The following is a 56,661-nucleotide window of genomic DNA, read 5'->3' as shown; positions in this document are numbered from 1 at the left end:
TCGTCAACGACAAGAAGCTTTTCAATGCGATGCGCGTGCAGGAGGCGCTTTGCTTCGTCCTGATTGACATTCTCACGGACCGTAATCAGGTTTTCGCGGGTCATCAGTTCGTGGATTTTCTGCTTCGGATCGGAAGCAAAACGCACGTCGCGATTGGTCAGGATGCCGACAAGACGTCCGGGCCCCTTGGTTGCATTCTCGACAACCGGAATGCCGGAAATTCCGTGCGCCTTCATCAATGCCTGCGCATCGGCCAGAGTAGCATCCGGTCCGATGGTAACCGGGTTCACAACCATGCCGGACTCGAATTTCTTCACCTGGCGGACTTCCTCCGCCTGACGCTCCGGCGTCAGATTGCGGTGGATGACCCCAATGCCCCCGGCCTGTGCCATTGCGATGGCCAGACGGGACTCCGTTACGGTGTCCATGGCCGCCGAAAGAAGAGGAAGATTAAGCTCGATGTCCTTGGCGATGCGCGTGCGCAGATCGACCTGCCCCGGCATTACTTCGGAATGGCCCGGCTGAAGCAGCACATCGTCGAATGTGAGAGCGAGCGCGCCAGTGGGCGATTCCACGATTTTAGCCATTGCCAATTCCTTTGCCGGTTTTATCGAATGAGAAAAGCCGCCTCTCCGGAATAGGTCCGGGAGCAGCGACGAGTCTGATTTGCTAGGTTGAATTGGCACCGGCTGGTAACACGGTTATGACCAAATGGGAAGCCTTTTGCAGACAAGTTTCAGTTACCGATAAGGATTTGGGTGATAAATCTTCGCTCATCGAATCCGGGAGACGCAGATTTGCAGGCAAAATGAAAAATATCCGCCAGCGAATTCGCCTTTATCCGCGGCCCAAAACTATGTGAAACATCGCATAGCAACCATAAGAACGATGTCCGCGACGCTCGGCACACAAAAGAATATGCACTCACAACAGAGTGAAAATGGAGGAGAAAACTGTTCATGGATCGCAGAAGATTTGCCATGTCGCTTGCAGGACTTGGAGCAATGCCCCTTGTCGTCAATGTAGCGTCCGCTGCCAACAAGGGAGGAGAAAGCGTGCTGGAACTCATGGGTGGAAGTATTACGGATGTGCCCGGAATCAAGCTGGGTCATCAGACGCTGACAAAGCGCCCGACCGGCTGCACGGTTCTGCTTTGCGAGGAAGGCGCTTCTGCCGGGGTCGATGTGCGCGGTTCCGCACCCGGTACGCGGGAAACCGATCTGCTCGATCCGATCAATTATGTGCAGCAGGTTCAGGCTATCCTACTATCCGGCGGCAGCGCCTATGGTCTGGCAGCCGCCACCGGGGTGATGCGATATCTCGAAGAGAACAATCTCGGTTTCAAGATCGGCAAGGGCGTTGTTCCGATTGTACCCGCGGCAATCCTGATGGACCTCGGGGTCGGCGATTTTTCTGTCCGCCCCGGAGAGGAAGACGGCTATCTTGCCTGCAAGGCAGCCAAGGCGGAACCATCGGGCGAAGGCAATATCGGCGCGGGTGCGGGAGCAACTGTCGGCAAGATGTTCGGCATGGACTATGCCATGAAGGGCGGGCTCGGCACCGCGAGCTACAAGGTCCCTGGCACCGAAATCGTGGTCGGCGCCATTGTTGCCGTCAATGCTGTCGGTGACGTTTATGCCCCTAACTCACGCCGGATACTGGCCGGCGCGCGTACCGAGGACGGCAAGGGATTCCGTGATACGATGTCAGCCATCATGCAGGGCCACGGCGTGGTCAAATCGGGTGGCGCGAACACAACGATCGGTGCGATAGCAACCAATGTCCCGTTCGATAAAGCGCAGCTTAAAAAAATCGCAGGTATGGCGCATGACGGCTTTGCGCGCACGATCAACCCGATCCACACGATGTGGGACGGTGACACGATCTTCGCTCTTTCCACAGGCAAGGCGAAGGGGGTGGAGGCCGACGTAACAGCAATAGGCGCGATTGCAGCAACCGTGATGGCAGAAGCCGTGGCCCGTGCAGTTATCAATGCGGATAGCCTCAAGGATTTGAACCTGCCCGCCCACAAGGATTACGCTAAGGAATAAGCTGGCTATCGGGATGACGCTGGCAGGCGCATTTTGGAAATTCCTCCCGATGTGCAGAAGCGAGTCCAGGCGGGCGATAGAAGCGTGTTCTTTACGGAAGCGAATCCTTCTATAGTCCGCCCATGCCCATTCGACACTTAAGCGAAACCATCATCAACCAGATCGCGGCGGGTGAAGTCATCGAGCGCCCCGCCAGCGTCATCAAGGAACTTGTCGAAAACGCCATCGACGCCGGCGCGACCCGCATCGAGGTCGTAACGGGGGGCGGCGGCAAGACCTTGTTGCGGGTAACGGACAATGGGTCCGGCATTCCCGTTGACGAACTTCCCTTGGCAGTTTCCCGCCACTGCACCTCCAAGCTTTCCGACGATGTGCATGACATCCGCGCTCTGGGATTTCGTGGCGAGGCTCTTCCATCCATCGGCTCGGTAGCCAAGCTGGTGCTCAAATCCCGTCCGCAAGACGCCGACTCCGGCTTCGAAGTTTCTGTTTCCGGCGGGCATCTGGATGGGCCCCGCCCCTCAGCGCTCAATCGCGGAACGATCGCCGAGGTGCGCGATCTTTTTTATGCGACGCCAGCCCGCCTCAAATTCATGAAGACTGACCGCGCGGAAGCTTCCGCCATAACCGATGTCATCAAACGCACCGCGATTGCCTTTCCGCATATCCGCTTTTCCCTTGCCGGCAGCGACAGGACGCCGCTGGAGCTTGCGGCAACGGGCAGCGGCGCGGAAGCAACGCTTGAGCGGATCAATCAGGTACTGGGAAAAGAGTTCGGCGAAAACGCGCTTGCCATAGATGCCGAGCGCGACGGTGTGCGGCTGGCGGGTTTCGTCGGCATTCCCTCTCACAATCGCGGCAATGCCCTGCATCAATTCGCCTATGTGAACGGTCGCCCGGTGCGTGACAAGCAGCTTTTCGGTGCATTGCGCGGAGCCTATGCAGACGTGATGGCGCGGGATCGCCATCCGGTTGCCGTATTGTTCCTGACGCTGGATCCCGCACTGGTCGACGTCAACGTGCATCCTGCCAAGGCCGACGTGCGTTTCCGTGATCCGGGTCTCGTGCGCGGGCTGATCGTCGGCGCGATCAAGCAGGCACTGGCGCAATCGGGCATAAGGCCCGCGACGAGCGGCGCCGATGCCATGCTGCAAGCCTTCCGCGCCGAAGGGTTGCAGCCCTCACCGTCCTCCTTTGCCCCGCGTTCTTCTTCTACAGGTTACGCCGGCGGCTGGCGTCCTGCACCTCCCGCCCCGCGGACGGAATGGTCTCCGCAGACTGCGCATCCAGCCCATAGGCCACTCGATTTCGCAACCTCACCATCTTTTCAGGAGAGCGAGCAGGCGACGCTTGCAGCCGTCGATGTGCTCGCGGCGGATGCCCGTGCAACAGTTCACGAAGCGCCAGCGGAACTACAGCAGAAACCACTGGGAGCAGCCCGCGCACAAATCCACGCCAACTACATCGTGTCTCAGACGGAAGACAGTCTCGTCATCGTGGACCAGCATGCTGCACACGAACGCCTTGTTTACGAAGCCTTGAAAAACGCATTGCATTCCCGCCCGATACCGGGACAGATGCTGCTTATTCCTGAAATCGTCGACCTTCCGGAGGAGGACGCCGAACGGCTGGCAACACACGCGGAAACGCTTGCTCGCTTCGGCCTCGGGATCGAGCAATTCGGGCCGGGCGCTATCGCCGTGCGTGAAACGCCAGCCATGCTCGGAGAAATGAATGTGCAGCAATTGATCCGCGATCTGTCGGACGAGATTGCGGAGCACGACACTTCCGATGGGCTGAAAGCAATGTTGAACCATGTGGCTGCGACGATGGCCTGTCATGGCTCCGTGCGCTCTGGACGGCGGTTGAAGCCTGAAGAAATGAATGCGCTTCTGCGCGAAATGGAAGCTACCCCCGGCTCAGGCACCTGCAACCACGGTCGTCCGACCTATATCGAACTGAAGCTGACCGATATCGAACGGCTTTTCGGCAGGCGCTGACAGAATTACGACAGAGCAAAATGCGGTACTGCTGGACGCAACGCGCGACGCTTGCTAGAGTCCGTTACAAAGGTTTTAGACACATGAATAAATTTGAATCGCCCCGTTCCTCCGAAGCTGTTCTGCGCTATCTCGACGGTGACTACGAGATCGTCCGGCACGGTGCCTATGTGGCATGTGCAGTGACCGGCACGCATATTCCGCTCGATGAACTGAAATATTGGAGCGTGGCCCGGCAGGAGCCTTATGCAACGGGGCTGATTTCTTTTGAACGGGAGTTGGAAGTCAATCCCGAGCTGCGCAGCCGCAGGAAGGCTTAAAACTAGCTCGTCGCGCGGCTTTTGAAGCGCTCTGTGACCGTATCCAGAATACGGCCGAGAGCATCCTTGCGATCAAATTTAAGGTCGACGTCGAGGACAGCAAGTTTTTCCAGAAATCCGGCGGGGACTCCAGCCATCGTTGCCAGGCGCACCTGATCCTTCGCCGTGGTGATGAGACCCAGGCCTTGGCGGCGGGCAGCATCTGTCAGGTTGCGGATATCATCCGCTTCGAAACTGTGATGATCAGGAAATGAGCGCGTTTCCACAATCTCACCGCCTGCTTCAGCAACACTTGCGTAGAATTTTTCAGGGTTCCCGATGCCGGCAAATGCAAGCCAGCGATTATCCGCGACCGGTGCTGTAGACGAAGGCTCAAGACGCGCTTCATATATGGGCCGGCCCGCCCGCGCTGCCTGACGGATCACGAAGTCGGCGCCGTCGCCCTTGCCGATGCGCAGCAAGGCATCCGTCTTGCGCATCTGGTCGGTCAGCGGAGCCCTCAACGGGCCCGCCGGTATGACTTTCCCGTTACCAATGCCGCGTGCCGCATCCACCACCAGCAGCGAAAAATCGGCAAAAAGCCGAGCGCTCTGAAAACCGTCATCCATGATGATGAAATCGCAGCCGAGCGTCTGCAGATGTCGCGCTCCCTTCAGCCGATCAGGACAGAGAGCTACCGAGGCATGGCGCGCCAATAGCAGCGGCTCGTCCCCAACGTAGCGCGCACTGTCATGTTCGGCATCGACAACGTGCAATCCCCTGTAAGCGCCGCCATATCCCCGCGAGACGATACCGGGGCGCAAACCCCGCGCTTTTGCGCCATTGGCAAAGGCGATGGCGGTCGGGGTTTTTCCAGCTCCCCCCACCGTGAAATTGCCAATGCAAAGTACGGGCAGGGAAATTCGCGGCGGATCCGCCTTCAAAAGCCGACGCCCGGCCACCGCTCCATAAAGCAGAGCAGCAGGCGCCAGAGACATCGCACGCCAATCAGGCTTTTCCCACCAGAAAGGCGGCGCCTCACTCGCCATGGTCAGTGACCGCCCGACTGATATGCAGCCTCATTGCGATTGCCGGGCAGTTGTGCCTGCAGGATCAATGGTTGGATGAAAGGCTCAAGTGCTACGAGCGTACGGTCCAGGGCACCGCGCATGTCTTTCACCGTATTCACACCGGCATTGATCATGCCACGCAGATGCTGGGGATTGTTGAACAGGAAGTTGATCGCCCCTGCCAGCATGTTGCGATCCTTCACAATGCGCGCACCGCCATTCTTGATGAGACGCTGGAAGGATTCCCGGAAGTTCTGGACATTCCGCCCTGTCAGTACGGCGGTCCCCATCATTGCTGGTTCCAGCGGATTATGCCCGCCTTCCTTGGTCAGGGAGTTGCCAATGAACGCTATCTCCGTGAGCTGGAGATAAAGCCCCATCTCCCCGATCGTGTCACCCAGAAGGATATCCGTGTCGGCTTCAATCGGCTCACCAGCGCTCCTGCGTGCAACCTTCAGGCCTTTTTCAGCAAGCATGGCTTCAATGGCGGGAGCCCGATCCGGATGGCGGGGCACGATGATCGTGACAAGATGCGGATAACGGACTTTCAGCATCTGGTGGACTTCGGCGGCAATCCCTTCTTCACCATCATGGGTCGAAATGGCAGACCATGTCCGCCGTCCGGCGATCTGGCGTTGCAATGCGGCCAGCGCCTGCAAATCGGCTGGTGGTGGATTCGTATCCACCTTCAGATTTCCTGAAACGCTTACAGGCCGTGCACCCAGCGCCCGGAAGCGATCTGCGTCAAGTTCCGATTGTGCAACCACATAGGCGAAATTTTCAAAGAGCGCTTCTGCCAGGGCCGGTCTTTTCTGCCAGGCGGCAAAAGAGCGATCAGACATGCGCCCGTTGACCAGAACCTGCGGCGTATGGCGACTGCCGAGTGAAAGGACTGTTGCCGGCCAGACTTCAGATTCACAACCAATCGCAAGATCGGGCTTCCAGTGGTTGAGAAACCTGTTGACCGCAGGCTGCAGGTCCAGCGGTGCATATTGGTGGATAACCTTGTTACCCAATTGTTCCGCAACAACTTTCGCCGACGTAACCGTGCCGGTTGTCAGAACGATATGAATACCCGTTGCAGCGATCCGCTCAATCAACGGTGTGATTGCAACCGTTTCCCCGACGCTCGCCGCATGAGCCCAGATGACTGGCCCCTGGGGACGCGCGATAATGGATTTGCCGTAGCGCTCGCCACGACGCATGCGTTCTTCCTTGCCGCGAGAAGCGCGGTAGGCGATGTAAGGCCCCATGAAAGGATAGGCCGCGGAGCCGAGTACGCGGTAGGCAGACAACATATTGCGCGCCCAGCGTTCGCTCATTTCGCTTTCTCCAACGCTGCATAGGCTTTGGCGGTCGCGTCGTTGAGTTGGCGCGTTAGCTCCATGCGTTTTTCTTCCAGTTGCGTTTCATCGGCATCCGCGTCGACCCATACATTGTCGCCGCGCACGATAATCGAACGCCCGAAGGGCAGCGGAATCGCCGTCTTATCCCACGACTTTTCCAAAACATGGTTCCGCGAGAAGGCATAAGCAACCGGTATTATCGGACGGCCGGATAATTTCGCCAACAAAATGATACCTTCTCCGGCCTCACGCGCCTTACCGTGAGCGATATCTGCTATCATTGACGCCGATTGCCCTTTCTTGAGAGCATTCTTCAGCGTCAGGAGTGCCCGTGCCCCGCCCTTTTCAGGCTTTGAGCGCGAACCGCGACCGCCAGACCCACGCACCGTCACCAATCCGAGCTTCTCCGCCACACGCGCATTCAGCTCCGCATCTGCGCTACGCGAAAACATGGCAACCAATTCGATTCCCCGGGGACAGATGAACGGCCCCATAAGATGCTGCCCATGCCAGAAAGTCACGATGAATGGATCGTCCTTGCCGACGAGTGCTTGCGGATCGGCAGATTCCTTCAGGCGCGAATTGGTAAGATAGACGAATTTGAAGTAAGCGGTGATCAGCGACACAAGCACAGATCTGACCACGGCAGACTGCGCCAGCGGTCCGCGAATGCGCCGCCATAAGCGCTTCGCGAATCCCTGTTTTTTCCGTCCGGTTGCCTGACCTGAGCTGTTTTCACTGTGCATCCGGTATGGGCCGCTGCTCAATCCGCCTTCAATGTCACACCTTCGGGATCGAGCAGCCGATGCAGGTGCACGATGAAATAGCGCATGTGGGCATTATCTACCGTTTGTTGGGCCTTGGACTTCCACGCGGTCTTGGCCGATTCGTAATCCGGGTAGATGCCAACGATATCGAGGTTTTCAAGATCACGGAATTCAACGGTACCGAGCTTTTTCAGCTCGCCGCCAAACACCAGATGAAGAAGCTGCTTTTTGTCGCCTTCGACGCTCATGACAATTATCCCTGAACAAATTTGGTTCGCGGCATGATTAACCCAAGGGTCAGCCCGCGACAACACTCAACATTTCTTGCAGAAGGTTCCCGCTGGCGGCAACGAGAGCGCCATGGCTCAGCGTTGGGCCACCATATGCGATCGGCAAGGCATCGCTTGTCAGGATTGCCCCGCCCGACTCACCCAGGATCAGATCAGCTGCTGCCAGATCCCAATCATGCGAATTGGGCCGAATGAAGGTGCCAGCTATATCTCCACGCGCCACCATTGCAATTCGGTAAGCAAGAGACGGAACATAGGGATGAACCTTTGCGCGGCCTCGCCAGCTTTCCGGAAGTGCCGTCACCATGTTACGCGCTGATGCTATTGTCACCTGTTCATCGGGCGATGGTAATCTGACACGAATGGCAGCGCCGTTCTGCGAAGCGCCGACACCTTTGCCCGCCTCGATGAATTCCGCTCGCGCCGGACATTCGAGCACACCCGCCAAAGGACGACCATTTTCGATGACGGCAATGCTCACACACCATTGATCCTGTCCGGCGATATAAGCACGTGTGCCGTCGATTGGATCGACCACAAAGGCACGGCTGCGTTTGGCCGCCGCCCGATCATCGACAGTTTCTTCCGATATCCAGCCATAATCCGGCCGCGCATTCAAAAGAACCTCTTTCAAATAGCGGTCAACGGCAAGATCCGCTTCACTTACCGGCGAAACACCATCCTTCAGCCAAACCTCCGGCGACCTGCCAAAGTAGCGCATCGCGATGCGGCCTGCTTCACGGGCCGCATCTCTTAACAGGGCCAGTTCTCCAGAAACGTCGTTGTGCTTGTCAATTTCCGGCAAGAGTCATGCCTTCGATTACGAGTGTCGGCGCCGTCATTCCAAAGTTCCTGTCAATATCGGACGCAGGCGTCATATTGAGGAACATGTCCTTGAGGTTCGAAGCAATCGTCACTTCGCTTACAGGATAGGCAAGTTCCCCATTTTCGATCCAGAAGCCCGACGCGCCACGGCTGTACTGGCCGGTAATCATGTCCACGCCCTGCCCGAACACTTCCGTTACGTAAAAGCCCGTGCCGACGGAACGAATTAACTCTTCCGGCGATTGCGAACCGGGCTCTATCGCAAAATTGGTGGATGCTGGCGAAACACCAGAGCCGGAACGAACGCCCCGGCCATTGCCTTGCAGTCCAAGTTCACGGGCGCTCGATCCTGAAAGCAGCCAATGATTGAGAACGCCGTCTGTGACCATCGTCAACGGCTGTCCTTCAATCCCCTCACCGTCGAACGGACGCGAGGAAGAACCGCGCACACGCAGCGGATTATCGGTAACATTTATACCGGACTTGAGAACCTGTTTGCCGAGACTGTCACGAAGAAAGCTGGTCTTGCGCGCTACCGAAGCGCCGTTGATGGCGCTGGCAAGATGCCCGGCAATACCACGAGCAAGTCGGGGATCATAAACGACTGTGACGGGACCGGTTTTTGCCTGACGCGCACCCAGTCTCCGCACAGCGCGTTCTCCCGCGCGGCGGCCTATTTCGCTAGGCGTATCCAGATCGGAAAAATGCAGCCGCGAACTGAAATCGTAATCGCGCTCCATTTTCGTGCCCTCGCCAACAATGGCAGAGACCGACCGGCCAAATCGTGTAGCCGCATAGTGCCCCGAAAAACCTGTTGATGTGACGAGCACCAGTCCACCCAGACTGCGCGAAGCGCCAGCCCCGCCCGAATTCGACACACCTTTGACCGCAAGCGCCGCCTCTTCCGTCGCAAGGGCATCCTGAGTCAAACGTTCGGTATCGATTTCCGTTGAATCGAAAAGATCAAGATCGCGAGGCGAGACCACGAGCAGCGACGGATCGGCGAGTTGCTCATAGGGGTCTTCCGGTGCAACACGCGCCATGGCTACAGCCCGCTCAGCGAGCCGGTCAGGGTCGGCACTCGCATTCGCGGAAACACTGGCAATGCGGCGACCTACAAAAACCCGCAAGGAGAAGTCATCGCTCTCCGACGATTCGGTTCCCTCAACCTTGCCAAGTCTCACCGACACGCTGACAGAACGCGCCCGCATCACGACTGCGTCAGCGTGATCGGCACCTGCCCGCCTGGCAGCGGCCACGAGCACGGCGGCTCGATCGACAAGTTTTTCCGCCGAATTATCTGAAATCATTATATAATCCGAGTTTCCCAAGCACTTCGCGGTTCAACCACGCACCATAATCTGCGGCATGATCGAAACCGGGACTTGTCAAAAAATATCGTCAAATTGTTCGACATCGGGCTGATTACAGCCATATCTTGTTTCTATATTGACGAAATCCAAGGGCTTCAAGGCAAGTCCTCCCACATTTCTCCAAATTCCAAGAGCTTGGCATGGTTGCGACTGGCGGAAACCTCTACCTACAGTGCCTGATGATTCTGGGCGGCGCGATTATCGCGGCACCGCTGTTCAAGCGATTAGGGCTTGGCACGGTCCTCGGCTATCTTGCGGCAGGCATTACGATAGGCCCCGTGGCAAGCCTTATCGCCGATGGTGAGGAATTTCTGCATTTCTCCGAACTCGGCGTCGTGTTCCTGCTCTTTGTCATCGGTCTCGAGCTGAAGCCGTCAAGGCTTTGGGCTCTCCGCCATTCGATTTTCGGCCTTGGGAGCGCGCAGGTACTGCTTTGCGGAGCCGCGCTTACCGCCCTTGGCATCTACTTTGCCGGCCTCAGCACAGAAGCAGGTATCATCATCGGTTTCGGCCTCGCGCTCTCTTCCACGGCATTTGCCATGCAAGTGCTGGAGGACCGGGCTGAAACCAACCAGAAACACGGGCAGCGCGCCTTTGCGATTCTGCTGTTTCAGGACCTGGCGATCGTACCAATTCTTGCAATCATTCCAGCGTTGTCCCCGAACGAGCCTTCCCAGGCCAGTGCGGGTTTTCATCTCGCCACTGCCATCGCAGCCATTGCAGCGCTGGTGATTGCGGGACGCTATCTCATCAATCCCATGTTCCGCATCATCGCCAATACCGGCGCTCGTGAAGTCATGATCGCCGCCGCGCTCTTTGTGGTCCTTGGGTCCGCCAGTCTGCTTCAGGCTGCTGGCCTTTCGATGGCCATGGGCGCATTCATTGCAGGGGTCTTGCTGGCTGAATCATCCTACCGGCACGAACTTGAAGCCGACATCGAACCATTTCGCGGAATTTTCCTTGGCTTGTTCTTTGTCGCAGTCGGCCTGTCCCTGAACCTTTCGGTAATCCTTCAATACTGGAAAATTATCCTTCTTGCTGTTCCCGTCTTCATGGCAGCCAAGATTGGGATCATTTACCTTCTATGCCGCGCCTTCCGGTCCAGCCATAACGATGCCGTGCGGATCGCTTTTCTTCTTCCGCAAGGCGGCGAGTTTGCGTTCGTACTTTTCTCTGCGGCCACTGCGGGAGGCATAATCTCCAGCGCTCTCGGTTCAGAGCTTGTGGCTGCGGTTACCGTTTCCATGGCACTCACCCCGCTTTCTGTCGCACTCGGCTCGAAACTGCTCATCAAGGACAAGACGGTCGATGTCATCGAGGAGAATTTTGACGGCGCCGGTTCCGACGTGCTGATGATCGGTTTCTCGCGTTATGGCCAGATCGCCGCTCAAATCCTGCTTGCTGGCGGTATCGACGTAACGGTGATCGACAGTTCTCCCAATCGCGTCCGCGCAGCCGGAAAATTCGGTTTCCGTATCTATTTCGGCGATGGCACCCGCAAAGACGTGCTGGAAGCATCAGGAATCCGAAAGGCGAAGATCGTCGCCGTTTGTACCCACAAAAGGGAAACGACCAACCACATCGTCAATCTCATCCAGTCGGAATATCCAGACGTAAGGCTGTTCGTCCGTTCATATGATCGCGAACATACATTGCAATTAAGGGCCCAGGGCGTGGAATACGAACTGCGTGAAACGTTTGAGTCCGGTCTGCTTTTCGGCCAGCGCACGCTCGAAGGGCTCGGCATGGCAGAAGCGCAAGCCTATGGAATTCGCGAAGACGTGCGTCAGCGGGACGAGGACCGGCTCCACGTACAGGCTTCGGAAGGCATAATGGCTGGTCGGCATTTGCTGTTCAACAAGCCTGTAACGCCTGAGCCACTGGTCAAACCCACTCGCGAAGGCCAGCGCATCGACAAGGCGGTGGAAGATGCAACGGCCCCGTCAGCACACGCCGTTCCGGCAGAATAGCTCTGCGCCACGGTGGCGATAGACTCAATTCGCCAGAGTTGAAGCTATCGGCGCCGCTTTCCCCTCGATCGTCAGTTCTATGGCACGCTTCAGTTCGTCGCGAACACTGGCACTTTGCGACAATATCTGTTCGAACTTCAGGAAATCCAGAAGCCCGATCCGTTCGACATTGGGACGAATGAAAATGTGCGGCGGACGGATGCGAAACTTGTTGTCGATGATGGAGCACATAGTCAATTGGTTGGCTCCGATCACTGCTTCGAACGTAGTGGGCATATAGTCGTCCGGCCCGACAGGGGTGCCTACCACGTCGATGCCGATAACGATATCGGCCTTATCGAATAACAAATCAAAAGGTACGGGATTGAACAAGCCGCCATCGACCAGAATTCGACCTTCCCGGCGCACGGGTGCGAAAACTGGCGGTATTGCACAAGATGCCGCTATCGCTGAATGCAGATCGCCATCGCGAATATGAATCTCCTGAGCGGCGTGAAAATCCGCCGCCGTGATGCTCATGGGAATTTTCAGCTCTTCCACATTGGCGGGCAGGCTCTCAGGCAGAAAAACGTCCAGCACCTTTTCGATATTGAACTGGCTGACACGCAGGCCGCTCTTGAGCAATTCGACCCAACGGGCCGGACGGGTTTGCCACATGCGCTTTGCGACTTCCGAACGGCGATTGAAAATCGCCGCCATATACTCGTGTATCTCGTGGCCGGTCATGCCACTCGCCATTCCTGCCCCGACGATCGAGCCTATCGAAGAACCCGCAATGGCGACCGGCTTGATGCCCAGTTCATCGAGCACTTCGACAATATGGAGATGAGCAATACCCCGCGCCCCGCCACCGCCGAAAGCGACGGCAATTCGGGGCGATGACGGCACTGCCTTTTCCAATCTGCCACCTGTTAGCTTTGGGCCGGACCGAAGATCAGAATAGCTGGCTCTGCTTCGAGAAGTTTCCTGGCGATGGCTTTGACCTGATGCAGCGTCACTGCTTCAATCAACTCCGAGCGCCGGTCGATATAATCACGCGGGAGTCCTGCTTCCTGCAAGCTTACCAGAGTTTCAGCAATTGCCGCGGACGAGTCCAGATTATTGACGGCATAAGACCCCTTGAGGAAGCTCTTCGCAGCAGCAAGTTCTTCTTCCGTCGGTCCATCGGCGGCCATCGCGGCAACTTGCTCGCGAATGATTTTCAGAGATTCCTGCGCCTTGTCGGGACGGGTTGCCGTCGAAATCATCAATGCCGAAACATGGTCGCGCAGAACCATGGACGAGGAGACAGAATAGGCAAGACCACGCTTTTCACGCACCTCGGCATAGAGACGCGAAGTGAAGCCACCACCCAGAATGTGATTCATGAGGTAGGCCGCGAAGAACTCCGGATCCTTGCGCGGAATCGCAGGATATACGAAGCTGATCGAGGTCTGTGGCATATCGAAATTGAGGCTGGTTGTTGTACCGAGCGCCAGTTTGGCATCGGGAACAGGAACCAGTTCAGCCATCGCTGGCAGTTCGCCGAACACCTTGTCCAGCAACGCACCCAGATCCTGCGCATTGATGGCTCCCACGACGCCTATCGTCAGGTGGTCACGCGCAAAATTCCTGCGATGAAAATTCACCAGATCGTCACGCGTGATCGACTGCAGCGACTTCACCGTGCCGTCATTGGGCAGTGCATAAGGGTGATTGCCATAGAGAACTTCGGAAAACTTGCGCGATGCTATCGTGGAAGGATCGCGTTGCGAAGCTTCAATACTGGCAACGACCTGCTGACGAATGCGGTCAACGGCGTCCTGATCGAAACGAGGCTTGTTGACGGCAAGAGCGAGCAGACTGGTTACCGCATCGCGATTTTCGGCAAGCATCCGAATGCCGCCAGAAACAGAATCCTGCGTTGCGGAAAAGCTCATTTCCGCGCCCAGATTATCCATCCGTTCCTGAAAGGCATCCGATTTCAGATCGCCTGCGCCTTCATCAAAAAGCCCCGTCATCAGATTAGCCAAACCTTCCCTGCCGGAAGGGTCCTGCGACGTGCCGCCCTTGAACGAAAACCGCATCGAAATGAGCGGAACCGAGTCATCCTCTACCAACCAGGCTCTAATGCCCTTTGGCGAGACGACCTCCTGAATTTCAATCGCGCGCGCGGGCAATGCGCACACGATCAACACTGTCATTGATGCCACGAACATCCCAACAACAGAGCGGGCATAGCGAAATGCGAGAACACGTTGGATATTCAGCATGAGAATGTTCTTCACTGGATCGCTCCTCCCGAACCATTGGCCCCGACGCCTGCTGCTGATGCATCCGGGTTTTCTCGAGCACTTTGCGGCTCTGCATTCGGTGGAAGCAGGTAGCTTGTTACCGATTGGTCCTCGACAAGATAACGTGTCGCAACATCTTTAACCTGGTCGACGGTAACGCGCTTGATGACTTCTGGCCATTTCTGGATATCGTCGACCGTCTGTCCAACGGACAGTGACGAACCATAAATTCGCGCCATGCCTGTCTGGCTATCGCGTGCAAAAATAACCGCTTTCAGGAAACGGTTGCGAGCCTGATCAAGCTCGGTCTGGCTCACACCTTCCTTGGTGATCCGTGTGACTTCGGCTTCGACGGCCTTTTCCACGTCACCCAGCGTGGCGCCATTGCGTGGTGCGCCATAAACGGAGAATGTGCCGTCATCGAGCGCGTCACCGCCATAGCTCGCACCTGTATTGGCAGCGATGCCCTGCCTCACTATCAGTTCCTGATAAAGGCGCGAACGCAACGAACCGCCGAGAATTTCGCTCAGGAGATCAAGCGCGGGTGCATCCCCCGGCTTTGCATTCGGAAACCGCTTTTCATTCGCATAAGACGGCACCAGCCAGGACACACGAAATGAGGGCGTGCTCACGCGCTCGTCATGCAGCGTCACGATACGGGCGGCATGTTTCTTGGGTTCCTGCGGACGCTCGCGCGGCAGGACTTCAGCGCGTTTCGGAACGTTTGCCCAGGTTTTCAGGGTCAGTTCGCGCACGCGTTCGGGCGAAACGTCTCCGGCGATTACGAGCGTCGCGTTGTTCGGTGTGTAATATTGCTGATAAAAGTCGATAGCGTTCTTCAGACTCAGCTTTTCCATCTCCTGCTGCCAGCCGATGACGGGCTTGCGATAAGGATGGTTATAGAAAAGAACAGCGTCGGTATTTTCCATCAGCATGGAAGCGGGATTGGAATCGACCCGCATGCGGCGCTCTTCCAGAATAACATCCCGTTCCGTTTTCACGGCTTCCTCATTGAGTACCAGATTCTCCATCCGGTCCGACTCGAACTGCATCACCATTTCCAGAGCTTCAGGAGATACGCGCTGGAAATAGGCCGTATAATCGTAAGAAGTGAATGCGTTTTCCTGCCCGCCAATGGAGGCAACTTTTGCTGAAAACTCACCGGCAGGGTGATTTTTCGTTCCCTTGAACATCAGATGTTCGAGGAAATGCGCAATGCCTGAAACACCGGGCGCTTCGTCTGCCGATCCGACATGGTACCAGATCATCTGTGTAACCACGGGCGCGCGATGATCGGGAATGACGATTACTTCCAAGCCGTTCGGCAAAGTGAAATGGCTGACCCCGTCCGACTGGGAAATTTCGGGCAGTGCTGTCTGCTCAACGGCTGCCGGTGCTGTCGGCGCGGGCTGTGCTTCAGTAGTGGCGGCAGCGGGTTGGCTTTCTGCCCGCACGGCACCGCCTGCCAAAGGCAAAGCCAGTACGAAACCCAACGCGGTGGACAATAGCAAGCGCCGGAGTGAGGGGTTCTTCACCAAGCGACATCTCCAATCGGTTTCATTACTGCCCGGTTCTTCCGGACAGCATATCAATTTGATGCGGACCATATTTGTCCGCGAATTCAATCGGCGGCTTTCAGCCGGATCAGCCGAATGATCGTGCCCCCGTAGTTGCGCTCTTCCAGGATGACGAATCGTTCGTCGAGTTCAAGCGCCGCCTCGCCATCTTCTTCAAGCACCAAAAGTGCGTCAGGATTAAGCCAACCGCCTTGAAGCGCTGACAAAAATGCCTTTTCTCCCATGCGCCGTCCATAAGGCGGATCGGCAAAAACGAGATCGAACGGCTCCATCGTGCCAACGATACCCAACTGGCAGGCGTCGCGCCGCAATATCTTAGTATGTCCCTGCAGACCGAAGGCCTCGATATTCTGGCGCAGCAAACCACGACCCTCAGCAGATTCCTCCACAAAGGTGGCATAGCGCGCACCACGCGACAAAGCCTCCAGGCCAAGCGCGCCAGTTCCTGCAAACAGGTCGAGGACGCGTGCGCCCTCCACCTTGTCGGGGAAATTATGCGCAAGAATGTTGAAGAGGCTCTCGCGCGTACGATCGGTGGTGGGGCGAATGGCGTTGGTTGAAGGCGTTACAAGTGCACGCCCGCGCAGCTTACCGCCGACGATCCGCACCGCCGCCTCCAGTTCTGCCACCACCTGGCTTGCCGCCGCCCGGTTTTCCACCCGGCCTGCCGCCTGGCTTGCCTCCCGGCCCGCTACTACGTGGGCCTGAGCGCGTATCGCGGTCGGAAGCGCCAAAACGTCCTTCCCCACGCGGTCCGCCCGGCTTACCAGACTTGCGGCCTTCGAAACCGCCCTTGCCGCGTTCACCTACGCGGCCTTCTGCATCGCGCAATTCTGCACGCTCGCGTTTTCCGGGGCGGCGATCCTTGCGTCCATCCTCACGCGGCTCGCGACGCTCTGGACGCCCCTCTTCCGAACGATTTCCTTCCGGGCGCGGCCGCTGTGGACGGGAATCCTTGTCGAAACGACCTTCCGGTCGCTTGTTGTAACGACGCTCGCCGCCTTCTTCGCGACCCTGCTCCTCTTCGCCAGCCCGGCGCGGGCGCATCTGCAGATCGCCACTGAACTTTGCCGAACGGTGCGGAACCTGATGCTCGACGCGTGCTGGCCTTGCGGCAGCTTTTTCTCCCTTGGGGCGGGCGCCCGGAGCCATCCAGACATTGGCATTCCCGCGACGGCGAGGCTCGACCTTTTCTGTCTTGTCTTCGCGTCCGCGACGGCGTTCTGGGCGGCTGGAAATCCACTCGCGCTCCCGCGGTGCCCGACGGGTCTCGCCGTCCTGCTCCGACTGACCTTCCTCCATCTCGCGGCGAGTGCGTCCCTGAACCGCGGCATTGGAAAATTCGTTCAGGACAGGCGCATCAAAATCTGCACCCGATTCCTCAATCAGCTTGTCACCCAACTGGTCTCGCAGGGTGCGTCCCTTGATTTCGCGGACAGCACCTTCTTCAAGATCGCCAAGCTGGAAGGGACCGAATGAAACACGGATAAGCCGCCCGACCGTCAGCCCAAGGGCACCGAGAATGTTCTTCACTTCACGGTTCTTGCCCTCGCGCAGCCCGATGGAGATCCAGACATTCGCGCCCTGCACGCGCTCAAGTTCGGCCTCAACGCTGCCGTAGAATACGCCATCAACCGCGATCCCGTTCTTCAGCTCATCCAACTGCTGTTGCGTCACCTTGCCGTGCGCGCGCACGCGATAGCGGCGCAGCCACCCGGTCGACGGCAGCTCCAGAACACGCGACAACCCACCATCATTGGTGAGCAGCAGGAGACCTTCGGTATTGATATCGAGACGACCAACCGAAAGTACGCGCGGCATTTCGGCAGGCAGCGCCTCGAACACGGTTGGACGCCCTTCAGGGTCACGATTGGTCGTCACAAGACCGGCTGGCTTGTGATAGAGCCAGAGCCGAGTGCGCTCTGTCTGCTTCAAAGGTTTGCCGTCAACCGTGATAATGTCCGTACGCTTGACATTGACTGCCGGGCTTTCCAGCACCTTGCCATTCACAGCAATACGGCCGGCTGCAATCATCGTCTCTGCTTCGCGGCGGGAGGCTATGCCCGCGCGCGCCAGACGCTTGGCTATACGCTCGCTCGCATCCTCCTGCGCTTCGGCATTGCGAGGCTCGAATTTACGCGGCTTGTCACGGGCGCCGTCGTCGCGGCGCGGACGGCTGTCGCGGTCTTTGTCACGATCTGGCCGGCCGGGGCGATCAGAGCGCCCTCCACGGCCATGGGGACGCTTGCCGTCCTTGTTGTCGTCATCTGTAGTCATCTGGTATTGGCCTTTCAGCAGCGCTGCCGTGTCATCTTACACCCTTAAGCACAGGCAAGAGACAGCCGGAAACAGGAACGCCGTATAAATCCGTTCGCAAATCGGTTTCGATTTCGAGAATTATGCAGTAACAAATCGCTCCATGGCTTGCGAGCGAAATTTCCGAAAGAACGCACGAAATGGAGCAGGCATGAGCAAGGGGGTCGAGGTCCTGAACCAGAATGATACCACTCCCATGGAGATCGCGCTCGAAGAAGCGCGAGCTGCAGGCGCACGTGGAGAAGTCCCCATTGGTGCGGTCATCGTTCATCAAAGCCTGATCATCGCGCGGGCGGGCAACCGGACACGCGAACTCAATGACGTGACCGCTCACGCCGAAGTGCTGGCCATCCGCGAGGCCGGAGAAACCCTGCAATCGGAACGTCTGGTTGGTTGCGACCTTTATGTAACGCTGGAGCCGTGCGCGATGTGCGCAGCCGCCATTTCTTTCGCCCGCATCCGTCGCCTCTATTATGGCGCAACTGATCCCAAGGGAGGCGGCGTCGAACATGGGCCGCGCTTTTACACGCAGCCCACCTGCCATCATGTGCCTGAGATTTATGCTGGCTTCTCCGAAGGAGATTCGCAGAAAATCCTGCGGGAATTCTTCCGCGACAGACGATAGCTTCAGTTCAGAGCCTTTCGTCCGGTCATATAGCGCAACGTATCGTCACGCAGCGCAAAATGATGGATAAAGGCCATCATAACGTGCCCGACGATTACGGCGAGTAAAACCCAACCCAACAAACCGTGCAGCGCGCTCCCCGGCGCAGTTAACGCGGCGTTCTGCACGCCTGTTTGTTCGAAAATCTGGATACCGAGGAAGGAAAACCCGCGCCCGCTGCCATATGTGCGCAGCAAGGCCAGCGCGGGGACTGCAAACATAAGCCCGTAAATAACGATATGCCCAAGCGCTGCCAATTTACCCACATGGCCTGACTTGTGCGGGCGGCGGCTCAGGTTCAGCAGCCCCCACGCCCCGCGCAATAACACCAGCACGAGAAGGACAAAGCCAAGCTGATAGTGCGCCGACCAGAAGATGCTATAGATTGCTGTGTCTTTAGCCGCAACCCGCAGCAATGCAGACGCAAACTGCCAAATAAACAGGAGAGCCATCAACCAATGCAGGGCTCGACTGACCAGGCCATATCCCGAGGGCCTATCCCATATAGTGTTTGTATTGCTCATCAGATCATACCTTCCATCCCGAGTTGGCAGGATGACGAACTGCACCAAAGATATCCTTGATTGAAATCAAATATTCGTCAGATTCGAAAACATTAAAAATATTTAATCTTTTGCTTCAAGCATGGGATTTATGCACTCAACCTCGACCAAACAAGTATATGGTATAATAAAAAATAGATCGCAGTAAATTTCCTTCACTGCGATCTATTGTTAAGAATAATAAATTTCAGGCGACATTAGTTCCAAGGCAGGTAATCGCGCCAACCCTTGGATTTACCAGAGGCTTTCTTGCGTTCACGCTCTTTCTGCGCCTCGTCTGTTCCCAACTCGCCAACTGCAGCGGTGGAGGCAGGCTGACGATAGGTAAGTGGCGGCTCGCTCAGATAACGGCGCGTGGAGGAAGATCCCTGAACCTGCTGCTGACGCATTGCCTTATAGGCTGCGACCTTTGCCGGATCGAACGTTGGCGTGCGGGATTCATAGTCTTCGCGGCGACTGTTACCGCGCGGCAACGCTGCCTGAATATTGGACGCGACGGGCACATCCTGGACGACCGGCGACACGAAATTCGGATCGTCACGGTTCGCGGTAATCTCGTCGCGCAGGCGCTTGCGGCGCTGCTCGGGCGACTCCGGCCAATTTGGATCGTTAGCGCTGGCAACACTTTGCTGCGGAGCAGGCAACTGGCCTTTTTCGCCCGGTGCCGGACGGACAAGATCGGGACGCGGCTTGTAGTCAATCCGCTCTTTCTTGTTCTTACCCTGTCCGAAACTTGCTAAATTCGACACATCGTCCAGGAGCTGTGCTCCCGCCGTCTTGTCGGTTCCGTAGGTTGGCGAAGAAACGCAGCCGGATAGCGAAACTCCCGCTATCGCTGTCATAAGCACCAGAACTCGTCCTTCAATCTTCATTAGCGCCACTTCTTTTACGCTTGCCGATTTTATCTTCACCAAGATTTGCTCAGGCGAGCCTTGGATGAAGAAACCGGCAACTCCAAGGCAGATCTTGAAATTATCCGAGGAATGCCTTGTACATGAGTGCAACTCATGCGGCAATCCGATGTTAACCGCTATTTCACCATGTCCGAAGCGGAGATTGCAACCCCATTTCCCCTCCCGAAGCTCCCGGCATATGAACTGCCGAGAGCAGGATCGTCAAATTCGATCAAACTTCGAGCTTGCCCAGAGACTTGAGTTCCCGAAGTGCAACAGCATCACGCGCCGACACTTCCGGAAACTCGGGATCTGAACCAACATCTGTCGTATACCGCCATGAGCGGGCACACTTTTCGCCCTCTGCACGTGCAGGCACGACAGCCACGCCTTTCACATCGCCAAGCGTGAATGCTCCTTCGGGCGCATTGGCGTCACTGAACGAAATGCCGCTGGTGATGCAGATTTCCGCAAAATCTAGTCCTTCGAGCGAATCGGTCAGGCTCTTGTCGGAAACATAGACGACCGGAGAAGCTTCCAGCGACGAACCGATGCGCTTGTCGGCGCGTTCCAGTTCCAGTGCGCCGGTTACTACGCGGCGAACAGCACGAACCTTGCGCCACTTTTCGGCCAGCACATCATCCCGCCATTCGGTTGGCGTCGGGCGGAACTGCTCGGCATGAATTGAAGCCGAATGCGGATATCGGTCAAGCCAGGCTTCCTCCATGGTGAACGGCAGCATTGGCGCGAGCCAGGTCGTCAGGCGATCAAAGATTTCACGCACAGTCTGCAGCGCCGCCTTGCGGCGAACACTCGACGGCGCATCGCAATAAAGGGCGTCCTTGCGGATATCGAAATAGAACGCCGAAAGCTCGACATTCATGAAATCGATCAGCGTGCGGGCAATGCGCTTGAAATCGAATGCGTCATAGCCGGAGCGGACGATCTCGTCCAGTTCCGTCAGACGGTGCAGCATCAGACGCTCGAGTTCCGGCAGTTCCGCATGAGCGACGTTTTCGCCTTCATCATGAGCGAGCGTACCCAACATCCAGCGGATCGTGTTGCGCAGCTTGCGATAGGCGTCGATATTGGTCTGGATGATGCTCTTGCCGAGGCGCTGATCTTCCCAGTAATCGGTCGTCATAACCCACAGACGCAGAATATCCGCCCCGGATTCCTTGATGACGTCCTGCGGCGTGACCGTATTGCCGAGCGACTTCGACATCTTCTTGCCGTGCTCGTCCATGGTGAAACCATGCGTCACGACGGCGTTATACGGCGCGCGGCCGCGCGTGCCGCAGCTTTCCAGAAGCGAAGAATGGAACCAGCCACGATGCTGGTCCGAGCCTTCCAGATAGACATCAGCCGGCCATTTCATGTCCGGACGATCTTCCAGCGTAAAAGTATGCGTCGAACCAGAATCGAACCAGACGTCCAGGATATCACGTACCTGCGTCCAGCCTTCATTGGCGCGGCTGCCGAGGAACCGCTCGCGCGCACCTTCGGCAAACCACGCATCGGCGCCTTCTGCCTCGAACGCTTCAAGGATGCGCTTGTTGACGGCATCGTCCTGAAGGATATTGCCTTCCTCATCCACGAAAACGCAGATCGGCACGCCCCACGCCCGCTGGCGCGAAAGTACCCAATCCGGCCGGCCTTCGATCATCGAGCGCAGACGCGTCTGACCAGACGCTGGCACAAAACGAGTGTCGTCAATGGCTTTCAGCGCGCGTGAGCGCAAGGTTGTGCCGTCCCCAAGGTTCTTGTCCATATAGACGAACCACTGCGGCGTATTGCGGAAGATGACCTGCTTTTTGGAACGCCACGAATGCGGATAGGAGTGCTTCAGGCGACCGCGTGCGAAGAGCTTATCGCGGGCGATCAACTGATCCATGACGGACTTGTTGGCGTCGCCCTTCTTGCCGTTGTCATCGATAACACGCGCAGGTCCACCTTCGCGGTCCGGGCCGAATCCGGGCGCGTCCTTGGTATAGAAGCCGGCATCGTCAACGGGAAACGGGATGCTTGGATCAATGCCCCGCGCTTCCAGTTCGCGGGCATTGTTCATCCAGGCTTCAAAGTCTTCGCGACCATGGCTTGGCGCGGTATGTACAAAGCCCGTACCGGCATCGTCGGTCACATGATCACCGTCGAGCATCGGTACAACGAATTCATAACCGCCCCCAAACCCCTTGAGCGGATGATCGAGTACGACTTTGCCCAATTCGTCAGCCGCAATACCGCGCAGGCGCTTGAACTGAAGCTTTGCCTTCGCAAAGCTTTCTCCGGCGAGCTTGTCAGCGAAGATGAGCTTCTCCCCCGGGCGCGGCCCAAAGTCGTTCTCGGCTTCCGTGACTTCATAAAGTCCATATTCGATACGCGAGGAGTAGGACACAGCGCGGTTGCCGGGAATGGTCCACGGCGTAGTCGTCCAGATCACCACTGCGCTACCGGCAAGATCTTTCTGGCCAGCGACAGGGAACTTGACCCAGATCATGTCGGACTCGACGTCGTGATACTCGACTTCGGCTTCCGCCAGCGCGGTGCGTTCCACAACCGACCACATCACCGGTTTGGAGCCGCGATAAAGCTGACCGGATGCAGCGAACTTCAGGAGTTCCCCGGCGATCCGCGATTCAGCATGGAAATTCATCGTTGTGTATGGATTTTCAAAGTCGCCGAGAATTGCAAGACGTTTGAATTCTTCCGTCTGAACCTTGATCCAGCCGGCAGCAAATTCCCGACATTCCCTGCGGAATTCGTTGATCGGCACTTCATCCTTGTTCTTGCCTTCGGCGCGATATTTCTCCTCGATCTTCCATTCGATCGGCAGGCCGTGGCAATCCCAGCCCGGAACGTAATTCGAATTGTATCCGCGCATCTGGAAGGAGCGCGTGATGACATCCTTGAGGATCTTGTTCAGCGCATGGCCGATATGGATATTACCGTTGGCGTAAGGCGGGCCATCGTGAAGCACATAAAGCGGACGATCCTTTGCCTGCTCACGCAACTTCTTATAGAGGTTCATGTTCTCCCATCGCTCGACAAAAAGCGGCTCGCGCTGCGGAAGCCCGGCGCGCATCGGAAATTCGGTCTGCGGAAGATAAAGGGTTTTGGAATAATCGATTTTGGTCGTCTCAGTCATGAGGGTATTCGCCTGTGAAGCCCTGGCCAAAGATGGCGGGCATGTGGATCAAAGAAAACAGGGGACTGTAGAGCACAGCCGGTCGCTCCCGGACCTCCGCGCCGCATATTGCCTGGCAAAACAGCCGTTCAGGCAAAGCGGGAGGCCGGGCCAATAATTCGTATGGCCGTCATGATAAGCCGAAAATCCGTCATCATGGGCACGCTTTTAGCAATGAGCTTCACAGGAATAAAGAGGCGAAGGGGCAAAGACGCAATAAAACTGCATCCCTGCCCCTGAAAATGTTTACATTGATGCGGCTCAGATCAATCCAGCGAGAAATCGAAACGATAAGTTGCCGAGACACCGACCATGAACTGATCTCGCGAGCCGCGTTCCTTGACGATGCTCGAGTCCTTCGCGGGCCCTTGCAGACGGCTATATTCGCCAAACAGGCTGGTATCGATCTTGTCGGTTGCCTTCCACGTGATGGCGCCGCCGACACCAGCGGACTTGCAGCCGCTACCCGGATTATATTCTGAAAGTCCCGATGCTGCCGCTTCCTCGGCATCCACGCCGTAATAAGTCTTGAAATAATCCTTGGACGCGAAGGTCGCACGTGGACCGCCGGACACACGAACGGTCGGCGTAACGTCATAGAACGCATCGGCAGCGATATCGCCTACGACGCCCTTATGCGCACGAATACCTTGACGCACTTCGCCGCGCACGCGCAGCCAGTCGGTTGGATAAACGTCAACAAACGCGCCCGCCTCACCACCAAATTTTGTGTCTTTCAGGCCATGGATATCGTCATCGCGCTCGAAAAGAAGCTTGCCAGCAAGCCCCACGCGGAAACGATCATTGTCGATCAAGGCGAAGGATACGTTGTCATTTCGCGACGAGAAACGCGTCGCTTCTCCCTGTCGACCCAGCGAGATCAACGGCTGGGCGGAAAAGCGATATTTGTTGGAACCCTCGAATTTTGGAGCAACGAGACCAGCCGCACCGACCTTGAGATACCAGTCACCGGACCAAAAATGCTTGCGGGCTGGCTGCGCGGTTTCCGCGGCATAAATATCGGGCTGCTGGACGTCTGCTGAAAACGCAAACGGGCTGCTCATTAGAAATGCGGCACCTGCAACAAGTGCCAGAGGAACAATACGTGCCACATTAAACTCCAACAAAAAGCGCCCCAGTTAGTTTTGAGGCATTTTCCTCTTTTGGTCGAGAATAACTAAAATTTGATTTAAATTTTAAGTGGAAAAAGCAACCACGAATTCGCTTCATGCAAAAGAAAGCAAGCGATCCAGCTCAGACAGCGGCTTCGCCCCCGCAAGAAGCGCTCGCGCCTCGGCATCGTCCCGCTTCATCTGATCGATAAGCGGATCAAGGCCATCGAACTTTATCTCGCCGCGCAGAAACCCGAAGAACGATACACAAGCGGTCTCGCCATATAGATCGCCTGAAAAGTCGAAGAGAAACGTTTCAAGTAGCGGAGAACCATCGCTGTCGACAGTTGGACGCCGACCGAAACTTGCAACACCGTCGTAAATGTCGCCATTCGCACGCCGGAACCTGACGGCATAGATTCCATGCTTCAAGCCCGCCTGGGCATCGATTTGCATATTGGCTGTAGGGAACCCTAGCGTTCGCCCGAGCTTCTTGCCGTGGATGACTTCACCGCAGACCATATAGCGATAACCGAGAAGTCCCGCCGCCTGGGCGACATCGCCTTCGCAAAGCAGATTTCTTATGCGGGTCGACGAGACAAGATTATCGCCTTCATCCGTAAAGGCATCGACAAGCGTAACCGTAAACCCGGCAGTTTCTCCCGCCTCCTGAAGGAATTCCGGTGTTCCGCGTCGTCCCTTGCCGAAGTGAAAATCATACCCCGTGACGACACAGCTTGCGTGCAATCGTTCGACCAGAATGTGCTCGACGAAATCTTCCGCCGACCGGGAGGACAATTCAACGGTGAAGGGCTGCTCAACGACAGCATCAAACCCCATGAGACGTAGGATTTCGGCCTTTCTGGGCGCTGCAGTCAAACGATCGATCGGTGCATCCGGCTTGAAAAAGCTGCGTGGGTGCGGCTCGAAAGTCAAAACAACGGCCGGCAAGCCACGTTTTTCGGCAATCTCCAGCGCGCGTTCGAGAACGGCCTGATGACCGCGGTGAACCCCGTCGAAATTGCCGATTGCCACCACACAATTGTGCAGGTGTCCCGGCAGGGAATCCGTTCCAGAAAGGCGCTGAAAGCTGGATTTGGTCATTTTGATCTGGTCTTTGACTGGTCGTAAGAGGTTACCCTCATTCAAACAAGAGCATTCAGCGCAGCAACCGGGCGGTTGCCATGCTTCTGGAGAAACGCCTCCATTCGGGCAATGTCAACGGTGCCGTCGGTCGTATAGTCCGCTGCATGAACTCCACCGGAGATGTAAAGCACATCCAGCCCGAAGTCGGCAGCCCCCTTAACATCGGTGAGAACCCCGTCACCGATCCCAAGAATTTGGCTTTTCTCGACTTTCGTGCCGCGAATTTCTTCGGCAAACCGCAAAGCTGCCTCATAAATCGGGCGATGTGGTTTTCCAGCTATGAGAGTACGTCCGCCGAGCTGACCATATTCTCGCGCGAGAGCGCCAGCGCACCAGATCAACCGCGAACCGCGTTCAACCATGATATCCGGATTGGCGCAGATGAACGGAAGATTGCGCGAGCGCAGCCGGACCAGTAATTCCTTGTAGTCGTCTGGCGTTTCGCTTTCGTCATCATAAAGCCCGGTACAGACGACGCCCGAAGCTTCAAATTCTTCGACCAGTTCGACATCGAGACCGTCATAGATGGTCAGTTCGCGCTCGCAGCCGATATGAAACACCTTGCGCGGACCTTCTGCAATCAGATCCCGGGTTACATCACCGGACGTGACTACGCGATCATATGTATCCGAGGGCACACCAAGGCCAAGCATCTGCTTTTCAACATCGGGGTGCGGCCTTGGAGAATTGGTTACAAGAACGACCGTAACACCCTTGGCGCGTGCGCGTTTCAGCGCCTCGATTGCAGCCGGATAAGCGGCCACACCATTGTGCACCACACCCCATACATCGCAGAAGAGCACATCGTACTGGTCGGTCAGATCGTCGAGGCGTTCAAGCTGCTTCATGGTTTCCTCTTGATAATTCGTCTGTAAGGCGAGAACCGCTAGGGCCGTGTGATGGATTGCCAGCGCTCCATCTAGCGTAGCCAACCACATCTGTCACGGCCTTTAGGCCCGAATCCGACAGCTAAAGCGCGTCCAATTATCCCATGGGATTCTTCATCGTTCATTTACCCTGCTTCGTGACCGACTGTTAGAAAGATGCTGGTAGGAGCAAGTACAACTTTCCATTTCATCAATTGCGAACACAACCGTCGGCGGGGCCAAAATGAAGAACTGGATCACGAAAGCCGGCAGGCTTCAGGCGCGGGTTTTTCGCTGTTCGCCTCAATTGACCATCCTGCGCTTCGGGAAAGACGAGCGTGGGAATTTCGCCATGATCGCGGCTTTGGTGCTCGTCCCCCTGCTTCTGGCCGGCATGGTTGCGGTTGACACCGCAAACCTCATGCGCGTTCGCAACAACGTGCAGGCTTCGCTGGATGCCGCCGCTTTGGCTGTAGGCAAGAGGTTTTCCACGGGCGAAAGCCATACGGTCGTACAGGACTACGGTGCCCGAATTTTTAACGCCAACGTCACCGCGCTGAGCGCAGACGCGATCAATTTCCAGATTACCTTTCCCCAGGACAAGACGACGGACCAGCAAGTACAGGCCACCGCCGTATTCACCTACAAATCCCTGTTTAGCGTCGTCGCCTCCCGCCTTACAGGCGACAATTGGGATAGACACCGATATACGCTCACCGCGTCTGTCCGGCTCAAGAACACCATTGAAGTCGCTCTCGTCCTCGACAACTCCGGTTCAATGGCTGAAACAAGAAGCGGATCGTCAAAGAAACGCATCGATCTTCTAAAGGATGCCGCCTCGCAACTTGTGGAGACGATGGCCTCACAATCCGCGCTCATAACCTATGTCGAAAAACCAGTGCAGTTTTCGCTGGTTCCTTTCGCCGGTTCTGTGAATGTCGGCCCACAATATCTCAATGCGGCCTGGATGGACCCGGAAGGCAAATCTTCCGTCAATCTTGAAAATTTCACCCTGCCCGTCACGATCGACGCTAGCCGCAAGATAGAAGAAAAGCCCGCGGGCAGCGGACGATATTACAAAGTGGGAACCGGCTGGGGAGACCGTAACAACAAGCCTTTTTCACGGGCGGAGCTTTATGCTGACCTCACACGGAGATCAAGCGAGCCATGGCTCGCCTGGCAGGGGTGCGTCGAATCTCGTCCCGGACCTTTTGCGCTGGATGTAACGCCACCTTCTGACAATAATCCAGATACGTTGTTTGTGCCGATGTTCGGTCCGGCTGAATATTACAACGTGGATAGCAGGGGAAATGTCACTTCCACCGTTTTGAACAGCTGGTGGCAAGATGATATGTCTCTCGCCTACTCACCCCGACAAAGCGACCTGAAAAAATACTATCTGCGCGATTCCCTCGACAAGATTTACCGGAACGGAAGATCGGAAGGCGGTGGCCCTAACTATAGCTGCACAACATTGCCGCTCACGCCTTTGACTGACGTTACAACCGAACAAGGGATGAAAACGGTCCAGACCGCAATCAAGGCAATGGGGCCGAACGGCGGCACGAATGTCCCCGAAGCCATGGCCTGGGGCTGGCGAACCATCGTCCAGGGAGCCCCGTTCACAGAAGCCCGGGCCTCAACGGAACGAGGCAATGACAAGGTGGTGATCGTACTCACCGATGGCGCCAATACTTATTACAAATATGACGGTCTGGCTGGCTCGGGCCCGGACCGTGCCGGGAACCTGTCCTATTACTCGACACATGGCTATACCGCCCGCATAACCAAAAAATATAGCCAGAGCCGCCTCTTTCAGGAAAGCGGCGTTTCAGTTTCCCAAAACAACACGACATACACCAAGGCTTTGAATGCCCGCTTTGCCAAACTCTGCGACAACGCTAAAGCCGCCAATATCATTGTCATGACGGTCGCGCTCGATCTCAACGAAGCAAACAGCACAGAGAAAGCACAAATAGACTTGTTGAGATCGTGCTCTTCAAACTCACGCGTGCGCATGGAAGGCGGCAAACCGGCCAAACTCTTCTGGAATTCGACCGGCGGCGAACTGAGCGAGACCTTTCGGCAGATTGGCGATGAACTGTCAAACTTGCGTCTCGTCGATTGATAACGGCATAGGCATCACCATATGCGGGTATCGGCTGCGACTGCCATGGTGGTTCTGCGTTAAGGATGGTGCAAATTAACCATCATTCGCCTGTCAAATTCTTCAGGCAATCTTGACAAGATCAGACGCGCCTTCTATCTCAGAACCACGTTAGCACTCTCACACGGTGAGTGCTAACAAGCGCGGATCGGTTCGATCCGTTATCAGGGTTCAACGTCTATAACACCAAGGGTTATACCATGGCTGATATCAAGTTCCGCCCGCTTCATGACCGCGTCGTCGTTCGTCGCGTTGAATCGGAAGCCAAGACCGCTGGCGGCATCATCATCCCTGACACCGCCAAGGAAAAGCCGCAGGAAGGCGAAATCGTCGCTGTTGGCGCTGGCGCTCGTGACGAAGCAGGCAAGCTGATTGCTCTGGAAGTCAAGGCTGGCGACAAGGTTCTGTTCGGCAAGTGGTCGGGCACCGAAGTCAAGATCGGCGGCGAAGACCTGCTGATCATGAAGGAATCCGATATTTTGGGTATCGTTGGCTAATCAAGCCTCGGGCGGTTTCGCCCTTACCTGAAACCAATTCACCATAATCTGACCGGGACAATTCCCAGGAGAGTAAAATGGCTGCAAAAGACGTAAAATTCGGCCGCACTGCGCGCGAAAAGATGCTGCGCGGCGTCGATATCCTCGCTGACGCTGTTAAGGTAACGCTCGGCCCGAAGGGTCGTAACGTTGTTATCGACAAGTCCTTCGGCGCTCCGCGCATCACCAAGGACGGTGTATCGGTCGCCAAGGAAATCGAACTGGAAGACAAGTTCGAAAACATGGGCGCACAGATGCTGCGCGAAGTGGCTTCCAAGACCAACGACACCGCTGGCGACGGCACGACGACCGCTACCGTTCTGGGCCAGGCTATCGTTCAGGAAGGCGCAAAGGCTGTTGCTGCCGGCATGAACCCGATGGACCTGAAGCGCGGCATCGATCTCGCAGTTTCGGAAGTCGTTGCGGAACTTCTCGGCAAGGCCAAGAAGATCAACACCTCGGAAGAAGTTGCCCAGGTTGGCACGATCTCCGCTAACGGCGAAGCCGAAATCGGCAAGATGATCGCCGAAGCGATGCAGAAGGTCGGCAATGAAGGCGTGATCACGGTTGAAGAAGCCAAGACCGCTGAAACCGAACTCGAAGTCGTTGAAGGCATGCAGTTCGACCGCGGCTACCTGTCGCCTTACTTCGTCACCAACCCTGAAAAGATGGTTGCTGACCTCGAAGACGCATACATCCTTCTGCACGAAAAGAAGCTCTCGAACCTCCAGGCTCTTCTGCCGGTTCTGGAAGCTGTCGTTCAGACCTCGAAGCCACTCGTCATCATCGCTGAAGACGTCGAAGGCGAAGCGCTTGCAACGCTCGTCGTCAACAAGCTGCGCGGCGGCCTGAAGATTGCTGCTGTCAAGGCTCCTGGCTTCGGCGACCGCCGCAAGGCAATGCTCGAAGACATCGCGATCCTTACCGGTGGTCAGGTTATCTCCGAAGACCTCGGCATCAAGCTCGAAACCGTCACGCTCGACATGCTCGGCCGCGCCAAGAAGGTCTCGATCTCGAAGGAAAACACCACGATCGTCGACGGTGCAGGCCAGAAGGCTGAAATCGACGCTCGCGTTGGGCAGATCAAGCAGCAGATCGAAGAAACCTCTTCGGACTACGACCGCGAAAAGCTTCAGGAACGTCTTGCCAAGCTCGCTGGTGGCGTTGCCGTCATCCGCGTCGGCGGTGCAACTGAAGTTGAAGTGAAGGAAAAGAAGGACCGCGTTGACGACGCGCTGAACGCAACCCGCGCTGCGGTTGAAGAAGGCATCGTTGCTGGCGGTGGTACCGCACTCCTCCGCGCTTCGGCCAAGATTTCTGCCAAGGGCATCAATGCCGACCAGGAAGCTGGCATCAACATCGTTCGTCGCGCTCTGCAGGCTCCGGCTCGCCAGATCACGACCAATGCCGGTGAAGAAGCTTCGGTCATCGTTGGCAAGATCCTTGAGAATGCCTCTGAAACCTATGGCTACAACACTGCCTCCGGTGAATTTGGCGACCTGATCAAGGCTGGCGTTGTCGATCCGGTCAAGGTTGTCCGCACGGCCCTGCAGAATGCAGCATCGGTTGCCGGTCTCCTGATCACGACCGAAGCCATGATTGCCGAACTGCCGAAGAAGGATGCAGCTCCGGCTGGCATGCCTGGCGGCATGGGCGGTATGGGCGGCATGGATTTCTAAGAAATCCAAGTCCTCGTTTCGATGGAATGTGAGAAAGGCGGCCCTTGGCCGCCTTTCTTTTTACGTGACGTAACTATTTGTGATTTATGAAAAATTTACTTTGCTTGCGCTTTGCCGCCGCGAAGCGGTTATTTCAGAAACTTCTGATTGACACTCTACCACCAATCATGATCAATCCGAGATGACATAGAGACGGACTTCCTGTTTGCCCCCGCACTATGGAAGTCCTGTCTCAGGCAACAGGAAAGACAGGCTTCGGCCTGTCTTTCCACTTGCTCTCCTTCACAAGTCCAGCCTCTATTCTGCAGCGTCGCTCTGCGCCTTCCCCGATGCGAGGGCGTCATACCGGGCGCGCGCCATCATTACTTTTGCTTCATTGGCTATTGCCCATTCACCCAGCGCACGTACAGGCCTCAACAGGTCACGCCCCATTTCTGTCAGTTCATACTCGACCTTGGGCGGAATTGTCGGAAAGATGGTACGATTGACGAAGCCATCCCGTTCCAGATTGCGTAGCGTGGTCGTCAGCATCTTCTGGGAAATGCCCTCGACGGTTCGGCGCAATTCATTGAAACGCATCGGGCGATTACCGAGATAACTCACCACGAGCACAGTCCATTTATCGCCAACACGCGACAAAATCTCCGTTACGGTCCTGCATGCATTGGTTTCCTTGAAGTCACCGGGTTTCATAAAAGTGCCTCCTTGCGTGGGAATTTGGTCACTTATATAGCGTCGGTCTCCAATGGTTACCATGCAATAAAGGTGTCATCTATGTCCAAGCTCAAAGTCGCCGTTATCATCGGCAGCACCCGTGAACAACGTTTTGCGCCCGTTCCAGCCCAGTGGATTGCCAAGCTCGTTGCCGAGCGGTCGGAACTGGACGTCGAAGTTCTCGATGTCGCGGATTATCCGATGGGTTTCTATGGCGACACGACTACCACGACCGCTCAGGCCGAAACCGCCGACAAATGGAAAACGAAACTGCGGGAGTTCGACGCCTACATTCTTACGGCCGCTGAGTATAATCATGCGCCGACCGCCGTTCTGAAGAATGCCATCGACTATGGCGACTGGATACAGAAGCCAATGGGCTTCGTTGGTTACGGAGGCGTGGGCGGTGCTCGCGCTGTCGAGCAACTGCGGATGATCGCCGTCGAAATGTCCTCCATGTCCGTCAAAACGGGCGTCCACATCCTCTTCCCCGACTATCTTGCGGTCGTGAAAGGCGAGAACAAGCTGGATGATTTCCCTCATCTGGCGGAAGCGGCCAAGAATATGCTGGACCAGTTGATCTGGTGGGGCAAGGCACTAAAGGCCGCTCGCGGCTGATAGGGAACACGGCAAGCCGGAACACGGAATTCCGGCTTGCCGCAGGCATCGTGTGCCCTATGATTATTTCCGATTACAACGGAGTGATATTCATATGCGCAAGGAACTTCCCATCGCCACGGCTCCGAAAGATGGTCGAAAGATAACAGTCGTCTGGACCGACGACGATGACCAGCGGAACGAGTCGATCGCGCAGTATCGAACACTTGCCCAACTGCAGGCCGGGGGCGGTCAATGGGACGAGGCGGATACCGGCTGGTGGACGTTCACCGACAGCAAAACCCAGCGTAAGATTGAACCGACCGCCTGGATATCCGAAACGGATGACGACGAAGACAGCGATTCTTGACAGTGCCAACGGTCAATAAAAATTGACTTTTTTCGTCATATTTTATCAATTGATTGCGCTTTAAAGTTTCACGAAGAAACATGAGCCGCCAGCAAATGGCGGTGTTATATTCGTTGTGCACGGCTCGGTTCCGAGTCCACGTCAGCCGGAGATCAGAAATGACCGCTACTCGTACCGAAACAGATACTTTCGGACCGATTGATGTTCCTGCCGACCGCTACTGGGGCGCTCAGACCCAGCGTTCGCTGCAAAATTTCAAAATCGGTGGAGAGCGCATGCCGCTACCATTGGTTCATGCGCTGGGTGTCGTCAAGCGGGCCGCAGCGGAAACCAATATTGCACTGGGAAAGCTCGATCCGGTTCTTGGTCAGGTGATCGCGGTGGCCGCCTCGGAGGTGATCGAGGGCAAACTCGACGATCATTTCCCATTGGTCGTCTGGCAGACCGGTTCGGGCACGCAATCGAACATGAACGCCAATGAGGTCATTTCAAACCGGGCCATCGAGCTTCTCGGTGGTGAAATGGGATCGAAAAAGCCGGTTCATCCCAACGACCACGTAAATATGAGCCAATCGTCCAATGACAGCTTCCCGACAGCGATCCATATCGCCACCGCGGTTGAGGCGGTCCATCGGCTCTATCCGGCGCTGGAACATCTGACCAACGCGCTCAAGATCAAGGAAGAAGCGTTCAAGGATATTATCAAGATCGGCCGAACGCATACGCAAGATGCAACCCCGGTCACACTCGGACAGGAATTTTCCGGTTATCGTGCTGCATTGGAATATGCGCGCCACCGTATAGAACAATCGCTTGCAGACGTCTTTCTGCTCGCCCAGGGCGGGACAGCAGTCGGCACGGGGCTGAATGCACCAATCGGCTTCGACACAGGCTTTGCTGAAGCCGTGAGTGAAATAACTGGCCTTCCCTTCAAGACGGCACCGAACAAATTCGAAGCCCTTGCCAGCCATGGTGCGATTCTTGACTTCCACGGCAGCTTGAACGCCTTGGCGGCGGATCTCTTCAAGATCGCGAACGATATTCGTTTCCTTGGCTCCGGGCCGCGCTCTGGCCTCGGTGAACTGTCACTGCCGGAGAATGAACCGGGATCCTCGATCATGCCGGGCAAGGTTAACCCGACCCAGGCCGAAGCTTTGACGATGGTGGCAACACAGGTGTTCGGCAATCAGGCGACAATTACGGTTGCTGCCAGCCAGGGGCACTTTGAACTCAATGTGTTCAAGCCGGTGATCGCATATAATGTCCTGCAGTCGATCCGCATTCTCAGCGACGCGATGGTGTCGTTCGCCGATCATTGTGTGGATGGAATCGAGCCGAACCTGGGTCGCATCAAGGAACTATTGGATCGTTCGCTGATGCTCGTCACTGCGCTCGCTCCAGCGATCGGTTATGACAATGCGGCCAAGATTGCCAAGACCGCACACAAGAATGGAACGACCTTGCGGGAGGAAGCGCTGGCGAGCGGTCTCGTGTCGGAAGAAGACTATGAGCGACTGGTGCGCGCAGAGAGAATGATTGCGCCAGAGTGAATTGGTATTCATACTGTAAACAAACTGTCGAGGATTAGACGGCTTTCCTTGACAGTCGGCAGTCGTTAATTGATGCCCCAGTTCAACAGGAGATAGCCCCGCATGTCCTCTATCACCCCGCAGTCCAACGGCGTTGTTACGCTCATCGCCCGCATCTTTCTTTCAATTCTTTTCATCATTGCCGGCTACGGCAAACTGACCGCCATTGCCGGCACCGCAGGTTACTTCGCTGGCCTCGGCCTTCCGCTCCCCATCGTTACGGCTGTTGTCGTCGGTCTGGTTGAATTTGTAGGCGGCCTCGCAATTCTCGTTGGCTTTCAGACCCGCATTGCTGCGGCTGTTGTCGGCCTCTTCACCATCGGTGCGACGCTCGTTGCCCATATGGACTTCTCTCAGGGCATGAACGCCATGATGGCGCAGAAGAACCTCGCAATTGCTGGCGGCCTGTTCATTCTTGCCCTGCACGGCGCAGGCGCCCTCTCGATCGACGCCAAGCGCGGCTGATCGACATTCTCATCGCAATAAAATGAAAAAACCGCGCCATGAAAATGGTGCGGTTTTTCTTATTTCAAGATCGTGTTGCGAAGAACTAGAGCGCACCCCGAAAAGTGGGAACCGGTATTCGGAGAAGAGGCGCGATAAAACAAACAGAGAAAGCATTTCCAATGATTTATGAAAACAGGAAATGCTCTAACTGGTCAATCCTTTACGGATGCGCGTCGCAACGTCCGTGACGCGTGCGTTCCCCCGGCTTCGGCGTGCCGATACGAGGCATGCTTGCGAGCGCAGGATAATGCCGTCTTCAAGAACCTTCAGCCTATTGGCCCGCAACGTGGAGCCAGTCGACGTAATATCGACGATCATATCGGCTGAGCCCGCAGCCGGAGCGCCTTCGGTCGCGCCAAGGCTTTCTACAATGCGGTAAACCTGAATGCCGTGTTTCTGCGAAAAGAACTGCTGCGTCAGCCGCCAGTATTTGGTGGCGATACGAAGGCGGCGACCGTGGCGCTGGCGGAAATCTGCCGCCACATCGTCCAGATCGGCCATGCTGGTCACATCACGCCAGACTTCCGGTACGGCCACGACAACATCAGCGTGACCGAAACCCAGTTCGGCTTCGATAGCCACACGCTCTTCCGAGTGCGCCAGCGTCTCGCGAACGAGGTCTTCGCCGGTCACGCCAAGATCCACGCTGCCATATCCCAACTCACGGGCAATTTCAGAAGCGGAAAGGAACAGAATATCCAGATCAGGCTCGCCCTCGACACGGGCGCGATAATTGCGCGAGTCATCCGGCAGGATCACCTTGTAGCCAGCTCTTTCAAGCACAGCGAGCGTCTGCTCCTTCAACCGCCCCTTGGACGGCAATGCCAGCGTCACACTCATTTTTTCTCTCCCGCCAGCATCTGCAACCGGTCGAGCCAGATGGAAAAGCCGACACCGGGAATGTTTTCCGAAGCGCCAAGCATGGTCAGAAGTCGGTCATAGCGTCCACCGCCCGCAAGGATGCCATCTTTCTCGACGCCCGCAGCCCGGATTTCGTAAACGAGACCGGTATAGTAATCGAGTGGGCGCCCGAAGGACGCATCATAGACAATGTCTCTGGTGGCAATGCCTGCATTCGCAATGGCGTCACTGCGTGCTTCGAATTTCTGCAGCACCGCAGCCAGATCAAGAGCGTGTTCCGAAGCGAATGCTCGCAGGGTAACGGCTGCGGAATCGAGCGAGACGCGCATTTCGAGAAACTGTTTCAGAAGATCGAGCGCCGATGCCGGGAAGCGCGTAGCCGCCAGGTCTTCCTTTTCGATCAACCGCCGCGCGATCTCGGCAGGGGAACGTCCGGCACCGGGCGAAATTCCAGCTTCGAGCATTTCTGCTTCCAGCATGCGCGCAAGCCCGGATTCGTCGCCTTCCGCCACAAGAACCGCAAGCGTTTCCGGTAATGGATCGCGTCGCTGTGCGCCCGTCAGTTCAGCGAGCACCTGCTCCATAGAACCCGCATCACCGAAGGAACGCAACAGTTTCTTGCGCCATCCTTGCGGCAGGCCCAGCGCTTTCAGCATGCCGGCAAAGACCGACTGGTCTCCCAGAACAATCTCAAACGCAGCTTCGGGAGCGGCCGCGCGAACGCAGGCCAGCGCATCAGCGATGGAACGGGCATCGGACGTCGCTTCGTCGGAAGCCCCCAGATCCTCTATACCGGCCTGAAGAAATTCGGCTGCCCCGTCACGACGCTGACGGAACACTTCGCCGAGATAGGCGTAACGCTTGGGCGTGGCTGCGTTAAGCTCGATGTGATTGCGGCAAACAGGAATGGTAAATTCCGGTCGCAGGCACAGGCTATCGCCGTTTTCGTTTTCGGTCAGAAAAATACGGCGGCGCAAATCCTCGCCCGCCATATCCAGAAATGGATCAGCCGGCTGAATCAGCGGAATTTCGACAAGTTCGGCTTCACGCGCATCGAGGGCCGCGCGAAGAGAACTGAGAATGCCGGGCGAGTTTGATCCAGCCATGGCTTTCGTCACTTCGACTGTTCCGCGCGATCCCGCGCCTGACTGGCAAGGATTTCGCGGACTGCCTCGACAAGCCCTTCTTCCCTGACCGTGATCTGCGCCGGGCGGCTCTCGCGCCACGTCACATTGTCTTCGATCTCAGCAGACAGGCGCTTGCCCTCAACCAGATCCTTGATCTGCACCTCACCAGCCTCGCGTTCCTGCGAGCCCTGAATGATGACGCACGGCGCCTCGCGGCGATCCGCATATTTCATCTGCGCCTTCATGCCGGAGCCGCCGACATACATTTCGGCGCGAATGCCCGCCTGACGCAGATCGGAAACCATCTTCTGATAGCGGCCAAGGCTTTGTGAGTCCTTGTCCATGACCAGGACAACCACGGGACCGACGACATCAGAAACGTCCAGCTTGCCCAGGTTCTTCAAAGCCGTCATCAGACGCGAAACACCGATGGAGAAGCCCGTTGCAGGCACCGGCTCACCCCGGAAGCGCGACACCAGACCGTCATAACGCCCCCCGCCGCCTACGGAACCGAACACGACCTTCTGGCCGTCTTCGTTGGTCACGTCGAACAGGAGCTCGGCTTCGAAAACCGGGCCCGTGTAGTATTCGAGCCCGCGCACGACAGACGGGTCGATCTTCACGCGGCCATCATAGCCGCCCGCCGAGAACAACGCCTGCATGTCGGCAAGTTCTGTCACGCCTTCTTCACCCTTGGCGTTACCCGCCACAACCGTGTGGAGATTGGCAATCGTATCAGCCCCGGTCGCGCCGCCGGCAGCAGTGAATGCCAGGATTTTTTCAATCGAGGCGTCAGGGAGTTCAGCGCCCTTGGTGAAATCGCCGCTTTCATCGAGACGTCCCTTGCCGAGCAGAAGGCGAACACCTTCCGGGCCGAACTTGTCGAGCTTATCGATAGCGCGCAGCACATTGAGACGCTTGGCGGCATTGCCCTCGCCTTGCAGCCCGATAGCATCCAGCACACCATCGAGCACCTTGCGGTTGTTGACGCGGATCACATAATCTCCGCGGCGAATGCCGAGACGTTCCAGCGTGTCGGCCATCATCATGCACATTTCGGCGTCAGCCGAGACATTCGGTGCGCCGACAGTATCGGCATCGAACTGCATGAACTGGCGGAACCGACCCGGACCCGGCTTTTCGTTGCGGAACACCCAGCCATTGCGGTAGCTGCGATAAGGCTTTGGCAGCGACTCAAAATTTTCAGCGACGTAACGCGCGAGCGGCGCGGTCAAATCATAGCGCAGCGACAGCCATTGGTCGTCATCGTCCAGAAACGAGAACACGCCTTCGTTCGGGCGGTCCTGATCCGGCAGGAATTTTCCGAGCGCATCCGTATATTCCACAAGCGGCGTTTCCACCGGCTCAAAGCCATAGAGGTCGTAAACTTCGCGGATGGTCGCCATCATCTTTTCGGCGGCGCGCAAATCATCCGGCACCCGATCGACAAACCCGCGCGGCAACCGCGCCTTCATCTTGTCCGCTTTATCGGCCATTTTTCCCGCCTGATCGCTGATTTGTACATATATGCCGATTGGAGCCGGCACCAATTCTGTTGCCGGTTTCCTAACCGATCAAGTCCGTTGCGGCAAGTGCGGGGAATATGTTCAGCGTGTCGCAATGGCGACTGCAGCTCCCGCCATCATCCCAGCGCTGTCCTGTTGGCAATCCGCATCATGCGCGGGCTGCGAAGAAACCGCCGGGCCTGCGCTGCGAGCACCACCCATGCGGTATCGACCGCCGCAAGAACGACAAACATGACGAGCAACAGTTCGGCCCAGCCAACCAGCGAAACATGGGTGATGTCGACTACCGTCGGCAGGATGGCAAGGTAGAAAACCATGATCTTCGGATTGCCAAGCGTGATTGCCATTGCGCTAAGGAAGAGCTTTCCGGCCTCCCCCTGACGGGGAATGGCATTCTCATCTGCGACTTCGTCAACTGGCGCGATCCACATCTTCCACGACAGATAAATCAGATAGGCCACGCCGACATATTTGAGGATGAGAAATGCTGTGTGGAACGTGTTGGCCAGTGCGGCCAGTCCCCAGACGGCCAATGAAAGCCAGATAGCATCACCGAGCCACAGGCCGAACATGAATGGAAAGACGCCCTTGTGACCGCGGCTGATGACACGTGCCACCAACGCTCCCACATTCGGCCCGGGCGTCCCCGCCGCAACAACCAGAATGCCGGCAAATGCCAACAACGACACCAGATCCATGACCATCTCCCATCTTCAAAGGTGGATGTTTCTCGCAGAAATGAGGATGCTTAGCAATCGGCCGCCTTAACTGGGTCTTTTGAAACTCTGTCGCAATTTTTCAATGTGCGCCCGGCAATGACAACCTTCAATGTGGTCGTTCACCAGCCCCATGGCCTGCATGAAGGCGTAGACCGTGGTTGGTCCGACAAATGACCAGCCGCGCTTTTTCAGATCTTTGGAAATGCGAATAGATATCTCGGTCTTTGGATTGGCGATCAGGGTCGGATAGTCCACGACAACGGGGCGATCTTTTGCACCCGGCTCGAAAGACCAGAAATAAGCTGCCAACGACCCTTTTTCTGCAACCAGTTCAATTGCGCGTTTGGCATTATTGATCGTCGATTCAATCTTGCCCCGGTGGCGCACAATGCCTTTGTCCGCCAAAAGGCGCTCCACGTCCGCCTGCCCGTACCGTGCAACCCGATGGAAATCAAAGCCATCGAAAGCAGCGCGAAAATTCTCCCGCTTTCGCAAGATTGTCAGCCACGACAACCCGGACTGGAAACCTTCGAGACAGATTTTCTCAAAAAGTCGAAAATCGTTTGAAACAGGAACGCCCCATTCATTGTCATGGTAGGCAAGATAGTCAGGTAACTCGCCCGGCCAGAAGCAACGTGTCATTCCATCGGCACCGACAATCAGACCGGTTCTTGCCTCGGCAACATCATTCATTGCTCTGCCTCCCAAGTTTTATCGATAATTAATTATGTCGCGCAACTTGCCACTAACCACAACTTTAATTGGAAGGGGCGCCAGGCGAAACACGCGGCCGAAATTTACCTTTACGATTCCATTCCGGCGCACAATCCCCACTCGAGCATGAGGGCCGCTCTCCTGACAACCGATGTCAGGAGCTGCAAGGGGCAACTGCGCCATAAAGAGTTTCCGGCGCAAAGAGACGGATTTGGATTATGAAACCACGTCATCTTCTTTTAATCGGATCGCTTGCGGCGATTGCCGTTTCCATTGTCAGCACTAGCATGGCGTTTGCCAATGACCGCTATGCCACCCTCCCGCCGGTACGCGTGAGCCCTGATCTTTCAGCTCCGTGGGTTGCCCAGTTGCATGGGCAACCTGCCCGCATCAAAGCCGTGCCGCAAAATCTGCAGCCAGCACCGCGCGTTGCCAACAGACAAAAGCAGAGAGCGAAATCGAGCTATCGCCAGGTTTCATACCAACGCCCGGCTGCAAACCCTGCCACCACGGTGCGAAAGCACCAGATCGACCCGGCTTATCTGCCGCAGACTGTTTCCTATTCGGGAAAAGAAAAGCCGGGCACGATCGTCATCGATACAGGCAAGCGCTTCCTTTATCTCGTGCAGTCGGACGGCAAAGCCATGCGCTATGGTGTCGGTGTCGGAAAGCAGGGATTCAGCTGGAAAGGTTCCCAGCGCATCAGCCGCAAGGCTGAATGGCCTACCTGGACACCCCCGAAGGAAATGATCGCCCGCGAGCGCAAGAAGGGACGCATCCTGCCCGCGCGCATGGAAGGGGGGATCAATAATCCTCTTGGTGCGCGCGCCCTATATCTCGGCGCCACGCTCTATCGGATCCACGGGACCAATCAACCCTGGACCATCGGCAAGGCCATGTCTTCGGGCTGCATTCGAATGCGCAATGAAGATGTGACCGATCTTTACGAACGTGTTCCGGTCGGCGCGAAGGTCGTTGTCCGTTAGAACAACCGCCTTTTTCAAGCTTCTCGCGACCGCCTTTTCACCGGGGCGGTCGCATTGTTTTCATAAATCTGAAACGACCAAATTTTCTGCACAGAAAGAATGATCGCAGATTTGGAAACGTGATTGAAAGGGCTTTTCCTTTTCCCGCGAACACCCATATGCTGACCATGGCAAAGTCCAGAAAGATACGAAAAGGACTGCCACATGGCAGTCCGTGCCGGGGGACGACCCGGCATGCAGGTCAAATAGCATCCCAGCGCATCGAGGGATCAATCCTGCGCCGGGTGCTTCGAGGGAAAGGATAAAACATGACCGTACCGATGGTTAAACTGAACGACGGCAATCACATCCCGCAGCTCGGGTACGGTGTCTGGCAAGTGGGCAACGACGAGGCGGTCGCCGCTGTCAGCGAAGCATTGAAAGCAGGATATCGCCATATCGATACCGCTGCCATTTATGGCAATGAAGAGGGCGTCGGCAAGGCGATCAAGAATTCCGGCATCGCGCGCGGCGACATTTTTCTCACCACGAAACTGTGGAATAGCGAGCAAGGCTATGACTCGACGCTGAAAGCGTTCGACACGAGCCTGAAAAAGCTCGACACGGATTATGTGGATCTCTATCTCATCCATTGGCCGACGCCTTCAAAAGACCTCTTCATGGAAACATGGCGTGCGTTTGTGAAGCTGAAAGAAGAGGGTCGAGCGAAATCCATTGGCGTGTCCAATTTCCGCACAGCCGACCTCGAACGCGTCATCAAGGAAAGCGGCGTAACGCCGGTTCTCAACCAGATTGAATTGCACCCGCAATTCCAGCAGGACGAGTTGCGTCTGTTCCACGGCAAGCACAACATCGCAACGGAAGCATGGAGCCCGCTCGGGCAAGGTCAGATACTGGAAAATGCCACGCTGAAGGCCATCGCTGAAAAGCATGGCAAGTCGGTTGCGCAAATCATCCTGCGCTGGCACATCGAGACCGGTAATATCGTCATTCCGAAGTCCGTGACGCCCGCCCGCATCAAGGAAAACTTCGATATTTTCGATTTCCGCCTCAACGGAACCGATCATGATGCGATTACGAAGCTGGACAAGGCCGACGGCCGGTTAGGCCCGAATCCGAGTACATTCTCGGCTGGCTGAACGGGCGAAAAACCGGGCGATTGCCCGGTTTTTTTATGCAGCGATCTGCGACAATCCTTGCGGCTTCGGGCCACCATAGGCCCAGTCGATCAACTCTACCGTGTGAACGATGGGCAGTTTGCTGCCCGTAGCAATCTGCGTCATGCAGCCGATATTGCCGGTGGCGATAAGATCGGCCCCCGTTGCCTCGATATTTCTTACCTTGCGGTCCCGCAGTTTTACGGCAATCTCCGGCTGCAGGATGTTATAGGTACCCGCCGATCCGCAGCAAAGATGCCCCTCGAGCGGCTCTTTGACCTTGAAACCTGCCCTTGAAAGCAGGTCTTTGGGTTGGCGTGTAATTTTCTGCCCGTGCTGCATGGAACAGGCGGAATGATAGGCAACTGTCAAGTCTTGGGGTACGTCCGGTTCCGGCAATTCGATGCCGACGAGATATTCGGTGATGTCCTTGGCCAGTGACGACACGCGCGCAGCTTTCTCCTTATAAGCAGGGTCCAGCCGAAGCATGTAACCATAATCCTTGATGGTCGTCCCGCAACCCGAAGCCGTGACAATGATTGCATCAAGCCCGCCTGCTTCCAGTTCGCGGGTCCAGATATCCACATTATGACGTGCCTGCTCAAGCGCCTGCTCTTCGCGCCCCATATGATGGACCAGCGAACCGCAGCATCCCTCCCCCTTCGGCGTCACCACCTCGATGCCGAAACGGTTCAGAAGACGCAAGGTCGCAGCATTGATGCCGGGATTGAGTACCGGTTGCGCACAACCATTGAGGATTGCCACGCGGCCACGCTTCTCCCCTTTGGCAGCACTGAGGGCTTCGACCCTGGGAGTCTCGGGCAAATTCCGCGGTGCGAGATCGAGCATTGCCGCCACCGGTCGCAGAGTCTGGCTTTTGCGCAGCAGCGGCACGAAAGGCTTGCCGAGTTTTGCAAGCTTCAGCGCGGCGCGGAAGCGGCCCGGATAGGGCAGAACCTGCGCCAGCACCCCACGCAGGAAGCGGTTCATGAACGGGCGTTTATACGTTTTTTCGATATGTGCGCGCGCATGATCGACCAGATGCATATAATTGACGCCCGACGGGCAGGTTGTCATGCAGGAAAGGCAGGAGAGGCATCGGTCCACATGGCGCACGATTTCCTCATCCGCCGGGCGGCCATTTTCCAGCATATCCTTGATCAGATAGATGCGCCCACGCGGACTGTCGAGTTCGTTGCCAAGCGTCACATAGGTCGGGCAGGTGGCGGTACAGAACCCGCAATGCACGCATTTGCGCAGGATTTTTTCCGCTTCACTGACACCGGGATCGCGCAGTTGCTCGGGGCTGAAATGGGTCTGCATGGTTTCAAGCTCCGGCCTGACGGGGATGCATACGCCCCGGATTGAGAATATTTTCTGGATCGAACTGATGCTTCAGCCGCTGCGAAAGTGCGGCAAGTGCCGCCGGTTGGGGCTCAAACACTTCAACGCTTGAACGAACACTCTCCGGCGCACGTACAAGCGTCGCGTGGCCACCGCCATATTTGGCAATGAGTTGACGCAATGTTTGCGCTTCGGGATCGGCTTCCATCCGCATCCAGATCAAACCGCCCTGCCAGTCGTAGAAGGCATCAACGCCGGCATAGCGACGGAACTCGTCCACCATGCACCAACCCAGCATCGGAGTCATCGAAACCCGCCAAACAGCGCGATTGTCTCCTGCATTGGCATAAGGCAGGACATCACGCACCTCGCGCCAAAGCTGGTGCGACTGCGCTTCGTTGAGCACGTCAACCACCCCGCCGAGCAACGCCTGCAACTGGCGGCTGCGATGCTCAACCGAAGGCGCAAAGCCTTCGAGCCGCAATACAGTTGCCGCCTCCCAGCCCAGCTTGCCATCCAGAAAGCGATTGGCAACCGTCGGCGGCAGATGCGCTGCGGAAGCGACTTCCTCCCGCGACCCCATGGCCATCGCCATCGCGCGCACCGCCTGTTCATCAGTCAGTCCACGCACGGCAAGCGTTGCCGCTGTTTCCGGTTTCGGCAGAACCTTGAACGTCACCTCGGTGGCAACGCCCAGCGTGCCCCAGGAATTGGCCATCCCCTTGGACAAGTCATAACCGGTCACGTTCTTGACCACCCGTCCGCCGGATTTGAACAATTCGCCGCGTCCGGACACCACACGCACACCGAGCACATGATCGCGCGCAGCACCTGCCTTAAGACGGCGCGGACCCGAAAGGTTCCCGGCAAGCGCACCACCGATCGTACCACGGCCACTTTCACCCGACAGCAGCGGGCCGTAGTCCATCGGCTCGAAATGAAAACACTGGTTGTTGTCGGCCAGAAGTTTTTCGATCTCGGCCATCGGTGTTCCTGCCTTGGCGGAAAGCACCAGTTCGTCCGGTTCGTACAAGGTCACGCCCTTGAGTTCAGACACATCCAGCACATGACCTGCATCGACCCAATGGCCAATGCCACGCTTTGAACCGTGGCCAATAATCTCCAGCGGCGTGGAACGGGCCAAAGCTTCCTGCACCGCGCCCACAACGCCAGCTTCGTCCTGCGGCTTAAGAATAGTTGTATCACTCATGATCCAAACCTCAGATCAGAATCGAGGAATGTCAGGGAAAGCCAGTTCCCCACGATGCACATGCATACGGCCAAGCTCGGCACAGCGACGCAATTGCGGAAAGACTTTGCCGGGATTGAGCAGATGCTTTGCATCGAAGGCACATTTGACCCGCATCTGCTGGTCGAGATCGATTTCGTTGAACATTTCCGGCATCAAATCGCGCTTTTCTATGCCGACCCCATGTTCGCCGGTGAGAACGCCGCCGACTTTCACACATAGCCGCAAAATATCGGCACCGAAATCCTCCGCGGCTTCCAACTCGCCCGGAATATTCGCGTCGTAAAGGATCAACGGGTGCAGATTCCCGTCGCCTGCATGGAACACATTGGCGACACGCAGTCCGTATTTCTCCGACAGGTCGCGCATACCCGACAGCACTCGCGGTAGTTCCTTACGCGGGATCGTGCCGTCCATGCACAGATAATCCGGCGAGATGCGCCCCACTGCCGGAAACGCCGCCTTGCGCCCTGCCCAGAAAGCCAGACGCTGCTCTTCCGACTGAGACAGGATACAGGTTGTCGAGCCATTTTTGAGCGCCAGCGCTTCAACCCGCCCAATCAGATAGTTCACCTCAACGGGCGGCCCATCCAATTCGACGATCAACAAGGCTTCGACATCAAGCGGATAGCCCACCCGTACAAAATCTTCTGCGGCTTTGATGGCTGGTCTGTCCATCATCTCCATGCCGCCCGGAATGATGCCTGCACCGATGATATCGGCCACGCACTGCCCTGCCTGTTCGCTGGAGGAAAAGCCCACCATCACCGCCCGCGCTGTTTCGGGCTTTTGCAGGATGCGTACGGTAATTTCGGTCACGACGCCGAGTAGCCCTTCCGAACCGGTCATCAGGCCGAGGAGATCGTAGCCCTCGCTATCGAGATGCTTGCCACCGAGCCGGATTACCTCGCCCGTAATCAACACCATTTCGATCCCGAGGACGTTGTTGGCGGTGAGCCCGTATTTGAGGCAATGCACTCCACCGGCATTTTCTGCGACGTTTCCCCCGATGGAACAGGCAATCTGCGATGATGGATCGGGCGCGTAATAAAAGCCCTCATTTTCGACGGCCTTGGTGATACCGAGATTGGTCACGCCGGGCTGCACCACGGCGACACGGTTAGGATAGTCGATTGCCAGAATGCGGTTGAAGCGTGACATGACCAGAAGCACGGCATCCTGCAACGGCATGGAGCCACCGGAGAGCGAAGTCCCCGCCCCTCTCGGCACGACACGAACATTGTTATCGTGACAATAGCGCAGAACCCGCGCAACCTGATCGACGGTTTCAGGGAGCACGACGACCAGCGGCAGCGAGCGATGTGCCGTCAGACCGTCGCTCTCGAACACACGCATCGCATTGATCGCATCGACAACGCCTTCGCCGGGCACTATGCCGCGCAGATCCGCGACGATCTGCTCACGCTTTTGCATGACGGACGCGTCCGGCTCCGGCATTATGAGTCCGCTCATATTCTCCTCCACCACTTATCCGGTCAAAGTGCACTCCACACCATTTTCGTCAAGTGGTAAATCATTTTTACCACTTTAGCCGATGGTTAAACAGTTTCCACGCCGCGGCATAATTACTTGCCTAGTTTCCCAGCGCTCGGCTAGATGCTTTTAAAACCCAAAGCTTTAGCAAATGCAGCAGGAAGTGGGATAGCAGAGCATGATGAGCAGTCTGGCAGATATGGAAATCTTTGCCCGCGTCGTGGCAACGGGCAGCATGTCAGCCGCCGCTCGTGATCTGGGCCTTTCTCCAGCGGTGGTTTCAAAACGCCTCGGACGTCTGGAAGAGCGGCTCGGAACCCGCCTGCTTCAACGTACGACGCGCCAGATCGCACTTACCGAGGCCGGTCAGGGCTATCATGAGCGCGTTCTCGCCATTCTCTCCAACATCGAGGAAGCGGAAGCCTTTGTCGCCCGCCGTTCCGCCGATGCACGGGGTACATTGAAAATTTCGGCCCCGACGACCTTCGGTCGCATGCATATTGCCCCCTATCTCGTGCCATTCATGCGCGCCAATGCCGATCTCACCGTCAATATGCAGCTCACCGACGAAATGGTGGACATTGTGGGGGATGGTTACGATCTTGCTATCCGGATCGCGGAACTTTCCGATTCAACACTCGTCGCACGTCGCCTAGCGCCCGTGCGCCGCATTCTCGTTGCATCGCCCGGCTATATCGCAGAACGCGGCACGCCACAGACGATTGAGGACCTGCAAGACCACATCTGCCTTGCCCCGCACAACAACGACCCCTGGCGGCTGGAAGGCCCCAAAGGGCCGATCGTCATCCGTCCGGTCGGGCCCTTGCAGACCAATTCCAGCGAAATGGTAAGGGAGGCAGTGCTCGCGGGCCTTGGTATCGCGCAGCGCTCAACCTGGGACATCGGGCCAGAACTTGCGGCCGGAAAGCTGGTACAGGTTCTGCCCGACTATGCCGCTTCTCGCAACGTAGCAATTCATGCCGTCTATCCATCGAAACAGTTTCTTCCAGCAAAGGTCCGGCTGTTCATCGACTATCTTGCCGATCTTTATGGCCCCGTTCCCTATTGGGAGAGCGGGACATCCCACCACGAAGCAGCAAAAAAATAGACCAGCTTTCATTCGTCGGTTAATAAGCCACGTGCTTTATATCAGCGTGCCAGCATATAAAGCTGACTAAGCTTTTGATTCAAAAGACTTAGCTCCCTCCGCACTCCGTTATTCAAGCGAATCGGATGCCCTCCTCCTGCTATCCTGATTTTCTGGGAAAAATGATGAACACACCTGTACGCTTCATTCTTGCAATTATCGTCGCCGTGATCGTCGGCTGCGGCTTCATGTTTTATGACATATCGCGTGGCGCCGAATGGGTCGTTTCCCCTCAGCAGATCGAACAGGCTAAAGCCGAAGGCAAACCCGGTGTGGAAAGCCGTCCCGGCACCGTGACCGTACTGCCCATCCGTAGCGAGACCGCAGACGCACTTCCATTCAAATGGGCGATGTATGGCGTGGTCGCAGGACTTTTCGTCCTCGTAGCAACACGCAAGCGCAACAAAGCCTGATCATTTTTCGATGACAAAGCACGAAAGCCCGGTTGTCTTATGAACCGGGCTTTCAATTCCAATATATTCCGTTGCCGGATATGGGGCTAACGGCTACTTTGCCGCCGTTACAGAGAGGCTTCAGAGCGCATGGCGGAAACGGTTTTTTCACGCATACAGGCAAGCCGCACAGCAGATGATGTTGTGCACCAGATCGAAACGCTTATCCTCGAAGGCGTTCTGCGTGGCGGCGACCGGCTTCCCGGTGAACGCGAGCTGGCGCGCCAGTTCGATATTTCGCGCCCAATCCTGCGCGACGCCCTAAAGAGACTTGAGACCGCAGAACTTCTGATTTCCCGCCATGGAGGAGGTACATTCGTTGCTGATGTGATCGGGCAGGTATTCAGCGCGCCTGTCGTGAAGCTGTTTGCCGATCACCGCAAGGCGACAGCGGACTATCTCGAATATCGTCGCGAAATCGAAAGCATTGCCGCCGAATATGCCGCGCTTCGAGCCACACCGGCAGACAAGGCTCTTTTGACCGAAATCATGGAAGCCATGGAAAAGGCCCATGGCGCCAGTGATTTCGACACGGAAGCACGCCTAGACGTGGAATTGCACAATGCCATTGGCGAAGCCGCTCACAACATCGTTCTCCTGCACACCTTGCGGTCATGCTATCAACTGCTGAAGGATGGCGTATTTTACAATCGCAGCCTTATCTACAGCTATCCCGGCGTCGCCGACATGTTTTTGTCGCAGCATCGCGCCATTTACGATGCAGTGATGGCCGGCAATCCGCAAGCGGCCCGGGAAGCGGTTCAAAAACACATCCGTTTCGTGGAGCAGGCAACGCATGATCGCGAGCTTCACGAAGAACGCGAACGTGTCTCGCGCCTGCGCTACCGGCAGCGGGCCGGCGTGAAAACGGCCAAAGACGTGAAGGATGATAACGGCGAATGAGTGTTGTTTTCAAAGATGCGAAAGGGCCTGACGATATCCGCCTTTATGCAATTGGCGACGTACATGGCCGCCTGGACTTGCTTCTGGATATGCATGGGCTGATCCGTGCCGACCTTGATCGCCGGCCCGTTCACGACTGGCGCATCATTCATCTGGGTGACTATATCGATCGCGGTCCGAAATCGAAGGAGGTGCTGGATTTCCTGATCGATGCGTCGGAAAGGGACGAGCGCGTGATTTCGCTACTTGGCAATCACGACGACGGTTTTCTCACCTATCTGGCAACGGGGGACATCGCCGGGATATTCGCGCTGCATGGCGGCATTGACACCGCTCGGTCCTACGGTGTGGAAATTGATTTTAACGATGCGGATTCAGCCCGCCATGGTCATGCCGCGCTCGTGAACGCAGTTCCGCAAAGTCATATAGACTTCATCCGCACCTTGCCCCGCTCGGCGGATTTTGGCGATTTCTTCTTCTGCCACGCCGGAATCAATCCCGCAGTACCGCTTGATGCGCAAGATCCCGAAGAGCTGATCTGGATTCGCACAGCCTTCCTGAAATGGACTGAACCATTCGAAAAAGTCGTCGTCCACGGACATACCCCACAAAGCGGCATCGACATTCAACCCAACAGGGTCAATCTTGACACTTATGCGTGGAAAAGCGGACAGCTTTCGGCCATCGTGATCGATGGCGCGGAAAAGCGTTTTATCGAAGCGAGATAATGCGCTTAGGGAGCATCCAAAAAAGAGATAAAACGCCGACCTGATCCAATCAGATCGAAACGCGATCTAGTGCGCGCTGGAAATGCCGTACCCGTCGGTCGACATAGCATTGTCGCCTGCGTCGACGGTGAATATGCCGACTGCCATGAACACAATCGCGGAAACCATCAGAACGGTGAGAAGAGCGGCATGCTTGGCGGTCATATTCGGAAACTCTTTCGACGGGCCGGACAAAGTTCGTTAGACGAGCCGCCACTTGCGAGCATGGCGATCAGCCTTGCCCATTAGGTCGCTGCCCGGGGAGACGGCGTTCAGTTACACCCGAAAAAAGTTACCCGCAACTGAACGGTTCCAGCCGGATCACCGCTTTTTTCGGGGAAGCACTGTTTGGCTGAACGGTGTGGCAAAGCGGCAACGCAAAACCGCGACTTAAGGTTAAAAGGCAGTTACGATGCGGCTAGATTTGGCTAACCCAAGCCTTTGCTAATACAGCACCCGCAGCATCTGCCTTTATCCCGAATGTCTCTGCAAGGACTGGATACTGCTCAGTCCACTGAGGAGCGAAGCCTGATATCAAGCCGCCAAGCTGATCGTTCCACTCGGCCACAAGCTTTGTGTCTGCCTCGAAATGGAACTGCGTACCGTAGACCGCACGCCCGATGCGATAGGCCTGATGAGGTGTCATATCGCTGGTTGCCATGTGGATGGCATTCCTGGGAAGCGAAAACGTGTCGCGGTGCCAGTGAAAGATTGGAAAGGTCTCACCCGCCGCGGACAGGACTGGATCGCCTTTACCCTCTTCCGTAAGCTGAACCTCCCGCCAGCCGAACTCCATGGGGCGATCCAGAATGTTCTCGCCGCCATATGCGCGAGCTATGAGCTGGCTGCCCAGACAAATGCCGAGAACGGCCTTATCGCTGCCGCCAAACTTGCGTATCAGCTCAAGCAAATGCGGGAAATAAGGACATTCGTCATCGGCGAGCGCATTCTGTTCGCCACCCAGAACGATCAGGGCCTGATATCCATCGTCGTCCGCCGGTAGCGTATCCCCATCGTAGGGATGACGCAGATCGATGGAAAAACCCGCATCTGTCAGTATGGGTTCAATCTGCCCCAACCCGGAGCCTTGGTAGTTTTGAACGACCAGTACACCCATGAGAATCCCCCACCGACTTTCACATTCGGTAACATGGAAATGCCCCGGACAACAGCCGGGTCATAGATCAGTTCACTACCGACACACTGACTGTCCGGCCCGCAACAAGGTGTACACCCTCCGGCACGTCTTCAAGCTTCACACGCACCGGAACGCGTTGCGCCAGCCGGACCCAGTTGAATGTTGGCGAAACATTCGCCAGCAGGCTGGATGAGTCGCTGCGTTCGCGATCCTCGATACCTCCCGCAATACCTTCGACCTTCCCCTTGAGCTGAACCTTGCTGCCCATGATATCGATCACCACCGGATCGCCTACCTGGATACGTTCGAGCTTGTTTTCCTCAAAATAACCGGAGACGTAGTAGGAATCCGTGTCAACGAGAGCCGTCACAGCCGAACCTGCGGAAACATAGTCGCCCGGTTGAAGCGAGAAGTTGGTCACCACGCCGTTTACGGGCGCTTTCACCGAAGAACGGTCCAGATTGAGCGCTGCGAGATCGCGATCCAGCTGCGCCTGCCGATAGGCAGCTTCTGCCTGCTGGGCCGTTGTTTCAATCTGTTCCAGTTTCTGACGCGTCACGGTCGTATCGTTAAGCTGGCGATAGCGAACCAGATCGCGGTTAGCCATGTCGAGCGCCGCCTTGCTGCTATCGATCTTGGCTTCCGCCGTTTGCAGGGCGAGCTTGTAACGGGCCTGATCGATGCGGAAGATCACATCGCCACGGTGGACCGCTTCATTATCATGAACGAGCACTTCGCCAACCAGTCCAGAAACATCCGGCGCAACACGCACAACATCCGCACGAATCTTGCCGTCGCGCGTCCAAGGCGCGTTCATGTAATAGTCCCACAAATGCCAGCCAAGAAGCCCCGCCATCGTGACCATGACGAGGGTTACAAAGACACGGCCTGAATGTGCAAAGAGCTTTTTCATAGCGGTATTCCATTGAGAAGGACGGCTGCTGAGCCGAGAATGCAAAAATACATGGCAGCATCGAACAGCGGCCGGTGCCATACGAAACGGTAGAAGCGGGCGCGCGCCAGAAGGCGTTGCATAATCGTGTTTGCGAAATAGGCTCCGAGCGCCAGCACGCCGAGGGTCGGAATGTAAATTCCGTAAATGTCGAGTTCAGGTTGCATCACAAATCACATTGTTGTTCTAGGCTGCTTGCGGAAGTTCCATCAGCGGACGCGGCGGCAAGGCAAAAGGCGGCGCTTTCGGGAAAAGGTTGAAGCGCAGGGCGACCAGCGCCATTCTTGTACGCTTGGCATTTGCCGGCGATCCGCTCTCGATGATGGTCGTGATCGCTTCGTCGATGGAGACGAGCAGATTTCTGTCGATCTCATCAGCCTCCTGCGGCTTGCTGGCCAAGGCTCTGTAACGCGCACCGACACCGTCCAGCACCGCATCGACAGCCGCCCGGCAGTTTTCGGGCAGCTTGGAACGATATTGCTGAAGATCGATCGTGTTCATGCCGTTTCGCAGGTCGCGCAGCAAATCGACCTTCGCGACATCAGCCGCCGCAACCAGCGCCAGGCGAGGTGTCATCATGCCTATGCGGTCGATCATGCGGAGCAGCAGGCGGTTCATGCGCTGGCGGCGATGTCGTCCCGGGCGACGTTCGGCGGCAAGCGCGATGTCGTTCCAGCCCGCCTTGATGAGGCGGCGAACGCTCCATTCCGCCCCCACCGATCGTACAATCGAGGTCACGGCCGCGGCGATCACGATCCCTAGCACCGTTGCCAGATTGGCATTGGCAAAACTCACAAAATCGTGGGTCAGATGGCCCTGCAGCATGAGCATGTTCGGCAGATTTACGCAAAGAACCATTCCCAACAAAAATTGCGACGGAATGGCAAGCAGCAGGCCTGCCGGAATGAGGAAAAGCCCCAGCACCAGAACCAGCGGGAAGAAGCCGTCCACAAGCGGCAAAAGCGCGAATTCAAAAATGAAAGCAGCCGCAATGACGATCAGAAGCAGCCAGTTGAACTTGCGCATGACAGGCACAGGATCGTCCATCGTTGCGAAGATGCAGCAGAAGATGCCCGCCATCATGGCTGCGGCGCTGCCTTGGGACCAGCCGCTGGCGATCCAGAAAGCGGTTGCCACGCAGGTGGCCAGAAAAGCCGAAAAGCCTGACAGAAGCGCCATGCCGTAGTCGCGATGCATGGGGCGAGCTTTCAGATGGGCGTCATAACGGCGCCACCGCAGCGAATGCCTCGAACCCGACAGGATATCCTGACGCAATGTGATGCAATCGCTCCATATCTGGACCAGATCGCGAACGCGCGCAGCCACGTTGAAAGGCAGCAATTCGCCCCAGCTCGTCGCATCCTTCCCGTGCCGGTCAATGTCTTCGATCAATCGTAACAGGACGGTGCGGCGTTCCTCCGTCAGGTTCTCGCCGCTTTCTATCCAGCCGCAAGCTTCGTCCAGGAGCTTTTGCACCGCGGGATGCCAGGGCTGCTCGTTTTCACCGGGCTTCAGCGCCAGCACGTCGTGCAGGCTTGATATGATCGGAAGAACCGCCACCATGCGCTGCTGCAACACATGAAGCAGCGCACCGACATTCCTGATCGACGAGGTGTCATAGGCAACATGCGTGGCCAGATTGCGCAGCTCCAGCGCATCTGCCGCCAAACGCTGCCGATCCCGAAGGAATTCGGGCGTCGCGCCTTCCCCCCGCAAGCTCGCGAGCGCGAGCTTTGAACCATCCCGCAGCCAGTTATCGATACGACTGACGAGCACCGGACCGCTATGGCGCGGAAAAACAAGACGATTGACGACGGCGGCACAAATGATGCCGATCGCGATTTCCTCCACTCGTCCCACGGCGTAGTCGAATGTGGTTTCCGGCACGGAAACAACGGCGAAGCTGGCGATTGCCACCGTATAACCGGCAAGCATGAACAGATAGCTGCGCGGTGTGCCGTCAAGCAGGCTGATTGCAAGGCAAAGCCCCATCCAAAGGCCGATGGCCAATGTCAGAATTTCAGGCGAATTGACGAGATGCGGCACGAACAGAATGGTCACCGCGCCGCCGATAATCGTACCGATAAGGCGATAGAACCCCTTGGACGTGGTGGCCCCAGACAAGGGATGCGCCACGATATAGACCGCAGCAATGGACCAGTAAGGATTGGGCAGGTTGGCCACCAAACCGATCCACAGCGCAAGCATGCCCGCAGCGAAAGTCTTCAATGAAAAGACTACATCCCAAAATTTGGGGTTTGTTTCGGCTGGTTTCGTCATGGCTTGTGGGGGCACCGGTTAAACGCACTGCGTCTTTCCGGTCAGACGGCCGATCAGAAAGACTATGTTTGAAATTTCTCATTCAGCTTGCGCAAGACTTCCATGGCGACATCGACCGCATCGGAGTCGAAATCGCCGAGGAAAAGAGCGCGAAGACGGGCAGCAGACTTTTCCACCTTGGCGGCAAGAGCGCGGCCATCCCCTGTCAGTTGGATGAGCTTGACGCGACGATCGGCATCATCGGCAATCCGCTGGATCAGGCCGTCCTTTTCCAGCTCATCGACGACCCGGACAATCGTGGCGCCATCAATGCCAACCCTTTCGGCCAGCACACCTTGAGGAATACGATCTCCATGCCGCAAGAGGGTCATCAGCGGTATGGCTTTCGCGTCGGAAAGACCATGTTCCGCCATCGCCGCATCGAAAGCTTTCCGCCATCCTCTGGCAGTACTGGCAAGAAGCGGCGCGAATTCGACCCACGCTTGTTTCATCACATCAATTCCATTCAAATAGATAGCTTCATACCTATATGGATACAATCTAGTTAAATGCAACTTCCCTGATATTTCCCATCAATTGTTTGTGTAGGAATGCGCATCAATTGCCTCGACATGCGTCGCCAAAGCGCTTGACCGCCGCCCCTGCCCTCTGCCATCGATGCTGACATGCGCGCAAATTACAAAATGCAGAGACTATACGTTGAAAACGACCTCCAATCTGGCAACCAGATCGAGGTTGCCTCGCAGGCCGCACATTATCTTACCCATGTCCTGCGATTGAAGGAGGGGGATGAAATCCTCGCCTTCAACGGACGTGACGGTGAATGGAAATCACGACTGAGGCCGGAAGGCAAAAAGCGGCTTTTTCTCGAACCTTTCGATCAAACGCGTCCGCAGCCCCCAGCAAGTGACCTGATCTATTGCTTCGCCCCGCTGAAACAGGGACGGCTGGACTATATGGTGCAAAAAGCGGTGGAGATGGGTGCGGGCGTCCTGCAACCGGTCATTACACAGCACACTCAGGTACCGAAACTGGGAACCGACCGTATCAGGGCCAATGCGATAGAAGCTGCGGAACAATGCGGCGTTCTTTCCTTGCCGGAATGCCGCGAAGCCATTCGCTTTGACCGTTTCATCGAGCAGTGGGACGAAAACCGTCACCTGATCTTCTGCGATGAAGGACACGAATCGGACGATCCGCTGACCATCTTGCAAGCCATGAAGCCCGGCCCTGCCGCATTGCTGATCGGTCCGGAAGGCGGTTTTTCCGAAGACGAGCGCCAGACACTCCGAAGGCTCTCATACGTGACGGCTATTCCCCTCGGCCCACGAATCCTGCGCGCCGATACCGCTGCCGTCGCAGCCATGGCTTTGGTGCAATCCGTGCTCGGAGACTGGCGCAATGCAGGATGACATTCTCGAAACCCGATGTTCAATGGAATTGACTTGCGTGATTTGACAAATTTGTCCAATCACGCTGAAACGCGAAAAATCGACTAGGGACAGACTGCATGGCGCGCGATACGACGGACGAAACGGCACTGACGGGCGTTGAACAACTGGCAGGTTATCTGGCTGGCGGATGCAAGCCCAAAGACGCCTGGCGCATCGGCACCGAGCATGAAAAATTTCCATTCTATACAGCCGACAACAGCCCAGTTCCCTATGAGGGTCCGCGCGGCATCAAAGCCATCCTCGAAGGCATGCAGGTCAAGCTTGGCTGGGAGCCCATCATCGATGAAGGCAATATCATCGGCTTGGTAGAACCAACCGGACAGGGTGCGATTTCACTTGAGCCCGGTGGCCAGTTTGAGCTTTCCGGGGCACCACTTTCCACCATTCATCAGACGTGCCGTGAGGTGAATGCACATCTTTCCCAGGTTCGCGAAATTGCGGAGCCGCTCGGCATCCGCTTTCTTGGCGTCGGCGGGAGCCCGAAATGGACCTTGGCCGAAACGCCCGTCATGCCGAAATCGCGCTACAAGATCATGACCAACTACATGCCGAAAGTGGGGCATGAAGGTCTGGACATGATGTACCGCACTTCAACCATTCAGGTGAATCTGGATTTCAGTTCCGAACGGGACATGCGCCGCAAGATGCAGGTATCCATGAAGCTGCAATCCGTGGCGACAGCACTTTTCGCCAGTTCTCCATTCACGGAAGGCAAGCCGAACCGTCTGCTGTCCTGGCGTTCGAATATCTGGCGCGATACCGACAATCAGCGTTCGGGCGTTCTGCCTTTCGTCTTTTCGGAAAATTTTGGTTTTGCTGACTATGTCGAATGGGCGCTTGATGTTCCGATGTATTTCATCCTGCGCGACGGTCATTATCATGACTGCACGCATGTCACGTTCCGGCAGTTCATGAATGGAGCGCTGAAAGGCGAAGTAAGTGACCCGCTACCCAACATGGGCGACTGGACCAATCACCTTTCCACTCTTTTCCCTGAAGTGCGCCTGAAGCGCTTCCTCGAGATGCGCGGAGCCGATGGTGGCCCCTGGCGCCGCATCTGTGCCCTTCCCGCCTACTGGGTCGGCCTGCTCTATGACGAAGAGGCTTTGACAGCGGCCGAGCTTCTAACCAAGGACTGGACCTACGAAGAAGTTCTCGCGCTGCGCAACGAAGTTCCGGCCAAGGCACTGAATACAACCTTCCGCGGCAAGCCACTGGAACAGGTCGCGCGCGAAACTCTGAAAATTTCCAGGCTCGGCCTTTTGAACCGCAACAAGCTCAACAGCGATGGCCATGACGAAACGCATTTCCTCGCACCGCTTGAGGAAATCGTTGCAGCTGGCGTCACGGACGCCGAGCGCATGCTAAAGGCATATAACAGCGTATGGGCAGGGTCGGTCGACCCAATCTTTCTGGAATATGCCTACTGAGCATAGGCCTCGAACAAATCCAGTAAAAAGGGCGCGTTATTCGCGCCCTTTTTTCAGCTCGCAACCTGCTGGCCTTTGCTGGGATCGGGTATCACGACGATTGTGCTGCCATCGCGTACATTGTTGTAAAGATCGATTACATCCTGATTGAGCATACGGATGCACCCGGACGATACCGCCTTGCCGATGCTCCAGGCTTCCGGTGATCCGTGAATAC

General features: G+C 56.5%; 53 protein-coding genes and 1 pseudogene (2 of these 54 running past the window's edge). 20 read left to right on the top strand and 34 right to left on the bottom strand.

The window, feature by feature from the left end; all coding sequences use genetic code 11:
• Positions 1 to 587, bottom strand: partial view of an IMP dehydrogenase gene (gene guaB / locus ACS5UA_RS07120; RefSeq protein WP_100650605.1) — the beginning only. 907 nt of this gene lie to the left of the window's left edge; only the first 587 of its 1,494 coding nucleotides appear in the window; it begins with the start codon at positions 585 to 587; the stop codon falls past the left edge of the window.
• Between the two features lie 372 nt (positions 588 to 959).
• On the opposite strand from guaB, the gene ACS5UA_RS07115 reads away from it, so the two are divergent.
• The 3 genes from ACS5UA_RS07115 (at position 960) to ACS5UA_RS07105 (ending at position 4,371) form a co-directional block, all read left to right on the top strand.
• Complete coding sequence (locus ACS5UA_RS07115; RefSeq protein ID WP_241084044.1) at positions 960 to 2,051, top strand: P1 family peptidase; 1,092 nt, start codon at positions 960 to 962, stop codon at positions 2,049 to 2,051.
• 122 nt (positions 2,052 to 2,173) lie between these two features.
• Complete coding sequence (gene mutL / locus ACS5UA_RS07110; protein WP_241084045.1) at positions 2,174 to 4,051, top strand: DNA mismatch repair endonuclease MutL; 1,878 nt, start codon at positions 2,174 to 2,176, stop codon at positions 4,049 to 4,051.
• 83 nt (positions 4,052 to 4,134) lie between these two features.
• Positions 4,135 to 4,371, top strand: a complete 237-nt coding sequence (locus ACS5UA_RS07105) for a DUF2093 domain-containing protein (protein WP_113475304.1) — start codon at positions 4,135 to 4,137, stop codon at positions 4,369 to 4,371.
• Positions 4,372 to 4,373: 2 nt separating this feature from the next.
• Here ACS5UA_RS07105 and lpxK read toward each other — a convergent pair whose 3' ends face one another.
• Genes lpxK through ACS5UA_RS07075 form a run of 6 tightly spaced genes read right to left on the bottom strand, consistent with a single transcriptional unit; the run spans position 4,374 to position 9,958 of the window.
• A complete protein-coding gene (gene lpxK / locus ACS5UA_RS07100; RefSeq protein WP_241084046.1) occupies positions 4,374 to 5,399 on the bottom strand; it encodes a tetraacyldisaccharide 4'-kinase in 1,026 nt (341 codons plus the stop codon).
• Between the two features lie 2 nt (positions 5,400 to 5,401).
• The gene (gene waaA / locus ACS5UA_RS07095) at positions 5,402 to 6,742 is read right to left on the bottom strand and encodes a lipid IV(A) 3-deoxy-D-manno-octulosonic acid transferase (RefSeq protein WP_241084047.1); all 1,341 of its coding nucleotides are present in this window, start codon (positions 6,740 to 6,742) and stop codon (positions 5,402 to 5,404) included.
• Positions 6,739 to 7,512 (bottom strand): lysophospholipid acyltransferase family protein, encoded by a 774-nt coding sequence (locus ACS5UA_RS07090; RefSeq protein WP_241084146.1) that lies wholly within the window; start codon positions 7,510 to 7,512, stop codon positions 6,739 to 6,741. Before ACS5UA_RS07090 ends, waaA begins: the two co-directional genes overlap by 4 nt.
• Before the next feature lie 17 nt (positions 7,513 to 7,529).
• Positions 7,530 to 7,781 carry a DUF4170 domain-containing protein gene (locus ACS5UA_RS07085; RefSeq protein WP_006472753.1) on the bottom strand — a complete coding sequence of 84 codons (252 nt, stop codon included), beginning with the start codon at positions 7,779 to 7,781 and terminating at the stop codon, positions 7,530 to 7,532.
• Between the two features lie 49 nt (positions 7,782 to 7,830).
• Positions 7,831 to 8,628, bottom strand: a complete 798-nt coding sequence (locus tag ACS5UA_RS07080) for a 3'(2'),5'-bisphosphate nucleotidase CysQ (RefSeq protein WP_241084048.1) — start codon at positions 8,626 to 8,628, stop codon at positions 7,831 to 7,833.
• Entirely contained in the window at positions 8,615 to 9,958 is a 1,344-nt protein-coding gene (locus ACS5UA_RS07075) for a TldD/PmbA family protein (RefSeq protein ID WP_273771154.1), read from the bottom strand. The genes ACS5UA_RS07080 and ACS5UA_RS07075 overlap by 14 nt, the downstream gene beginning before the upstream one ends.
• A gap of 203 nt (positions 9,959 to 10,161) precedes the next feature.
• Here ACS5UA_RS07075 and ACS5UA_RS07070 point away from each other — a divergent pair, with 203 nt between their 5' ends.
• Positions 10,162 to 11,991: a monovalent cation:proton antiporter-2 (CPA2) family protein gene (locus ACS5UA_RS07070; protein WP_241084050.1), complete on the top strand. Its 1,830-nt coding sequence runs from the start codon at positions 10,162 to 10,164 to the stop codon at positions 11,989 to 11,991.
• A 24-nt stretch (positions 11,992 to 12,015) separates the two neighbouring features.
• Here ACS5UA_RS07070 and ACS5UA_RS07065 read toward each other — a convergent pair whose 3' ends face one another.
• The 5 genes from ACS5UA_RS07065 to ACS5UA_RS07045 all read right to left on the bottom strand — a co-directional run bounded on the left by ACS5UA_RS07065 (position 12,016) and on the right by ACS5UA_RS07045 (position 18,118).
• Positions 12,016 to 12,891 carry a patatin-like phospholipase family protein gene (locus tag ACS5UA_RS07065; RefSeq protein WP_241084051.1) on the bottom strand — a complete coding sequence of 292 codons (876 nt, stop codon included), beginning with the start codon at positions 12,889 to 12,891 and terminating at the stop codon, positions 12,016 to 12,018.
• Positions 12,892 to 12,902: 11 nt separating this feature from the next.
• On the bottom strand, positions 12,903 to 14,243 hold the full coding sequence (locus ACS5UA_RS07060) for a M16 family metallopeptidase (protein ID WP_443101243.1): 1,341 nt from the start codon (positions 14,241 to 14,243) through the stop codon (positions 12,903 to 12,905).
• Between the two features lie 11 nt (positions 14,244 to 14,254).
• The gene (locus ACS5UA_RS07055) at positions 14,255 to 15,799 is read right to left on the bottom strand and encodes a M16 family metallopeptidase (RefSeq protein ID WP_241084148.1); all 1,545 of its coding nucleotides are present in this window, start codon (positions 15,797 to 15,799) and stop codon (positions 14,255 to 14,257) included.
• 86 nt (positions 15,800 to 15,885) lie between these two features.
• Positions 15,886 to 16,449 (bottom strand): 16S rRNA (guanine(966)-N(2))-methyltransferase RsmD, encoded by a 564-nt coding sequence (gene rsmD / locus ACS5UA_RS07050; RefSeq protein ID WP_113463820.1) that lies wholly within the window; start codon positions 16,447 to 16,449, stop codon positions 15,886 to 15,888.
• Positions 16,430 to 18,118, bottom strand: coding sequence for a pseudouridine synthase (locus ACS5UA_RS07045; RefSeq protein WP_241084052.1), 1,689 nt, complete (start codon positions 18,116 to 18,118; stop codon positions 16,430 to 16,432). The genes rsmD and ACS5UA_RS07045 overlap by 20 nt, the downstream gene beginning before the upstream one ends.
• Positions 18,119 to 18,308: 190 nt before the next feature.
• Here ACS5UA_RS07045 and ACS5UA_RS07040 point away from each other — a divergent pair, with 190 nt between their 5' ends.
• Complete coding sequence (locus ACS5UA_RS07040; RefSeq protein ID WP_241084053.1) at positions 18,309 to 18,782, top strand: nucleoside deaminase; 474 nt, start codon at positions 18,309 to 18,311, stop codon at positions 18,780 to 18,782.
• A gap of 2 nt (positions 18,783 to 18,784) precedes the next feature.
• Here the strand turns inward: ACS5UA_RS07040 and ACS5UA_RS07035 are convergent, their stop codons facing one another.
• The 6 genes from ACS5UA_RS07035 to ACS5UA_RS07010 all read right to left on the bottom strand — a co-directional run bounded on the left by ACS5UA_RS07035 (position 18,785) and on the right by ACS5UA_RS07010 (position 26,567).
• Positions 18,785 to 19,345, bottom strand: a complete 561-nt coding sequence (locus ACS5UA_RS07035) for a cytochrome b (RefSeq protein ID WP_241084149.1) — start codon at positions 19,343 to 19,345, stop codon at positions 18,785 to 18,787.
• A 236-nt stretch (positions 19,346 to 19,581) separates the two neighbouring features.
• Entirely contained in the window at positions 19,582 to 20,256 is a 675-nt protein-coding gene (locus ACS5UA_RS07030; protein WP_006472512.1) for a hypothetical protein, read from the bottom strand.
• A 253-nt stretch (positions 20,257 to 20,509) separates the two neighbouring features.
• Complete coding sequence (gene ileS / locus ACS5UA_RS07025; protein WP_266034208.1) at positions 20,510 to 23,422, bottom strand: isoleucine--tRNA ligase; 2,913 nt, start codon at positions 23,420 to 23,422, stop codon at positions 20,510 to 20,512.
• A gap of 305 nt (positions 23,423 to 23,727) precedes the next feature.
• Positions 23,728 to 24,588 carry a MipA/OmpV family protein gene (locus ACS5UA_RS07020; protein ID WP_443101237.1) on the bottom strand — a complete coding sequence of 287 codons (861 nt, stop codon included), beginning with the start codon at positions 24,586 to 24,588 and terminating at the stop codon, positions 23,728 to 23,730.
• Positions 24,589 to 24,687: 99 nt separating this feature from the next.
• A complete protein-coding gene (locus ACS5UA_RS07015) occupies positions 24,688 to 25,677 on the bottom strand; it encodes a bifunctional riboflavin kinase/FAD synthetase (RefSeq protein ID WP_241084055.1) in 990 nt (329 codons plus the stop codon).
• Positions 25,678 to 25,718: 41 nt separating this feature from the next.
• Positions 25,719 to 26,567 (bottom strand): TIGR01459 family HAD-type hydrolase, encoded by an 849-nt coding sequence (locus ACS5UA_RS07010; RefSeq protein WP_241084056.1) that lies wholly within the window; start codon positions 26,565 to 26,567, stop codon positions 25,719 to 25,721.
• Between the two features lie 262 nt (positions 26,568 to 26,829).
• Here ACS5UA_RS07010 and ACS5UA_RS07005 point away from each other — a divergent pair, with 262 nt between their 5' ends.
• The 3 genes from ACS5UA_RS07005 to groL all read left to right on the top strand — a co-directional run bounded on the left by ACS5UA_RS07005 (position 26,830) and on the right by groL (position 30,967).
• Positions 26,830 to 28,713: a pilus assembly protein TadG-related protein gene (locus ACS5UA_RS07005; protein ID WP_241084057.1), complete on the top strand. Its 1,884-nt coding sequence runs from the start codon at positions 26,830 to 26,832 to the stop codon at positions 28,711 to 28,713.
• A gap of 239 nt (positions 28,714 to 28,952) precedes the next feature.
• Positions 28,953 to 29,249: a co-chaperone GroES gene (groES, locus tag ACS5UA_RS07000; RefSeq protein ID WP_006472506.1), complete on the top strand. Its 297-nt coding sequence runs from the start codon at positions 28,953 to 28,955 to the stop codon at positions 29,247 to 29,249.
• A 77-nt stretch (positions 29,250 to 29,326) separates the two neighbouring features.
• The gene (gene groL, locus ACS5UA_RS06995) at positions 29,327 to 30,967 is read left to right on the top strand and encodes a chaperonin GroEL (protein WP_006468493.1); all 1,641 of its coding nucleotides are present in this window, start codon (positions 29,327 to 29,329) and stop codon (positions 30,965 to 30,967) included.
• 297 nt (positions 30,968 to 31,264) lie between these two features.
• Here groL and ACS5UA_RS06990 read toward each other — a convergent pair whose 3' ends face one another.
• Positions 31,265 to 31,660: a winged helix-turn-helix transcriptional regulator gene (locus ACS5UA_RS06990; protein WP_113475279.1), complete on the bottom strand. Its 396-nt coding sequence runs from the start codon at positions 31,658 to 31,660 to the stop codon at positions 31,265 to 31,267.
• 81 nt (positions 31,661 to 31,741) lie between these two features.
• On the opposite strand from ACS5UA_RS06990, the gene ACS5UA_RS06985 reads away from it, so the two are divergent.
• The 4 genes from ACS5UA_RS06985 (at position 31,742) to ACS5UA_RS06970 (ending at position 34,702) form a co-directional block, all read left to right on the top strand.
• The gene (locus tag ACS5UA_RS06985; protein ID WP_241084058.1) at positions 31,742 to 32,299 is read left to right on the top strand and encodes an NADPH-dependent FMN reductase; all 558 of its coding nucleotides are present in this window, start codon (positions 31,742 to 31,744) and stop codon (positions 32,297 to 32,299) included.
• Positions 32,300 to 32,393: 94 nt separating this feature from the next.
• Entirely contained in the window at positions 32,394 to 32,648 is a 255-nt protein-coding gene (locus ACS5UA_RS06980; protein ID WP_100650561.1) for a hypothetical protein, read from the top strand.
• Between the two features lie 158 nt (positions 32,649 to 32,806).
• Positions 32,807 to 34,198, top strand: coding sequence for a class II fumarate hydratase (gene fumC, locus ACS5UA_RS06975; RefSeq protein WP_100652091.1), 1,392 nt, complete (start codon positions 32,807 to 32,809; stop codon positions 34,196 to 34,198).
• A 102-nt stretch (positions 34,199 to 34,300) separates the two neighbouring features.
• A complete protein-coding gene (locus ACS5UA_RS06970) occupies positions 34,301 to 34,702 on the top strand; it encodes a DoxX family protein (protein ID WP_241084059.1) in 402 nt (133 codons plus the stop codon).
• 186 nt (positions 34,703 to 34,888) lie between these two features.
• Here ACS5UA_RS06970 and hisG read toward each other — a convergent pair whose 3' ends face one another.
• The 5 genes and pseudogenes from hisG to ACS5UA_RS06945 form a co-directional block, all read right to left on the bottom strand.
• A complete protein-coding gene (gene hisG, locus ACS5UA_RS06965) occupies positions 34,889 to 35,584 on the bottom strand; it encodes an ATP phosphoribosyltransferase (protein ID WP_241084060.1) in 696 nt (231 codons plus the stop codon).
• Positions 35,581 to 36,711: an ATP phosphoribosyltransferase regulatory subunit gene (locus tag ACS5UA_RS06960; protein ID WP_241084061.1), complete on the bottom strand. Its 1,131-nt coding sequence runs from the start codon at positions 36,709 to 36,711 to the stop codon at positions 35,581 to 35,583. Before ACS5UA_RS06960 ends, hisG begins: the two co-directional genes overlap by 4 nt.
• 8 nt (positions 36,712 to 36,719) lie before the next feature.
• Positions 36,720 to 38,228 (bottom strand): histidine--tRNA ligase, encoded by a 1,509-nt coding sequence (hisS, locus tag ACS5UA_RS06955; RefSeq protein ID WP_241084062.1) that lies wholly within the window; start codon positions 38,226 to 38,228, stop codon positions 36,720 to 36,722.
• Positions 38,229 to 38,339: 111 nt separating this feature from the next.
• Positions 38,340 to 38,956, bottom strand: a pseudogene (locus ACS5UA_RS06950) (LysE family translocator).
• 66 nt (positions 38,957 to 39,022) lie between these two features.
• Positions 39,023 to 39,670 (bottom strand): DNA-3-methyladenine glycosylase I, encoded by a 648-nt coding sequence (locus ACS5UA_RS06945; RefSeq protein ID WP_021588166.1) that lies wholly within the window; start codon positions 39,668 to 39,670, stop codon positions 39,023 to 39,025.
• 239 nt (positions 39,671 to 39,909) lie between these two features.
• Between ACS5UA_RS06945 and ACS5UA_RS06940 the strand changes: the two genes are divergently transcribed.
• Positions 39,910 to 40,677, top strand: coding sequence for a L,D-transpeptidase (locus tag ACS5UA_RS06940; RefSeq protein ID WP_021588167.1), 768 nt, complete (start codon positions 39,910 to 39,912; stop codon positions 40,675 to 40,677).
• A 308-nt stretch (positions 40,678 to 40,985) separates the two neighbouring features.
• Positions 40,986 to 41,816 carry an aldo/keto reductase gene (locus ACS5UA_RS06935; RefSeq protein WP_021588168.1) on the top strand — a complete coding sequence of 277 codons (831 nt, stop codon included), beginning with the start codon at positions 40,986 to 40,988 and terminating at the stop codon, positions 41,814 to 41,816.
• Positions 41,817 to 41,849: 33 nt separating this feature from the next.
• Here ACS5UA_RS06935 and glcF read toward each other — a convergent pair whose 3' ends face one another.
• From glcF to ACS5UA_RS06920, 3 genes are read right to left on the bottom strand one after another with little or no spacing between them, the layout of a single operon-like run.
• Positions 41,850 to 43,157, bottom strand: coding sequence for a glycolate oxidase subunit GlcF (gene glcF, locus ACS5UA_RS06930; protein WP_176073069.1), 1,308 nt, complete (start codon positions 43,155 to 43,157; stop codon positions 41,850 to 41,852).
• A gap of 4 nt (positions 43,158 to 43,161) precedes the next feature.
• The gene (gene glcE, locus ACS5UA_RS06925; RefSeq protein ID WP_241084064.1) at positions 43,162 to 44,388 is read right to left on the bottom strand and encodes a glycolate oxidase subunit GlcE; all 1,227 of its coding nucleotides are present in this window, start codon (positions 44,386 to 44,388) and stop codon (positions 43,162 to 43,164) included.
• A gap of 15 nt (positions 44,389 to 44,403) precedes the next feature.
• Positions 44,404 to 45,900, bottom strand: coding sequence for an FAD-linked oxidase C-terminal domain-containing protein (locus ACS5UA_RS06920; RefSeq protein ID WP_241084065.1), 1,497 nt, complete (start codon positions 45,898 to 45,900; stop codon positions 44,404 to 44,406).
• Between the two features lie 199 nt (positions 45,901 to 46,099).
• Here ACS5UA_RS06920 and ACS5UA_RS06915 point away from each other — a divergent pair, with 199 nt between their 5' ends.
• The 4 genes from ACS5UA_RS06915 to ACS5UA_RS06900 all read left to right on the top strand — a co-directional run bounded on the left by ACS5UA_RS06915 (position 46,100) and on the right by ACS5UA_RS06900 (position 49,151).
• Positions 46,100 to 47,029 (top strand): LysR family transcriptional regulator, encoded by a 930-nt coding sequence (locus ACS5UA_RS06915; protein ID WP_006468477.1) that lies wholly within the window; start codon positions 46,100 to 46,102, stop codon positions 47,027 to 47,029.
• Positions 47,030 to 47,193: 164 nt separating this feature from the next.
• Positions 47,194 to 47,481: a hypothetical protein gene (locus ACS5UA_RS06910; protein ID WP_241084066.1), complete on the top strand. Its 288-nt coding sequence runs from the start codon at positions 47,194 to 47,196 to the stop codon at positions 47,479 to 47,481.
• 129 nt (positions 47,482 to 47,610) lie between these two features.
• Entirely contained in the window at positions 47,611 to 48,423 is an 813-nt protein-coding gene (locus ACS5UA_RS06905; RefSeq protein WP_006468475.1) for an FCD domain-containing protein, read from the top strand.
• A complete protein-coding gene (locus ACS5UA_RS06900; RefSeq protein ID WP_021588172.1) occupies positions 48,420 to 49,151 on the top strand; it encodes a metallophosphoesterase in 732 nt (243 codons plus the stop codon). The genes ACS5UA_RS06905 and ACS5UA_RS06900 overlap by 4 nt, the downstream gene beginning before the upstream one ends.
• Positions 49,152 to 49,217: 66 nt before the next feature.
• On the opposite strand, the gene ACS5UA_RS06895 is transcribed toward ACS5UA_RS06900, so the two are convergent.
• From ACS5UA_RS06895 to ACS5UA_RS06870, 6 genes are all read right to left on the bottom strand, one after another.
• The gene (locus tag ACS5UA_RS06895; protein ID WP_006472492.1) at positions 49,218 to 49,355 is read right to left on the bottom strand and encodes a hypothetical protein; all 138 of its coding nucleotides are present in this window, start codon (positions 49,353 to 49,355) and stop codon (positions 49,218 to 49,220) included.
• A 253-nt stretch (positions 49,356 to 49,608) separates the two neighbouring features.
• Complete coding sequence (locus ACS5UA_RS06890; RefSeq protein ID WP_021588173.1) at positions 49,609 to 50,307, bottom strand: type 1 glutamine amidotransferase; 699 nt, start codon at positions 50,305 to 50,307, stop codon at positions 49,609 to 49,611.
• Positions 50,308 to 50,374: 67 nt separating this feature from the next.
• Positions 50,375 to 51,241 carry an efflux RND transporter periplasmic adaptor subunit gene (locus tag ACS5UA_RS06885; protein ID WP_021588174.1) on the bottom strand — a complete coding sequence of 289 codons (867 nt, stop codon included), beginning with the start codon at positions 51,239 to 51,241 and terminating at the stop codon, positions 50,375 to 50,377.
• Entirely contained in the window at positions 51,238 to 51,447 is a 210-nt protein-coding gene (locus ACS5UA_RS06880; protein WP_031347316.1) for a DUF1656 domain-containing protein, read from the bottom strand. The genes ACS5UA_RS06885 and ACS5UA_RS06880 overlap by 4 nt, the downstream gene beginning before the upstream one ends.
• A 19-nt stretch (positions 51,448 to 51,466) precedes the next feature.
• Positions 51,467 to 53,560: an FUSC family protein gene (locus ACS5UA_RS06875; RefSeq protein WP_241084067.1), complete on the bottom strand. Its 2,094-nt coding sequence runs from the start codon at positions 53,558 to 53,560 to the stop codon at positions 51,467 to 51,469.
• A 62-nt stretch (positions 53,561 to 53,622) separates the two neighbouring features.
• The gene (locus tag ACS5UA_RS06870) at positions 53,623 to 54,051 is read right to left on the bottom strand and encodes a MarR family winged helix-turn-helix transcriptional regulator (RefSeq protein WP_241084068.1); all 429 of its coding nucleotides are present in this window, start codon (positions 54,049 to 54,051) and stop codon (positions 53,623 to 53,625) included.
• Positions 54,052 to 54,225: 174 nt separating this feature from the next.
• On the opposite strand from ACS5UA_RS06870, the gene ACS5UA_RS06865 reads away from it, so the two are divergent.
• Together ACS5UA_RS06865 and ACS5UA_RS06860 are read left to right on the top strand one after the other, a co-directional pair.
• Positions 54,226 to 54,972 (top strand): 16S rRNA (uracil(1498)-N(3))-methyltransferase, encoded by a 747-nt coding sequence (locus tag ACS5UA_RS06865; protein WP_036593196.1) that lies wholly within the window; start codon positions 54,226 to 54,228, stop codon positions 54,970 to 54,972.
• A gap of 98 nt (positions 54,973 to 55,070) precedes the next feature.
• Positions 55,071 to 56,444 (top strand): glutamate--cysteine ligase, encoded by a 1,374-nt coding sequence (locus tag ACS5UA_RS06860; protein ID WP_241084069.1) that lies wholly within the window; start codon positions 55,071 to 55,073, stop codon positions 56,442 to 56,444.
• A 53-nt stretch (positions 56,445 to 56,497) separates the two neighbouring features.
• Here the strand turns inward: ACS5UA_RS06860 and ACS5UA_RS06855 are convergent, their stop codons facing one another.
• A protein-coding gene (locus ACS5UA_RS06855) for a L,D-transpeptidase (protein WP_021588179.1) crosses the window boundary here: on the bottom strand, positions 56,498 to 56,661 show its 3' end. Its footprint extends 586 nt past the window's final position; only the last 164 of its 750 coding nucleotides appear in the window; the start codon falls outside the window, past its right edge; it ends in the stop codon at positions 56,498 to 56,500.

The organism is Brucella sp. RRSP16 (assembly GCF_052246815.1).
Taxonomy (GTDB): Bacteria; Pseudomonadota; Alphaproteobacteria; order Rhizobiales; family Rhizobiaceae; genus Brucella; species Brucella intermedia.
Note: the sequence above shows the minus strand (reverse complement) of the source record. Positions and strands in the feature narration are given on the sequence as shown.

What these genes read in the sequence shown, in the direction of transcription:
- ACS5UA_RS06880 (WP_031347316.1), bottom strand. Translation starts at nt 51,447, where the DNA reads ATGCAACCTGAACTCGACATTTACGGAATTTACATTCCGACCCTCGGC.
- ACS5UA_RS06960 (WP_241084061.1), bottom strand. Translation starts at nt 36,711, where the DNA reads ATGGCTGGATCAAACTCGCCCGGCATTCTCAGTTCTCTTCGCGCGGCC.
- lpxK (WP_241084046.1), bottom strand. Translation starts at nt 5,399, where the DNA reads ATGGCGAGTGAGGCGCCGCCTTTCTGGTGGGAAAAGCCTGATTGGCGT.
- ACS5UA_RS06945 (WP_021588166.1), bottom strand. Translation starts at nt 39,670, where the DNA reads ATGAATGATGTTGCCGAGGCAAGAACCGGTCTGATTGTCGGTGCCGAT.
- ACS5UA_RS07085 (WP_006472753.1), bottom strand. Translation starts at nt 7,781, where the DNA reads ATGAGCGTCGAAGGCGACAAAAAGCAGCTTCTTCATCTGGTGTTTGGC.
- groL (WP_006468493.1), top strand. Translation starts at nt 29,327, where the DNA reads ATGGCTGCAAAAGACGTAAAATTCGGCCGCACTGCGCGCGAAAAGATG.
- ACS5UA_RS06905 (WP_006468475.1), top strand. Translation starts at nt 47,611, where the DNA reads ATGGCGGAAACGGTTTTTTCACGCATACAGGCAAGCCGCACAGCAGAT.
- ACS5UA_RS07040 (WP_241084053.1), top strand. Translation starts at nt 18,309, where the DNA reads ATGAGCAAGGGGGTCGAGGTCCTGAACCAGAATGATACCACTCCCATG.
- ACS5UA_RS07045 (WP_241084052.1), bottom strand. Translation starts at nt 18,118, where the DNA reads ATGACTACAGATGACGACAACAAGGACGGCAAGCGTCCCCATGGCCGT.
- ACS5UA_RS07030 (WP_006472512.1), bottom strand. Translation starts at nt 20,256, where the DNA reads ATGAAGATTGAAGGACGAGTTCTGGTGCTTATGACAGCGATAGCGGGA.
- groES (WP_006472506.1), top strand. Translation starts at nt 28,953, where the DNA reads ATGGCTGATATCAAGTTCCGCCCGCTTCATGACCGCGTCGTCGTTCGT.
- ACS5UA_RS07090 (WP_241084146.1), bottom strand. Translation starts at nt 7,512, where the DNA reads ATGCACAGTGAAAACAGCTCAGGTCAGGCAACCGGACGGAAAAAACAG.
- ACS5UA_RS07070 (WP_241084050.1), top strand. Translation starts at nt 10,162, where the DNA reads ATGGTTGCGACTGGCGGAAACCTCTACCTACAGTGCCTGATGATTCTG.
- ACS5UA_RS07105 (WP_113475304.1), top strand. Translation starts at nt 4,135, where the DNA reads ATGAATAAATTTGAATCGCCCCGTTCCTCCGAAGCTGTTCTGCGCTAT.
- ACS5UA_RS06980 (WP_100650561.1), top strand. Translation starts at nt 32,394, where the DNA reads ATGCGCAAGGAACTTCCCATCGCCACGGCTCCGAAAGATGGTCGAAAG.
- ACS5UA_RS06890 (WP_021588173.1), bottom strand. Translation starts at nt 50,307, where the DNA reads ATGGGTGTACTGGTCGTTCAAAACTACCAAGGCTCCGGGTTGGGGCAG.
- ACS5UA_RS06970 (WP_241084059.1), top strand. Translation starts at nt 34,301, where the DNA reads ATGTCCTCTATCACCCCGCAGTCCAACGGCGTTGTTACGCTCATCGCC.
- ACS5UA_RS06940 (WP_021588167.1), top strand. Translation starts at nt 39,910, where the DNA reads ATGAAACCACGTCATCTTCTTTTAATCGGATCGCTTGCGGCGATTGCC.
- glcE (WP_241084064.1), bottom strand. Translation starts at nt 44,388, where the DNA reads ATGAGTGATACAACTATTCTTAAGCCGCAGGACGAAGCTGGCGTTGTG.
- ACS5UA_RS06990 (WP_113475279.1), bottom strand. Translation starts at nt 31,660, where the DNA reads ATGAAACCCGGTGACTTCAAGGAAACCAATGCATGCAGGACCGTAACG.
- ACS5UA_RS07015 (WP_241084055.1), bottom strand. Translation starts at nt 25,677, where the DNA reads ATGACCAAATCCAGCTTTCAGCGCCTTTCTGGAACGGATTCCCTGCCG.
- ACS5UA_RS06875 (WP_241084067.1), bottom strand. Translation starts at nt 53,560, where the DNA reads ATGACGAAACCAGCCGAAACAAACCCCAAATTTTGGGATGTAGTCTTT.
- ACS5UA_RS06865 (WP_036593196.1), top strand. Translation starts at nt 54,226, where the DNA reads ATGCGCGCAAATTACAAAATGCAGAGACTATACGTTGAAAACGACCTC.
- fumC (WP_100652091.1), top strand. Translation starts at nt 32,807, where the DNA reads ATGACCGCTACTCGTACCGAAACAGATACTTTCGGACCGATTGATGTT.
- waaA (WP_241084047.1), bottom strand. Translation starts at nt 6,742, where the DNA reads ATGAGCGAACGCTGGGCGCGCAATATGTTGTCTGCCTACCGCGTACTC.
- hisG (WP_241084060.1), bottom strand. Translation starts at nt 35,584, where the DNA reads ATGAGTGTGACGCTGGCATTGCCGTCCAAGGGGCGGTTGAAGGAGCAG.
- ACS5UA_RS07005 (WP_241084057.1), top strand. Translation starts at nt 26,830, where the DNA reads ATGAAGAACTGGATCACGAAAGCCGGCAGGCTTCAGGCGCGGGTTTTT.
- ACS5UA_RS07010 (WP_241084056.1), bottom strand. Translation starts at nt 26,567, where the DNA reads ATGAAGCAGCTTGAACGCCTCGACGATCTGACCGACCAGTACGATGTG.
- ACS5UA_RS06900 (WP_021588172.1), top strand. Translation starts at nt 48,420, where the DNA reads ATGAGTGTTGTTTTCAAAGATGCGAAAGGGCCTGACGATATCCGCCTT.
- ACS5UA_RS06910 (WP_241084066.1), top strand. Translation starts at nt 47,194, where the DNA reads ATGAACACACCTGTACGCTTCATTCTTGCAATTATCGTCGCCGTGATC.
- mutL (WP_241084045.1), top strand. Translation starts at nt 2,174, where the DNA reads ATGCCCATTCGACACTTAAGCGAAACCATCATCAACCAGATCGCGGCG.
- ACS5UA_RS07060 (WP_443101243.1), bottom strand. Translation starts at nt 14,243, where the DNA reads ATGCTGAATATCCAACGTGTTCTCGCATTTCGCTATGCCCGCTCTGTT.
- ACS5UA_RS06885 (WP_021588174.1), bottom strand. Translation starts at nt 51,241, where the DNA reads ATGAAAAAGCTCTTTGCACATTCAGGCCGTGTCTTTGTAACCCTCGTC.
- glcF (WP_176073069.1), bottom strand. Translation starts at nt 43,157, where the DNA reads ATGCAGACCCATTTCAGCCCCGAGCAACTGCGCGATCCCGGTGTCAGT.
- ACS5UA_RS06920 (WP_241084065.1), bottom strand. Translation starts at nt 45,900, where the DNA reads ATGAGCGGACTCATAATGCCGGAGCCGGACGCGTCCGTCATGCAAAAG.
- ACS5UA_RS07035 (WP_241084149.1), bottom strand. Translation starts at nt 19,345, where the DNA reads ATGAGCAATACAAACACTATATGGGATAGGCCCTCGGGATATGGCCTG.
- hisS (WP_241084062.1), bottom strand. Translation starts at nt 38,228, where the DNA reads ATGGCCGATAAAGCGGACAAGATGAAGGCGCGGTTGCCGCGCGGGTTT.
- ACS5UA_RS07075 (WP_273771154.1), bottom strand. Translation starts at nt 9,958, where the DNA reads ATGATTTCAGATAATTCGGCGGAAAAACTTGTCGATCGAGCCGCCGTG.
- ileS (WP_266034208.1), bottom strand. Translation starts at nt 23,422, where the DNA reads ATGACTGAGACGACCAAAATCGATTATTCCAAAACCCTTTATCTTCCG.
- ACS5UA_RS06870 (WP_241084068.1), bottom strand. Translation starts at nt 54,051, where the DNA reads ATGAAACAAGCGTGGGTCGAATTCGCGCCGCTTCTTGCCAGTACTGCC.
- ACS5UA_RS06895 (WP_006472492.1), bottom strand. Translation starts at nt 49,355, where the DNA reads ATGACCGCCAAGCATGCCGCTCTTCTCACCGTTCTGATGGTTTCCGCG.
- ACS5UA_RS06860 (WP_241084069.1), top strand. Translation starts at nt 55,071, where the DNA reads ATGGCGCGCGATACGACGGACGAAACGGCACTGACGGGCGTTGAACAA.
- ACS5UA_RS07115 (WP_241084044.1), top strand. Translation starts at nt 960, where the DNA reads ATGGATCGCAGAAGATTTGCCATGTCGCTTGCAGGACTTGGAGCAATG.
- ACS5UA_RS06935 (WP_021588168.1), top strand. Translation starts at nt 40,986, where the DNA reads ATGACCGTACCGATGGTTAAACTGAACGACGGCAATCACATCCCGCAG.
- ACS5UA_RS06915 (WP_006468477.1), top strand. Translation starts at nt 46,100, where the DNA reads ATGATGAGCAGTCTGGCAGATATGGAAATCTTTGCCCGCGTCGTGGCA.
- ACS5UA_RS06985 (WP_241084058.1), top strand. Translation starts at nt 31,742, where the DNA reads ATGTCCAAGCTCAAAGTCGCCGTTATCATCGGCAGCACCCGTGAACAA.